Source organism: Mesorhizobium sp. M0808, assembly GCF_040320025.1.
Lineage (GTDB): Bacteria > Pseudomonadota > Alphaproteobacteria > Rhizobiales > Rhizobiaceae > Mesorhizobium.
On sequence record NZ_JAMYOX010000044.1, the window covers coordinates 1 to 44,740 of the forward strand.

Here is a 44,740-nt window from a genome sequence, read left to right on the forward strand (position 1 = left end):
CGTCCGCCAGACTCAACTGACCCAAAACACGATCCGCCATCCCGAATCTCCCTGCTTCGACCATCATCACAGAATCACCAATCGGCTTCTGTGCAAAGGTCTCCTTGTGGGAGAAGGTGGATTGGCGCGCAGCGCCAAGACGGATGAGGGGTGTTGGACGGAGTGCGGAGGGAGCCAAGCTGGAACACCCCTCATCCGACCTCGCTTCGCGAGGCCACCTTCTCCCACAAGGGGAGAAGGCAGAGCAGCGCCAATCCCCTAGATAAATTGCACCTGGACGATCTCATAACCCCTGGCGCCGCCTGGCGCATTGACCTCGATGGCGTCGCCGACTTCCTTGCCGATCAGGGCGCGGGCGATCGGCGAGGAGATCGAGATGCGGCCGGACTTCACGTCGGCTTCCTGGTCGCCGACGATCTGGTAGGTCTTTTTCTCCTCGGTATCCTCGTCGACCAGCACCACTGTGGCGCCGAACTTGACCTTGTCGCCGCTGAGCTTGGTGACGTCGATCACCTCGGCCCGCGCGATCAGGTCCTCGAGTTCGTTGACCCGGCCCTCATTGAGGCTCTGTGCCTCTTTTGCCGCGTGATATTCGGCATTTTCGGAGAGGTCGCCATGCGAGCGCGCTTCGGAAATCGCCTCGATGATACGCGGCCGCTCCTGTTGCTGGCGCCAGCGCAGCTCTTCCTTCAATGACGCGAACCCCTCGCCTGTCATCGGGACCTTGTTCATAATGCCTGACCTTTCCTGCCGCCGCCCCCGCAATCGGGAGCGACCTTGTCGATGGTACAAAAAGAAAACGGTCCGGCAGCCTCGGGCTAACGGAACCGTCTCACCACAATTTCGCAAGATATAGCAATCTTCGCGGGTTTTTCACGTCCAAAAAGTCGGTTTTTGAAAAATCATCCACCGATTGCACGGCTGACCCCACGTCAAGCGGGGGTTTCCAAGATCGTATCGTGTACCGTGATGCCAAATCTCGGTTGTGGCCAACATGTGCAGCACAGCAAAAAACCGGCTGCGATCGCTCACAGCCGGTTATGAGGAGCGTTCCGGAGGATCAGCTCCTCATGAAATGATCGATCTGCTCCGACAGCATGCCGTATTCGCGAGACCCCTTGCCCGTGCGCTTCTCGATCTCGCGGAGCTGTTCCTGGGCGCCGGCAAGATCGCCGATCTGCAGGTGCGCCTCGCCGAGATATTCGCGTACCAGCGTGTAGTTCGGGTCGATGCGCAGCGCTTCCTCGTAGTAGCCGAGGCCGACGGTGACGCGGCCGGAATGGCGGTGCGAATAGCCGAGATAGTTGAGGATGCGCGGATCCTGCTTGTTGGCGGCGAGGCTGAGCACGGCGATCGCCTCGTCGTAGCGTCCATCCATCGCCAGCGCGCGACCGGCATCGTAGATGCTGTCGTCGTCCAGCATGCCTTGCTTCGGCGAGACGCATTTCTTCTGCTTCTTGTCCCACGCCTCCCCCTTCTTGCACTGGGACTGGCCGCCGCCGCCATTGCCGCCACCGCCGCCACCACCTCCTCCGCCCTCTCCAGCCGAAAACGCCGGAGCCGCAATCAGCGGCAGGGCGGCGATGGCCATGGCGTAAATCAGCAATCGTCTGCGCATCGAATTCTCCTTTGAACTGACAATGCAACACTAACGCCGGGCCAACGCCGTTTCGTCCCGGAAAATGTCATCCTATCTCAAAACCGCGATCTCTCCCAGCAAGGCCATCTTATCCCGGGAAGAGAGGGCATCGGAAATCATGCTTCATGATCAACGCCGCCGCGCAAGATAATGTGACGAGCGCTGCAAATCCGCTATCATCGGGCCGACCGAGCACGAAGCAGGGAGACGGCCGGTGCAGCAACGCGTTGAACGAGACTGGGAGCTTTCGATCGGTCCCGACACCGTGCGCCTGTTCATCCTGAAGGCGAAGGCGCTCAGCGCCGCCGTCAACGAAGACTATGCCGACGGCGCCGAGCACGAGGTAGAGCTCGACGGCAACGCGCACGACAACCACCATCATGACGGCCTTGCCGAGGAAAGCTCCGAAGATCTCACCGAAGAAGAATTGCGCGAGCTGATCGACGATCTCAATGTCGACGAAGCGGCCGAACTGATTGCGTTGGCCTGGGTCGGCCGCGGCGACTATGACGCTACGGAATGGACGGACGCGCTGTCCGCCGCCCGCGAGCGCGCCAACAAGCGCACGGCAAAATATCTGCTCGGCATGCCGCTGCTGGCGGACTGGCTCGAGGAAGGCTTGGAAGCGATCGGCGCGTGACGGCGCGGTTACCGATTGTGATCGGCCGCCTCCCTCGCTCAAGGCAACTTCCCTGCATTCTGGCCGTTGCGACGTAATGGCGGCGTTTGGCTTTTTCAGATTGGGCAGATTGCTGCTGGCCGTTGCGGCTACGCCGCTGGCCGGGTCCGTATCGGCCAAGGCCCCTCAATTGCCGCAAACTGCACCGGTTCCGCAGCTCAACCAGCAAGTCACGCCCCCGCCACCAACCGAGATCCCGGTCCCCGAACCGCGCCCGGCGGATGCTCCGGAGCCGCCCCAGGCCACTCAGCCGCAAAACGGCCAGCCAAACGCCAAGCAGCCGGAGCCGCCGGCGATCGCACCACTACCTCCTGAAAAGCCAGCGGAGGCAGAGCCATCGGCAAGCGCACCGAACCCGTCGGAAAAGCCGGCCGAGGCGGACAAAAAGGAGGAGAAAAAAATCCTTCCTGATCCTCGATCGGCCGCCATTGCCGAGAAAGAAATGCCGGCCGAAGAATTGGCCTGCCGCAGGCGGCTGAAGTCGATGGGCGTCGATTTCGTGGAGCGCAAGCCCGAGCGCGATACGGCGGTCGGTTGCTCGATCCCCTACCCGATCGTGCTGAGGACGCTCGGCAAATCCATCGCCATCGGCCCGGAGCCCGAGCTGAATTGCCAGATGGCAGAAGCGGCCGCACGCTTTGCTGCTTCGGTCATCCAGCCTGCCGCAAAGGCCGAGTTCGGCGCGGATATTAAATCGATCGGCCAGGCCTCCGCCTTTGTCTGCCGGTCGCGCAATGGCGGCGGCAAATTGTCGGAGCACGCCTTCGGCAACGCGCTCGATATCGCCAGCTTCAAGCTTTCGGACGGGAAGGAGATCGATGTCGGCCCGGCGCCGCCGGAAAAGGACGCGAAATTCCTGAACGCAGTGCGCAAGGCAGCCTGCGGACCGTTCAAGACCGTGCTTGGCCCCGGCAGCGACGCCGATCATTCGCAGCATCTCCACTTCGACCTCGAACCGCGCCGCAACGGTGGTACGTTTTGCCAGTGACATCGAGCCCGCCGAGGTCGGGCGCCGCAATTTGGCCGCAGGTGTGAACGGCGCCGCTGATTTTTCCTTTACCCTTGGCGATTAAACTCTGTGCCATCTGGGGACAGGATACCTGCCGATGGCCGGAATATTTCGCGCTGCGCTTGCCGCCGCGCGGCAAACAAGGCGCGCGCGTATGGCCGGCAGGCTTGCCGCCATGCTTGCCATTGCGGCGGTCTCCGCCTGCAATACCGGCAGCGTGCTGTCGCTGCAGCCGGCCGTCGATGTCGGCAGCCAGACCGCTGCCGTCCCGCCCGATTCCGACCCACAAAGTTCCGGCCCGGAATATTCCGGCATGCAGCGCCTCGTCCCGTCCAACCCCTATATGACCGCCGCCTATCCGCGCATGGACAATCCGATGTCGCCGGCCGAACAGATGCCGGCCACCGAGATCGATTGCCGAAAGGAGCTGAAACGCCTCGGTGTCGTCTACACCGACGTGGCGCCGATCCATGAAGGCCAGTGCGGCATCGACTATCCGGTCAAGGTCTCGGCCATCGGCAGCGTCGAGATGAAGCCGGCCGCGACGCTGACCTGCGACATGGCCGCCACCTTTGCCGGCTGGACCAGGAACGAACTCGTGCCGTCGGCCCGCTGGCGCTATTTCTCAGGCGTCAAGACCATCCACCAGGGCTCGAGCTATTCCTGCCGCAGGATTGCCGGCGAAGGTGTTTTGTCGGAACACGGCAAGGGCAATGCGCTCGACGTGATGAGCATCGAGCTCAACAATGGCGACGACATCGACGTCCGCAAGCCCGGCCTGTTCGCCTTCCGCACGCGCGGCTTCCTCAACAATGTGCGCGCCGACGGCTGCCAGTATTTCACCACCGTGCTCGGCCCCGGCTACAATTACGATCACCGCAACCATTTCCATTTCGACATCAAGAACCGCAAGAACGGCTATCGCGCCTGCCGCTGATTGCAGCCCCTGCCCAAGACTTGCTGCGCCGGTTAAGATGGTGCGCAGACGCTTGGGTGGTGCCTCTTGAGCCAACGAAGCCTTCGACGACGTGCAACGATCTGGCTGGTGGCATGCTGTGCCGCTTATCTTTCGCTCGCCTATTTCGCCGCGCCTGAGTTCTGGACGTTGCGGGACCGCAATTTTCGCAATCAGCAATTCGAGATGGTGACGCACACGCCGCAAGGCATTCCGGGCGATCCGATCAATGTCGGCCTTGTCGGCACCAAGAAGGAGCTTGTCCATGCTTTTGCCGTCGCCGGCTGGGATACGGCAGACGCCATCACGCTGAAGACTGCCATCGAGATCGGCGAAAGCGTGCTGTTTAACCGCCCCTATCCCGACGCGCCGGTCAGCCGGCTTTTGTTCGAAGGCCGCGTCCAGGACCTCGCCTTCGAAAAACCGGTCGGCGACAGTGCCGACCGGCGCCATCACGTCCGCTTCTGGCAGACCGATGCGACCGGAGACGACGGCCGGCCGCTTTGGCTTGGCTCGGCAAGCTTTGACCGCGGCGTCGGCCTCAGCCATGACACCGGCGCGATCACTCATCATATCGGCGCCAACATCGACGCCGAGCGCGATGGGCTGATGCGCGACCTCTCCGCCGCCGGCATGCTGATCTCGACCAGCGAGATACCAGGCGTCGGCGCCACGAAGACCGGGCGCAACGGCGAAGGCGATCCCTATTTCACCGACGGCAAGGCCATCATCGGCGTCCTGCTGCAACTGCCGTAGGCGCGCGATCAGCCTTCCCGTCTGACCCATTTCCGACCGGCTCAGGGCACGGTGATCACGATCTTGCCGAACGGTCCCGTCTCCAGACGCTCAAATGCCTGCGGCACCTCGTCGAAGCCAAACACCTTGTCGATTACCGGCTTGATGGCAAGCGTCTCGATCGCCTGGTTCATCCGTTCGAAAGCACGACGGTGACCGATCGATATGCCCTGGACGACGATCCGGTTGCGCATGAACGGCAAGATCGGAAAATTGAGCTCCATGCTGCCCAGCAAGCCGATAACCGACAGCCGGCCGTCGGCGCCCAGCGCATTGAGCGAGCGCCGCGCATTGTCGCCGCCGACCATTTCCAGCACATGGCTGACGCCGGCGCCGTTTGTCAGCTCGCGCGCGGCCTCGTCCCACGCCGGCCGGCTGCGATAGTTTATCCCTTGCCAGGCGCCGAGCGCCTTCGCCCGTTCGAGCTTCTCGTCGCTGCTCGAGGTGACGATGGCGCGCAGGCCGAAGGCGGCGGCGAACTGCAGCGCAAACAGCGACACACCGCCAGTGCCCTGGATGAGAACGGTCTCGCCCGGGATTGGCTTTGCCGCCTCGACCAGCGCGAACCACGCCGTGAGTGCCGCAATCGGCAGCGTCGATGCCTCGACATCGCTGAGCGATAGCGGCGCCGCCACGGCGGCATCCTCGTGAAAAAGCACATGCTCGGACAAAGTGCCGGGCAGCGACGATCCCAACGTGTGCTTGTGCAGCACCGGCGGGGCGTCGCCGTCCGGCCAGTCGGCGATCACCTGGCCGAGCACACGCTGCCCGATGCCGAAGCGGCTGACTTTGCTGCCGATGGCCACCACCTCGCCCACCGCGTCCGATGTCGGCACGAACGGAAAGCTGAGGTCCGGTATCAGCACGCCATCGACGATCATCCTGTCCTTGTAATTCAGCGATACCGCTGTGACGCGTACCAGAAGATCATGCGGCCCGGGTTGGGGCAGCTTTCCATCAGCCGGCTTCAACCTGGACAGGCCGAAACCGTTCATCTGCCAGGATCTGTTTTCGGTGCTCATTTGGTTCGCGCTCCGTGGTTGATGATTGCGCGAGACATTTACGCCGTTTCACTATGGAGAAAAGTGCTTCCATGTGGCATGTTCTGCAACAGATTAAGGAGCAAAACTCTACAATAGGAGCGCTTCATTGGAATCGGCCAATTTGCAAGGCATCGTCGCATTCGTTCACGCGGTGGAGGCCGGCAGCTTCACCGGCGCTGGCGCACGGCTGCATGTCACCAAATCGGCGGTCGGCAAGTCGATCGCGCAGCTGGAACAGCGATTGGGCGTCCGCCTGCTCAACCGCACCACCCGCAGCCTCAGCCCGACCAGCGAGGGCCTGAGCTATTACGAAGCCTGCGTCAGGGCACTGGCCGAGATCGAAGCCGCCCGGTCGCTGTTGGCATCGCGCAAGCAGGTGCCTTCCGGGCGGCTGCGCGTCGACCTGCCTTTGGCCTTCGGCCGGCGGTGCGTCGCCCCGCTGCTGTTCGACATTTCCAAAAAATTCCCGGACCTGACGATGGAAATCTCGTTCAACGACCGGCGCGTCGACCTGATCGAGGAAGGCATCGACCTGGCGGTGCGTATGGGCGACCTCGACGACAGCTTGTCGATCGCCGCGCGCCGCATCTATGCCCAACGTTCGGCCATCTGCGCCGCCCCCGCCTATCTCGACGCCCATGGCAGGCCGCTATCGATCGAGGACCTGGCCAGGCACAGCCTCATCGGCTACGGCCGCGACGGCACGGTCCATCCCTGGACAGTCAGGCATGTCGACGGCCGTCTCGAAAAATTCGCGCCCAAGGCGCGGCTGGTGCTCGGCCACGGCGAACCGATGCTCGATGCGGTACTGGCCGGCTGCGGCATCGTCTATCTGCCGACATGGCTGACGGCCGACAGCATCAGGCGCGGCGAGCTCGAAATGGTTCTGTCGGACTGTCTTGTCGAAAACACCGTGGTGCATGCCATCTGGCCGGTAACACGCAATCTCGCGCCAAAGGTGCGCGTCGTCGTCGACGCCCTGATCGAGCATTTTTCCGCGCCGCCCTGGGATGCGGCATGGGTGCCGCCTGATTGCCCGGCTTGCTAAATTTAAAAAGCGCGACCGTCCTATTTTCGAAAACCGCGCGGCAATGCTATGGACCCGGCATGCTTTATGCTGAAATTGCCATCGTGGTCGTCCTCATCTGCGTGAACGGCCTTCTGTCGATGTCCGAACTCGCCATCGTCTCGTCGCGGCCGGCGCGCCTCAAGACGATGATCGACCGCAACGTCAAGGGCGCCGGCCGGGCCCTGGCGCTCGGCGCCAATCCGGGAAAATTCCTGTCCTCGGTGCAGATCGGCATCACTTTGGTCGGCGTCTTGTCCGGTGCCTTTTCCGGCGCCACGCTCGGCGAGCGGCTGGCCACCTCCCTGGCGTCGGCCGGCATCCGCGAAAGCCTCGCCGATCCGCTCGGCGTCGGCATCGTCGTCGCCCTCATCACCTATGGCTCGCTGATCATCGGCGAACTGGTGCCCAAGCAGATCGCATTGCGCGACCCCGAACGGGTAGCCGTCAGGGTCGCCCCGGCAATGACCATCCTCGCCAGCGTCTCGGCGCCGCTGGTCTTCCTGCTCGATTTTTCCGGCCGCGCCCTCCTGTGGCTGCTTGGCCAGCGCGGTCAGAGCGAGGATAAGGTCACCGACGAGGAGATCAAGATGCTGGTCGCCGAAGCCGAGCACCACGGCACCATCGAATCCGACGAACGGCGGATGATCGCCGGCGTCATGCGGCTCGGCGACCGTGCCGTGCGCGCGGTGATGACGCCGCGCACCGAGGTCGACTGGATCAATCTGCAATCCGACGAGGCGGCCATCAGGAAGCTGCTGATGGACACCCAGCATTCGCGCCTGCCGGCCGGCGACGGCGGCGTCGACGCCATGATCGGCGTCGTCCAGACCCGCGACGTGCTGGCCGCAATGCTCGGCGGCCGCGCTCTCGACCCGCGCCGGCACGTGCGCGCCGCGCCGATCGTGCATGACCAGGCCGACGCGCTGGACGTGCTTGCGACGCTGAAGGAATCCGACGTGCCGATGGCGCTGGTGCATGACGAATACGGCCATTTCGAAGGCATCGTCACCCCGGCCGACATTCTGGAAGCGATCACCGGCGTCTTCCGTTCGGATCTCGACGCCGGCGACGAGGAAAACGCCGTCAAGCGCGAGGACGGCTCATGGCTGCTCGCCGGCTACATGCAGGCCGACGAGATGGCAGAGGTCCTCGGCATCGACCTGCCTGAGAGCCGCGATTACGAAACCGTCGCCGGCTATGTGCTGTCGCATTTGCACCATCTGCCGGCGACCGGCGAATGTGTCGACGCGCAAGGCTGGCGCTTCGAGGTCGTCGACCTCGACGGCCGCCGCATCGACAAGCTCATCGCCACCCGCCTGCCCGGCCGCCACCGCGAGGTCGTGCGGTAACGATCGACGCGACTTATGGGCTATATGCTCGCGGCGACGCCGCTCGCACAGTCAAAGTTGATTGGGAATACCGCCTATGGTCGACCACCTTTTCGCCGACCCATATCTCGCTGCCGTCTACGACGCCTGGCACCCGAGATCTGCGCGCGACGACTATGATTTCTACCTGCCCCGCATTCTAACAGCAGACGCGGTGCTTGATGTCGGATGTGGAACGGGCACCCTCCTTCACGAGGCACGCCTGGCCGGACATTCAGGGCGGCTCTGCGGCATCGACCCAGCACCCGGCGTGTTGAATCGCGCACGAACGCGCGCGGATATCGAATGGGTTCTCGGCGATCTCCAATCGGCCGGCTGGACAGCCGAGTTTGATCTCATTGTGATGACGGGGCACGCATTCCAGGCCCTTGTCAGCGACGAAGACCTGAGGGATTTCATGGCGGCTGTCCGACACGCCCTTGTGCCAGGCGGATGCTTCGCGTTCGAAACGCGGAACCCTTCGGTGCGGGCGTGGGAGCACTGGACACCCGAAAATGCGGTCGTCGTTGAGCTGCCTGACGGGTCGCTGGTGCAGATCACAACAGAGGTGATCATGCGGTTCGATGGACAGACGGTGACATTCACCCACAGGTTCGGCGGAAAGCATCCGAGCCTTCCGCAAGTTAGTCGCAGCACCTTGCGATTCCTCGAGACGGACGCCTTATCGAGCCTGCTGGGGAACGCGGGGCTACGGATCGAACAGCAATTCGGCGGCTTTGACGGCAGCCCACTTGGCCCTTCGAGCCCAGAGATCATCACGTTCGCGACGAGATGAAAAGGAGCATCCGCTCTCCAGCCCTGCAAGCAACGACAACTCGCGGACCCATTGCGGACGTGGAGCCGTATTTCGCGGGGACTGCCGCCGACCGTAGGTCAGAGCCAAGCTTGGCAATCGCAGAACTCAGCGATCAATCGATTGCCTCGATGCCTTGTGCCTTCAGCCGTTCGAGATGGTCCTTCATCTCTTTCAGCCGCTCGGGGGAGTGGCCCTGCCACTCGGTGACCTCGCCCGTGATCCTGAGCGGCTCGCGGCAGCGATAGGACTGCGTCGGATTGCCGGGAAATTTCTTGTCCGTAAGATTGGGGTCGTCCATGACCGGGCCGGTTGGTTCCACGATGTAGATCCTTTCGCGTCCGTCACCGGCGGCCAGTTCTGCACCCCAGATAGCCGCATCCAGAGTGCCGGTTAGATAGACCCAGGCTGCCTGCTTTCGCGCCCCGTAATTGGAGCTGTAACCGGCTTCGATCAGGTCTCCCGGTTTAAGGTCGGCCCGGGTGCCGTGGTAGAATTGGCGCGGCTTGTCGGAGGCTGTCATCGGCTCATCCTCGCTGTCTCAGGCGTCATGGTGTCGTGGCGCGCACTATTTCATGCACGTCATCGAATCAACCGTCTGGCCGTTCGGTTATCGGACGTCCGCCCATTCCGGTCATCCCGCCCAAAGCACGCTTTCGGTCGGCTGCCGGTGCGGGTATTATTGGCGCTCTGCATCTTACCGAGGTGGAAAAATGGATCTGCAAGCCTTCAGGGATTCGATTGCGAAACCACAGCCGCCAGCCGGCTTGAGCCCTGCCCTGCAGGCGCTGTGGTGGGATGCAAAGGGCGATTGGGCTAAGGCGCACGAGTGCGCGCAGCAGCGCGACGATACGGCGGGCATGCACGTGCATGCCTATCTCCACCGCAAGGAAGGCGACCAGTCGAATGCGGAATATTGGTATCGCCGCAGCAACGCGGCGCCGTCGACCTTAACGCTTGACGAGGAATGGCAAGAGTTGGCACGTACACTTTTGCAGCAAAGCTGACGCTTGCTCAGTCATCGTAAAATAGCCGGTCCTGCATCCACTCTCCGGGGTTTCAGCTGGCGCCCTGTGGCTTGTCCCTGCGGTTCCATTCCGCATTGCGCGCCTGCGCCTCTTCGGCGATCAGCTTGAACTCCCGCATCTTCGCAGCTTCGATGGCGAATGCGCGGCTTGGCAGGACGCCAGGGTCCTCCTGACTGTTCTGAAACTGAAAACGGGCCTCCAGTTCGGCCCATATTCGCTCGGGTGCCGTATCCTTGCTGGCAAGCAGCGCAACGACCAGCGCCAGAGTCTCGCGCTGGGCGTTCAGCCGCCCTTCGATCTCTTCATTCGGCAATTCGGACATGCGGGTCGCTTCCAGTTTCTGGCTCAACGGCAAAATCGCACCCTTGTTCCGGAACTCGGGGCTGGCGCGGTCCGGCTGGGCAGCAGATGCTCGCAATCGCAATCGAGATGATCTCTCCTCCTCGATCCTGTTGACTCGGGCCGATGGCACTTCTCGCGCCGCTTGCGTCCAGCCTCTTCGAATGCAGCATGCGGACAAATCTTGAGAGCCTGAAGCGAATTCTCGAGACCGCAGCAGGTGATGCTTTGTTGCAGACTGACCCGCAGCCGACGCTCGGCGGTCTGCCCCGCAACGATCAAAGCCTGTCATCGAGAACGACCATAGGCTGCTGCGAGCACCGGAACAGCTGAGAAGCCTTGGCGTTGTTGGCATCTGGGATCTCGAGCGGACGCTATGAAACCTTCTGATTTTTAAGCCGTTATCGCCGGATGCCCGAGGCTAAATTTAAGCTGAAATCGGTTGACGGCGCCCAATCGCGCGATGCCGAGAAGTCGCGCCGCGAGAAACAGTCGACCGTCGAAGTCGCGTCCGAGGTCGTCGGCGAGCCCGCGCCGCCGCCGGATGTCACCGAACCCGATCCTGAGCTGACACCTGAAGAGGCCGAGCGGGCGCGCAAGAGATACCTGCTTAAGCGCTTCTGGATCAGCGCGCGCGGTTACTGGAGCGGCAGTGGCGACAGGGTCGCCTGGCCGTTGACGATCGGGCTGTTGGTCCTGATCGTCGCCAATGTCGGCTTCCAGTATGGGATCAATGTCTGGAATCGCGCAATTTTCGACGCCATTGAGCAACGCAATGCCCACACCGTATATTGGCTGAGCGCCGTATTCCTGCCACTCGTGATCGGAAGCGCCAGCCTTGTGGTGGCACAAGTCTTCTTTCGCATGAGGATACAGCGCCGCTGGCGGTCCTGGCTCACCACCGCGGTCATCGCGCGCTGGCTCGCAAGCGGCCGCTACTATCAGCTGAACCTCGTCGGCGGCGATCATAGCAACCCCGAAGCCCGCATCGCCGAGGATTTGCGGATTGCCACCGAATCGCCCGTCGATTTCATCGCCGGTGTCATCGTCGCATTTCTGTCGGCCTCGACCTTCATCGTGGTGCTGTGGACGATCGGCGGCGCCCTGACCCTGACGATTGCAGGTTCGACGGTCACCATTCCCGGCTTCCTGGTCATCACCGCAGTGCTCTATTCCGCGATCACGTCTACTTCGATGGCGGTCATTGGCCGCCATTTCGTCCACCTCTCCGAGGGAAAAAATCAGGCGGAAGCCGAGTTCCGCTACACGCTGACGCGCGTGCGGGAAAACGGCGAGAGCATCGCATTGCTCGGCGGCGAGGAGGAGGAGCGCAGCGGCATGGACAAGACATTTGCCCATGTGCTCAGGCAATGGGCGCTCCTTGCAGGCCAGCACATGCGCACGGCGCTGGTGTCTCAGGGGTCGAGCCTGTTTGCGCCTGTCGTGCCGGTCTTGCTTTGCGCTCCAAAGTTCCTCGAAGGCAGCATGACACTTGGACAGGTCATGCAGGCTGCCTCGGCCTTTGCCATCGTGCAGGGCGCGTTCGGATGGCTGGTCGACAACTATCCCCGTCTCGCCGATTGGAACGCCTGTGCACGGCGCATCGCCTCGCTGATGATGTCGCTCGACGGGCTCGAGCGCGCGGAACAGAGCAACACGCTGGGACGCATAAAGCGCGGCGAGACCGGCGGCGATGCGATGCTCAGCCTGAACAATCTCTCCGTGTCGCTCGACGACGGCACCGCCGTGGTCAAGGAAACCGAGGTCGTGATCGAACCAGGCGAGCGGGTGCTCGTCGCCGGCGAATCCGGCTCGGGCAAGAGTACGTTGGTGCGGGCCGTCGCGGGTCTGTGGCCATGGGGTAGCGGCAGCGTCAACATCCGCGCCGACAGACGGTTGTTCATGTTGCCGCAACGGCCCTACATCCCGACCGGGACGCTTCGCCGCGCTGTCGCCTATCCAGGCGCTGCCGACAACTGGACGCTGGATAAGATCAAGGCTGCCCTCGACAAGGTGGGACTCGACTACCTCAACGACCGGATCGAGGAGGACGCGCCATGGGACCAGACCTTGTCGGGTGGCGAAAAGCAGCGCCTCGCCTTCGCGCGTCTTCTGCTGCACCGCCCCGATATCATCGTGCTGGACGAGGCAACGTCGGCACTCGACGAGAAGAGCCAGGACAAGATGATGGAGATGATTATTCGCGAATTGCCGAAGGTCACCATCATAAGCGTAGCGCACCGCGCCGAGCTGGAGGCCTTCCACAGCCGCAAGATCACATTGGAGCGGCACAAGGGCGGCGCAAAACTTGTCAGCGATATCGAACTCGTCCCGCGCAAGGACAGACGGAACTTGCTCATGCGCCTTCTGAGGCAACGGCGCGCCAACGGAAAGCCAGCGCGACCTTGAGCAAAGCGGCGCTGCCCTACGCAAAGAGTGAGGCCGCCGGTCGGAGCAGGCGGACCATCGCCGATTCGAGTCACTGCCCGCATCTGGTCCTGAAAGCACCAGCCGTGGTACCTTGATTCCGGGCAGCTGCTGCTGCCGGAACGTCGATGGCACGAGCGCATTTCCATGTCCGGTGCAACGCCGAGGCCAGCTGTGAAAAACCCGGGTTGATTTCAAAAGCCCCGATTGATTTCGAAAGCAAAGGGACCAGCAATGACAATCGCCAAGAACACGATCTGCCTTTGGTACGACAAGGACGCCGAGGCTGCGGCCCGCTTCTATTCCGAGATTTTTCCCGACAGTTCGGTGAAATCCGTCCACCGCGCTCCCAGCGACTACCCGTCCGGCAAGGCAGGCGACGTGCTGACGGTCGAGTTCACGGTCGCCGGCATCCCCTGTCTCGGCCTCAATGGCGGGCCCGCGTTTAAACACAACGAAGCCTTCTCCTTCCAGATCGCCACCGACGATCAGCAGGAGACCGACCGCTATTGGAACGCCATCGTCGGCAATGGCGGCCAGGAAAGTGCCTGCGGCTGGTGCAAGGACAAATGGGGCATCTCCTGGCAAATCACGCCGCGCGTGCTGACCGAAGCGATGGCCGCCGGCGGCGATGAAGCAAAGCGCGCATTCGAGGCGATGATGGAGATGAAGAAAATCGACGTTGCAGCGATCGAGGCGGCGCGGCGCGGCTGACAGTTCGGGGGTGGCCCGACGCGAAAAGATCAGGGCAGAGCGGCCGGAAATGCTGCCGGCCCATCATCTCCAGGCAGGCGTGCGATGGTGCTGAACTGCGCTGCGTTTTACGACGCCGAACTGCGACGGCACAACGAGGTCTTCAGGGCTGCGGTCAAGGTGGGAACGCGCGATCGCGTGCTCGATATCGGATGCGGTTCGGGACAATCCTCTCGTGATGCTGCCCGTGTCGCGGTGGAAGGCAGCGTGCTCGGCGTGGACGTATCGGCCGAGATGCTCGAGATCGCCCGGAAGTGTAGCGCGAAAGAGGGATTGCGAAACCTCGCCTTTGAGCGCGGCGATGCGCAATTGCTGGTATTTCCGCCTGCCGGCTTCGATCTGTGCATTAGTCGATTTGGAGTGATGTTCTTTGCCGATCCGGCGGCGGCGTTCGCCAATATCGCCCGGGCGATGCGACCAGGGGCACGTCTTGTGTGGATGGTATGGCGATGCCAGGACCGTAACGAGTGGGCAACTGCCATTCAGCGGGCAATTGCGCCGGGGACCGCCATATCGGGGGGCGCCGCCACCCCGTTTTCGCTTGGCGACCCCGCCATCACCGCGGAGATCTTGCGTGCATCCGGTTTTGTTTCGGTCGACTTTGCCGAAGTGCATGAGCCGGTCTTCTACGGCCAGGACGTCGATGTGGCCTATGACGCTTTGCTTGGCCTGCAACTGGTCAAGGATCCGCTCGCCCGCGCAGATGTGGATGTCGACGCGCCGCTGCGGCGGTTGCGCGATCTGCTCGACGCGCATTTGACCGCGGACGGTGTGCTTTTCGACTCGCGTGCCTGGATCGTCACCGCGTTTCGGGCGAGCCGATGGTGACTGCGCGATGTAGACGATCCTGTTCTCTCGGCCTTCCCGTCAGTCCATTTGCGGCGCGACTTCTGAGAGCAGCCAATCCCGAAAAGCCTTGACTTTGCGCTGACGGATCGCCTCTGGCGGGTAGACGAAATAGAAGCTGGAGGGGGATTTCAGGGCGTGGCCGAAGGGGCGGACGAGCCGCCCGGCGGCAAGGTCGGCCGCAACGAGCATGGTCCGGCCGAGCACCACCCCCTCGCCTTGTGCGGCCGACTCCATGGCAAAGGTGGCAGAGTCAAAGGTAATCCCGCTCTGCGGGTCAACGCCCTCGACCCCGGCGCTTGCTAGCCAGGTCGCCCAGTCGATCGGAAAGCTGTCACGGATCAGCGTGTGGTGTTTGAGGTCCTGAGGCGTGCGGAGCGGATGTGCACCCTCAAGAAGCTTTGGGCTGCACACTGGAAACACCTCCTCGCCGGTGAGGAACTCCGACGTTAGCCCCGGATAGTTTCCGTTGCCATAACGGACGGCAACATCGATGCCGTCGCCGAGGAAGTTGGTCAGCTTCCCGCTCGTCGAAACCCGCACATCGAGGTCGCCATGCGCACGGTGAAAGCGATAGAGGCGCGGCACCAGCCATCTCCCCGCAAAGCCATCGGAGGTGCTGACGTTCAATGTCGAGCTCGAATAGCGGGCTGTTGCTGCAGCGGTGGCGGTGGCCAACTGGGCGAGCGCCTCGCGCACCGCCCGCGCATAGGGTTCGCCGACGGCTGTCAGGCTCACCGAACGCGTACCGCGCTCGAACAGCTGCACACCGAGCTGATCCTCAAGATTCTTGATCGCCCGGCTGATCGCACCGTGGGTGACATGAAGTTCCTCTGCCGCCTTGGAGAAACTCAACAGGCGCGCCGCGGCCTCGAAACTTGGCAAGGTGGTGAGGGGAGGCAGCTTCCGGGGCATGGATCGATACCTGTACGTGTGAGTGATGCTCACACATTGTCGCCGATAAGTCGTTTGTCGTCCAGGCCAGAAGCCGGCATGTTTGCTCGCGTAATCAGTCATTCACCACCGCTGCAAAAGGCGAGTTTGATGTGACTGATACTCTCGCTGACGAAAGTCGCGGGGCAACTGCTGAAACCAAAACTGCCGCCACTCTGGGAGAGCACCATGAACGCCAAACGAGTTGAACCCATCGTCGACGTCCTGACCGGCATGGCCGGCCGCATCCTCGCCTCGAGCAGCCGGCGCCGGACCGGGCGGCAGATTGCACGCTTCTCGACCCGCCGGCTCGAAGACCTCGGATTTGCCCGCGACTGGGACGGCTCGGTCCATCGGCCGTCGGACTACCGCTAGCCTGAACGAAAGCAACAGCGGACAGGCTCTTCGCAAAAGATCGCTGTCGCAAGGAATTAACGGAGAACGGACATGGCCACCATCCACCCATTCCTCTGGTTCAACACCGATGCGGAGCAAGCCCGCGACTTCTATCTCTCGGTCTTCAAGAACAGCAAAGCGCTCCAGACCATCGAATACACCGACTGGGTGTCCGGAACCAACAAGACGGTCCCGCATGCCACCTTCGATTTCGAGCTCGAAGGACTGCACCTTACTGCGCTCAATGCCGGGCCGCAGCCGCCCTTCAACGAGCGGCTCTCGCTCTACATCGAGACCAGGGACCAGGCCGAGACCGACTACTACTATGAGGCGCTCACCGCCGGCGGCGGCAGGGCACAACCCTGCGGCTGGCTCACCGACAGATACGGCGTCTACTGGCAGGTCATCCCGGAAATCCTGCCGCGGCTCAGTGCCGATCCGGATCGCGAAAAGGCCAACCGCGTCCGGCAGGCGATGTATGGGATGCGCAAGATCATCATCGCCGAGCTCGAAGCCGCCTACGCCGGCAAGGCCTGACTCTCCCACCGCAATCGCAACGAACGGAGAACCCTCATGACATCGCTCGTGGACAGGAAAGTCATCGTCGTCGGCGGTAGTTCCGGCATCGGTCTCGGCGTCGCGGAAGCTGCTCTCAACGGCGGAGCGAAGGTCGTGATCGTCGGACGCTCGCCCGAGAAACTGCTGGCTGCCGAACGGACGCTCAATGCGGGCCGCGTGACAAGCGTGGTCGCCGACATGACCGACGAAGCGGACGTCGCCCGCCTGTTCGACGAGGTCGGTCCCTTCGATCACCTCGTATCGACCGCCGGAACACTGCCGCCCGGCGATCCCATCGGCAGTACCGACATGGAGGCTGTGCGAGGCTTCGTCGATAACAAGCTGATTGGCGCCGTCTTGCTCTCCAAGCACGCTGTGCGCACCCTGAAAGCCGGCGGCTCGATGACCTTCACCTCGGGAATAAATAAGGATCGGCCGCCGGTGCCGGGAGGCTCGGTCGTCTCCGCGATTGCCGGTTCATTCAGCTACTTCGCCCGCGCCCTGGCGCTCGAACTGGCCCCGACGCGCGTCAATGTCGTGTCGCCCGGATGGGTCGACACACCGATGTGGGACATTGTTGGAGAAGCCAAATCCAGCTTCTTTGCCGACATGGCTGCCCGGTTGCCATCGAGAAAAATTCCGACCGCAGCGGACGTCGCCGCCGCCTACCTCTACCTCATGGAAAGCGACTTCACCACCGGCGAGACGATCCGCATCGATGGCGGCCATAACCTGATCTAGCCGCCATTTGCACGCCGCCTGAATGGGTTGAGCCGGCATGACCGCTAGTCCGGTGCACTGCTGCCGAAGGCGACGAACGCCGGCGGGTCATGCCGGCGTCGCTCAATCGGGGTTTACATCGGCAGCCAGGTCCCTAGTTTTAGCGTTTCGCGCCGCGCACCTAAGTGCGTGGATGATCGAGGACGGGACCGTGAGCTTTGGCCGGCCCCTCGAAACTTTCAAAGGATGGCTATCATGACACAGGCCAAGAATGGCGACACCGTGCGCATCAATTACAATGGACGCCTGGCAGACGGCACCCAATTCGATTCTTCCGGCAACGAACCGCTGCAATTCACGCTGGGTGAAGGACAAGTGATCCCTGGTCTTGAAACCCATGTCGAGGGCATGGAGGTGGGCGCGAAAAGCACCGTGACTGTTCCCGCCGAGGCCGCCTATGGCCCCCACCGCCCCGAAGCGGTCATGACCGTCGATCGCGCCCGCGTGCCAGACAACATCAACGTCGATATCGGCACTCGATTGCAGGTCAGAACCTCAGAAGGGCGCCCGATGCCGGTAACAGTCGTCGGCGTGGACGACACCAGCGTCAAGCTCGACGGCAATCATCCGTTGGCCGGACGCGATCTCGTGTTCGACGTTGAACTGGTCGAGATCGTTCAGGCGGCGTAGGGCACGGCAAAGCGCGTAACGGCCATGATTTTCGGGTGACGCATTTCGACCGACGGTTCCGGCGGTGCGTCACCTGTCGGAGGCAAAGACCGCGACGGCGGAAATCGTGTAGCGTGCAGCAACCCATAGAGACATTCGGCATCTGGAATGTCCAATTCAGCGTCGCGGTCTCGAGGACCTGTGGAAGACCTCGCTTGACAGCCGACTTCTCGTGACCGCAAAGTCCCGTGATGCGGGCGATTGGTTGGAATAGAATTGCGCGTGCCGGTGCAATCGTGCTGATGATCGGCACAAATATTCCTGGGCCGGCGCGTTCCGACTCGCTCCTTCTCACAAGCCCGTCCCAGCCAGCCAATGTCGGCGATGCGATGCTGGCGGCTGCCAATTATCATGATTCCGGCGACTATGACCGCGACCTGGCCACTGTGGCGAAGCAGGCAGGCGACTGGGTCATCAAGCGCGCAATGGAGGTGCCTCGCCCCGCGCTGGTGCTCGATATCGACGAGACGGCTTTGGCCAACTGGGAAGTGATCACACGTGACAATTTCGGCCGCCCGATTGGCGGCGCCTGCGACATCGCAATCGATGGTCCCTGTGGCTGGGCCGCCTGGGATCAGCTTGCGAAGGATCCGGCCATCGACGCCGTGCTGGAGGTCTTCCGGCAGGCACGAGCGGCGAAAGTCGCGGTGTTCTTCATCACCGGACGTCCGGAGGACCAGCGTCAGGCAACCGAACAGAACCTGCAGTCGGCCGGCTATGCCGGCTACGAGCACCTTTACATGGTCCAGCCTGGGGCCAAATACGGCTCCGCCGCAGATTTCAAGTCACCCATAAGGGCCGAAATCGAAAAGGCCGGCTACACGATAATTGCCAATGTCGGTGACCAGCCATCCGACCTGTTCGGCGGGCATGCCGAGAGGCTGTTCCTGCTGCCAAATCCGTTCTACCGGGTTCGCTGACGGCCTGTACGGCACAACCCCGGATCCTTGCGGAGCACCTACTAAGGTATCAAGACGACCTTGCCGGTCGCGCCGCGCTCCTCCAGCAGGCGATGCGCCTGGCTGGCCTGGTCGAGCGGGAAGCGGCCACCTTTGGTCACCACAAGCTGACCACCAGCGGCCAGATCGAAAAGCTCCAAAAGGCCGTCACGGAGCCCGTCCGTAGACAGCAACGGCAGCAGGGCAAAACCCTTCAGCGACTGGTTGCGGCCGATCATCGCCTCCATCTCCGGGGCGCCGAGCGCGTATCTGCCAAGTGCTGCAAACACCAACTCTCCGCGAGGTGCCAGAGCCTCCAGCGCAACCGCCGTCAGCGGGCCGCCGACAATGTCGTAGATGATGTCGACGCCAGCGCCACCTGTCGTTGCCCGGACGTGCACCGGCCAATCCGTGTTGCTGTAGTCGACGGCAGCATCGGCTCCCAGCGACAAAGTAAGGTCGAGCTTGGCCTTGCTGCCGGCTGCCGCGATGACACGGCTCGTGGCGGCGCGCTTGGCAAGCTGGACGAGCAACGAACCGACGCCGCCCGCGGCAGCGGCGACCAGCACCGATCTGCCGGCCGGCGGGCTTTGCCGCGATAGATACAATGCCGTCAGTCCTTGCACCATCAATGCCGTCGCGTTTTCGAACGAGAGCGAATCCGGCAAGGGCAGGGCCAGGCTTGCGTCGATCGTCACATACTCGGCATAGCCGCCAAACGCAGGCGAACAACGGCGCGGCGACGCGCGTGCCGAGCAAGGAAGCGTCCACCCCCTGCCCAAGCGCCTCCACGATCCCGGCGGCCTCGACGCCAGGGATCATCGGCAGTTGCGGCGTCACCGCATAGCGATCCGCGCGCATCAGCACTTCGAAGAAATTCACCCCGGCCGCATGAACGCGGACCAAGACCTCGCCGGCTTGCGGCTCAGGCTTCGGCACCGCGACTATGTCGAGAACGTCGGGCCCGCCGAAGCGGCTCAGTTGAATGGCTCTCATCGCATGCACCGATCGCTGTTGGCATCGGCCGCTGTTTGCCACTATCTGCCTGGCTTCGACTACACACCGATTTGTCCGCTGCTGACCGGGAGGTGACCATGGCCAAGCTGATCAAGAGACTGCCGACGCTGCCGGCGGAGCGCGCGCTGAAAGTGATTTCGGGCCGCTGGAAGGCGGTCATCCTGTACCATCTCTTCGACGGGCCGCGGCGGCTGTCGGCGCTGCAGGTGCTGATGCCCGGCATCACCCAGAAAGTGCTGATCCAGCAGCTTCGCGAAATGGAAGAGCACGGCCTCGTCCGCCGCGAGATCTTTGCCGAGATCCCCTCGCGCGTCGAATATTCGGCGACGCGGCTCGGCCTCAGCCTCGAGCCGATCCTGCTGGCACTTTGCCAGTGGGGCCAGCATCATGCCGACGAGCTGAATGAGATGGACCGCCTTGCCGATTGCATCATCAGACCACGGCAAGCGCAGGACGCCCATGCCGTGTGAACAAAAAGGGCGGCGCATGCGCCGCCCCAATGCTTGGGAGAATTAATCCTTGGGAGGACTGCTCGAACCTGTGCTCAGGCCGCCTTGACTTCCTCGGCGACGGCATCGGCCTGACGCGCCGTCTTCAGCACCCTGGCCCACCATGCAATGTCGTTGACCAGCGCGGTTGCCGCCTGGTTGAGGTGCTCGAACTCATCGAGCTTCTTGTCGCCTTGCTTGACGGCAAGGAAATCGGCCCAGGCGATGTGTACGGCGGACTTCACCGGCGCCATCTGCAACTCGACCGCATGCAGCCTCAGCTGCTCGACCGCGCGCGCGCCACCGACGCTGCCATAGCCGACGAAGCCGGCCGGCTTCTTGTTCCACTCGTTGGCGGCGTAGTCGATGGCGTTCTTCAGCACGGCCGTCGGGCCATGATTGTATTCCGCGGCGGTGAAGATGAAGCCGTCGAATCCGGCGACCTTCTTTTGCCAGCGCTGCGCCACTTCGTTCTGCGACGGCACCCAGGCGGAGGATGCGACCTCATCGAAGAACGGCAGCGGGAAATCGCGCAGGTCGACGACTTCAACGTCGATGTCGGCGTGCGACTTGGCTATCTTGGCAATCCATTGGGTCGGGACGTCGGCAAAGCGGGCTGCGCGGGTTGAACCAATGATGATGGCGATTTTGGGTTTTGACATAGAGGGGGCTCTCCTTACGGGAATACTGGTATCGTTTAGATACCTGAGCTATATGAGTAACTGGCCGCTCAATGTGCAAGGAGGCACTTTTTTGTTACCAAGGCACCCGCACCGCACCGAGGACTGCCGCGCCATCTCGGAAATCCTGCAGCGCGTCGGCGACAAATGGACGGTGCTCGTGGTCGGCAAGCTTGGCAACGGGCCGCTGCGTTTCAACGAGTTGCGCAGCGCGGTCGGCGGCATTTCGCAAAAGATGCTGACCACGACCTTGCGCGGGCTCGAGCGCGACGGCTTCGTTACGCGCACCGTGTTCCCGACCATCCCGCCGCGGGTCGACTACGAATTGACCGATCTTGGCTACGAACTGCTGGTGCCGGTCGATGCGCTCGGCGAATGGGCACGCAAGAACACCGAGCGCGTCAAGGCGGCGCGCGAGAAGTTCGACGCCATGCACAGCTGAACCCTTGTGCTGCAAGGGTTTGAACCTGTCGCGATCCTCCGGACGAGCCCTACTGCTGTAACTGCATCTTGCTCTTCGGCAGCTTCTCGATCCGATTCCATTTCGGGTTGGGACTGACCACCTTGCCGCCAATCGTGCAGGTCGTGGTCGTCTCCTTGCGGCAATTGCTCACCGTCGTGCCGCTGGTGTCGCATTTCGTCGCCGAGCAGATCTCGCACTTGGCCGCTTGCCCGTTGATGGTGCGGTTTTCCGACGTGCAGGTGGCGCCTGGATCGCCTTTTTTGACCTCGGCCAAAGCGCTTGCGGACGACAGGCAGAGCAAGGCTGCAAAGGCACCCGCCAGGGCAGCGTTCAGCATGTGTTGACGCATTGTCTTTCCTCCCAAGATCCCGTCGGTCGCGCTGCAGGCGCGCATGCGGGAACCCGTTAGCCAAAGACCACGCGGGATCGCTGTCCGCATCCCCCGCGCGGGAGAGACGGCTGTTTAAATCCGTCTTCTGGAATCAGGCCGGGTCAGCCTTCGGCCGGAACCGCCTTCGGCTTGCCTTCGCCGTCCAGCGCCACCATGACGAAGTCGGCATGGGTGACCTTCTCCATCAGGTCGGAGAGATAGCGCTGCGCCCAGGCCTCGACCTTGAGCGTCATCGAGGTGCGGCCGACGCGTTCGACATGCGTATAGATGCACAGCGTGTCGCCGATCTTCATCGGCTTGGCGAAGGACATTTCCTTCACCGCCGCCGTCACCACGCGGCCCTTGGCGCGCTCGGCGGCGCGGATGCCGCAGGCGAGATCCATCTGCGCCATCACCCAGCCGCCAAAAATGTCGCCTGCCGCATTGGCGTCGGAAGGCATGGCCAGCGTCCTGAGCGTCAGATCGCCGATCGGCCGCCCGTCTGCGTAATGCACCATTTGGCCAATCCTCTCGAAGCCGATTGTCCCGATCCCGTATCGTCATGGCACGGACAGGTCAACGCGCCACTGAACAGGTCGCGGCCTGAGGTTCGGCTATCGGTCGACAGTGTTGAAAAGATGCTGTGCGGAGCTAGACGAGCACACCAGCAGGATTGCATTCCATGGTCGAGGTAAGAAAGCTTACCAATAGGCGTGCTTCACAAAGCGGGCCAGGGCGTCGGGACGTAGGCATAGGCATTGCCCTCGCGGATAACATGACCGATGCCTGGAAAGGGCAGGTGCATGCCTGCGACGAGCAGGCCATCCGCCGACACCATGTCGAGCACCTTCTTGCGTGTGGCGATTGCGGCCTCCTGGTCCACGTCGAAGGCGATTGCCCATTCCGGATGCGCAAATTGCAGCGCGGAGGCGTGGATTACGTCAGTGAAGAGCAGCAGGTTGGCGTCACCAGAGCCAATTCGAAGCGCGAGATGCCCCGGCGTGTGTCCAGGCGCAGGCAACGCCCTGATCCCGGGCGCGATCTCGACTTCGCCTTCGATCTTCCGGACCTTGCCATGGTAAGGCACCAGCGATTTGCGCGCTATTTCGAAGTACGGTTTCATCTGGTCGGGCGCCTTGGACCGGATCCCGTCATCGTGCCAGAAAGCGAATTCCGGCGCGGCAACCACGACCTCCGCTGCCGGGAAGGCGGCCTTGCCTCCAATACCGACAAGGCCGTTGGCATGGTCGGGATGGAGGTGGGTGATGATTACCGTGTCGATTTCTTCCGGCCTGACGCCGGCGGCGGCGAGCGCCTCAGGTATATGTCCCAACATAGGCCCCATCGCCGATGCCGTGCCGGTATCGATCAGCACCCGTCTGTCGCCTTTGGTGACAAGGTAAGCATTGACCGAGGTCGGGAGTGGTTTTGGCAGGAATGCCTTTGCCAGCAGCGCTTCGGCGGCAGCCGTATCTGCGGAAGGGAAGAGTTCGAGGCCGAGATTGAGGTAGCCGTCGCTCAGTGCTGTGATCTCGAGGTCGCCGAGCATGAACCTGTGGGCGCTCGCAAGCGAAGCCGGAGACCGGGCGGCGATAGCCGCAGCGTTGCTCCCAAAGAGGCTGATCGGGGAAAGTAGCAGGGCGCCGGCACTAAAGGTGCCGATGCCGAACGTTCGACGGTCGATATTCATGGTCTTGTCCTTCGAATTGCAGATGAAGCTAGTCCCAGACGTCGTCGCTGCCGGGGCGGATGCCGACCGCTCGGACAACCCTTCGGCGGCGGTCGGCGCGGGTCATGGCCAACTCCTTGCGACATCAATAATCCGCCTCATAAACAGCGGGAATAGCGATGGGATGCAGTTCACTGCTGCAGCTTATGCAGCAATCGACTTAAGCGGGTAAGGCTGCTGGTTCGGCCGTCCGCTGAACGGCCTCGCCGAGCCCTGGCTTCGCCTACTGGACAGGTTGCCGGGGTTCGAGCGCTCGGCGCAACGTCGGCGCCTCTTGCTCGATATGATCCCACAGACGGTTCGAGATCGGCCCGTGCGGCCGGTCGCGGCGGCGCGCCACCACCAACTCCTCGGTACGGCCTGGCAGATGACGGCCGGCAACGGATTGCAGGCGTCCGTCGCGCAGCTCTTCCTCGATCAGGAAGCGGGGCATGTGGCCCCATCCGAGGCCCTGCAGGATGATTTCCTTCTTCATCCCCTGATCGGCCACCATGCATTGCGGCGCACCCTCGATCATGAAGTAGTCTTGTTGCGGTGAATGGCGGGCCGTGTCGCGCATGACACATTGGGTGAACGCGTGCATCTGATCCGGCGTGATGGGGTGCTTGATACGCTCCGGCAGAAAGCCCGACGCCACTACTGGGACGAAGGGCACCTTGCACAGATCGATCCATTCCACCCGCGGATCGCTCTTGTCGATCCAGTGCAGGATCAAATCGGCTTCGTCATCGAAGAGGCGCTCCCACGGGCCGCCCACCGCCTCGAAATGCAGGTGCAGGCGTGTGCCCGGACACTGGGCGAAGAACCGTCCGAGCATGCCCAGTGCCTGCGGGCGCGGGCACAGGTCGCCGATCACCACATGGATCTCGCTTTCTTCGCCCATTGACAGCTGAGCAGCATGAAGCCGCAAGCCCTCGAGCTCGCGCAGCAGCGATTGTGCCCTGCGATGGAACGACAGCCCTGCCTCGGTGGGGCGCACGCGATAGCCGCTGCGATCCAAGAGAACGAGGTCGAGTTGCCGCTCCAGCTTTGCAACGGCTGCGAACACCGCCGGGTGCGAGCGATGCAGCATGGCCGCCGCAGGCTGAAAGCCGCCGCAGCGGACCACGGCATCGAAGCATTGCAGGTCGTGCAGGGTGAATTCGGCCATGTCAGCATCTGTTACAGAGATAGTCCTATCTTTGTAATATCATCAAAAGCGCGCCGCAGCTAGGCTTTGCCACATTCAACGCTCCAAGAAGGAAGGTGTATTCACCATGAATGAGCTGGATTTCGTGACCGTCGGCGATGGTACCCGCATTGCCTACCGCATCGACGGCGACGCCGGGAAACCCGTGCTGATGCTGTCGAATTCCATCGCCACCACACTGCGGATGTGGGACATGCAGGTCAACGAGCTGTCGAAGCATTTCCGTGTTCTGCGCTATGATTTTCGCGGTCATGGAGGGTCGAGCGTTCCGGCCGGCGCTTATTCGCTCGACCGGCTTGGCCGCGACGTGATCGAGCTGCTCGACGCCCTGGGCATTGAACGCGTACACTTCCTTGGTCTGTCGTTGGGCGGCTTCGTCGGGCAGTGGCTCGGCATCCACGCGCCCGAGCGGATCGAACGATTGATCCTGAGCAACACCTCATCCTACCTCGGACCGGCAAAGCAGTTTGACGAGCGGATTGCCGCCGTGCTGCAGGCGCCGGATATGACGGAAACCGCCGAGATGTTCCTGGGCAACTGGTTTCCTGCGCGTATGCTGGCGGCCAACGGGCCCGTCATCGAAGAATTTCGCGCCATGCTGCTGGCTATCGACCGGCAAGGCTTGGCTGGTCTGTTCGCGGCGGTTCGCGATGCGGACCTTCGCCGAACCATAGCGCTGATTTCCAGGCCAACGCTGGTGATCGCCGGCCGGCACGACACTGTCACAGCCGCCAGCCATAGCGAGCTGATCGCGGCGACGGTGCCCGGCGCGAAACTGGTTGTTCTGCCCGCGGTCCACTTGTCGAACGTCGAGTACCCCGCCGAGTTCATGGAGGCCGTGCTTGGCTTTCTGCGCTGAGTTGGTGCATGACGGGAATGCTGAGTGAAACCCCGGTTTGAACATCCCCGCATGGACCGCAACCTATGATGCGCTAGCGCGCAGTGCAGGCTAGAATGAGCAACATCAATAGCGGATGACGGCTGACATGGAACTTGGCTTTCGCCCACTAACGCCCGATCTGTGGCCGGCGCTCGAGGACCTGTTCGGTGACAGCGCCCTCTGCAGTCGCTGTTGGTGTATGTACGGACGGATCGGCAGTTCTTATCGAAAGCGACCCGGCGAGGAAAACAAGGCAGCGTTCCGGCAGGCCGTCCAGCATGGTCCGCCTCCAGGTTTGCTCGCTTTCGACGGCGATACCGCTGTCGGATGGTGCCAGGTGACACCGCGAGATGCCCTGCCCTGGCTCGATCGGCTGTGGCAGCTCAAGCGTGTGGATGACAAGCCGGTCTGGTCTTTGTCCTGCCTCTACGTGCGAAAAAGATACCGCAGGCGAGGCGTAACATCCCAGCTGATTGGAGAGGCTCTGGAAATCGCAAGGCGCGCAAATGCGCCTGCGCTCGAAGCCTATCCTTTCGACGCCGAAACATCGCCGAGCGCATCCGGCAGCGGATATGCCAGCACCTTCACGCGCGCCGGGTTCAGGATCGTCGCCCGCAGGACGCCGGCCCGGCCGATCATGCGCTATGATTTCAAGCAGATTGCCGATCATCGCCTGTGATCGCAGCTTGAAGTTTCGGCTATGGGTGGAAAGTTGTCATCCAGCCGCTATTGCGCCCGCTTCTCTTCTCGCTTTTGCAAGGATGGTCGTCTCCGGCGCAACGGCAAATTGCTCACAAAATGCATCGATGTGATGCTGGCCCCGACCCGCGTCTCCAACGGCAACAAGGGCCAAGCCCCAGGCGAGGTCTGTTTGCACATAGTTTTCCAACGAAAAACGTCGAAATTTCATCTTGGATCGTCGTTCGAAACTAGCAGCAACGTCCTTTAGTGCGGTGATTCTGGACCAGTCCTGCTGGGCAGCATTGAGCGCCGCCAAAGCTGCGCGTTCAACCTGATAGGAGCTATTGCTACTATAGAATGAGCACCAGTTGGGAATCCGGCCCAATGAATCTATCGGGTCAATGCAAAGGTCAAAATTCGCTGACTTCGCCGTCCTTTTCCACCGGAGGCTTCCGCCTCTGAAAAGTGGCACAAAGTCGATCGAGACGCCCCAACAGGCGGAGAAGGTCATGCCTTTCAACATCTGAAATTTCAGCAGATAGCGTATGTGATCTGTTGGACGGCCAACCCAGAACAAATCCCCTACTCGTTGAAAATCGGATGCCAAGCCGCCTTCCAATGCTCCAGCGGCAATGTCGCCCAACGCTTTACCACGCTGAGGCGCACGACCGAGGTCTGGCTGCCGACGAAATCTTTCGATCAAGCGGGAGAACATCTAACCTCTTCAACGGCAATCGTAAATGTTGAGCGTCACCGGCGAACATTACTGATCGTGCGGATCAATTCAATGACCGAGCGCGAACGGCAGCCTTCGGTCATCCCTGCTCGAACACATCGGCATTGATTGCTAAAAACACGTATAATTGTTGCAGTAGCAAAACTAACTACGGCAACAAGCGGCCATTCAAACCGAATATCACCAGTCGCTTTTTTCACATCGGATGCCGGAAGACCCGGCGACGCCGCGTCGCGCCCAAGCCTAGGTTAGAGCCGAATTCCGGAGCCAGCCGCAGCCACCATGCAGACCTATGATTTCATCATCGTTGGCTCCGGTTCGGCCGGCTCGGTCCTGGCCGAAAGATTGTCGGCTTCCGGCCGGTCGCTAGAGCCACTTGGTAAAGTTTTCGATGCGATGGATGCGTTCGACAGGTTAGACCCTACGGACCCGTCGAACTGGGTAAATGGAGCCTATTAAGGATATTAAGGAAATGCCTAAGCAGGAAGAATGGTCAAGCGAAGAAGACGCTCGTGCCTACCGAGAGCTCCGAACCTTGGTCGATAAATGGAAACGCCTCGGATACAAGACCTATCCGGATGGAACCGAGTGGATTGGCCATACCCCGCATCGAGCGCCTCAAGCGTATTTGCATCAGCTGTACGCACCACTTGGCGCCATCCGAATTGGGCAGATGGAGTCTGAAATTTCGCGTCGACTCCCAGATAATTTCCGTTGCTTTCTCATGCTCCACAACGGGATAGGTCTGTTTGCGAATTATATAAGCGTCTATGGGCTGCGACGTAGCTGGTCACGCACGAATTTGGTGGAGGCGGGTCAACAACCCTTCTCCATACTGGAACCAAATATAAAGAGACGACCAGGCAATGCACCAGACGATGTTCTCTTTATTGGTGCGCTAGGGGACAATGACGATTTAATTGGCATGAATCCGGACGGGGGGGTCTTTCGCTGGGAGAGTGATGATCCTCTGTCCGGTTCGACCAAGTCCTACTCAAGCGTGTTCACCTTCCTGCTGGAAGAAGCCAATGAGGTGGCGGCCCTGTTCGACCCGGATGGGCGCGAACACGACTGAACTCGGGCAGCAGGCGACAGGCTGACATTCAAACCGAATATCACCAGTCGCTTTTTTCACATCAGATGCCGGAAGACCCGGCGACGCCGCGTCGCGCCCAAGCCTAGGTTAGAGCCGAATTCCGGAGCCAGCCGCAGCCACCATGCAAACCTATGACTTCATCATCGTCGGTTCCGGCTCGGCCGGCTCGGTCCTGGCCGAAAGGCTGTCGGCTTCCGGCCGCTTCTCGGTGCTGGTGCTCGAGGCCGGCGGCAGCGACCGTCGCTTCTACGTCCAGATGCCGCTCGGCTACGGCAAGACCTTCTTCGACCCGGCGGTCAACTGGAACTACAAGGCCGAGCCGGATCCGGGTCTGGCCGGCAATGTCGACCACTGGCCGCGCGGCAAGCTGCTCGGCGGCTCGAGCTCGATCAACGCCATGGTCTGGATCAGGGGCGCGCGCGAGGATTTCGACGCTTGGGCAGCGGCCGGCAATCCCGGCTGGGGCTTCGATGACCTGCTGCCCGCCTTCAAGGCGCTGGAGGATAACCAGGCCGGCGCCGACCAATGGCGCGGCGTCGGCGGGCCGCTGCATATCACCGACTGCTCGACCTCCGTCCATCCGCTCACCAAGCGCTATCTCGCCGCCGCCAACCAAGCCGGCCTGCCGCTCAACCCGGATTTCAACGGCGCCTCGCAGGAAGGCGCCGGCGTCTACCAGATCACCACCAGGAACGGCCGCCGCATGTCGGCGGCGCGCGCCTTCCTGCGCCCGGCGATGAAGCGTAAAAACGTCCGCGTCGAGATCAACGCCCTGGCGACAAAAATCCTGTTCGAGGGCAAACGCGCCGTCGGCATCGAATATCTCCAGAATGGCGCGACGAAAACCGCCCGCGCCGGCCGCGAGATCATCCTGTCGGGCGGTTCGGTCAATTCGCCTCAACTTCTCCAGCTTTCCGGTGTCGGCCCGTCGGCGCTTCTTGGCGCGCTCGGCATTCCCGTCGTTCACGCCAACGAGAATGTCGGGGCAAACCTGCAGGACCACGTCGGCATCAACTACACGTTCAAGGGCAGGCTGCCGACGCTCAACCAGATCCTGCGCCCGTGGTGGGGCAAACTGCTGGTCGGCATGCAGTACGTGTTTTTGCGCTCGGGCCCGCTGTCGCTGTCGATGAACAATGCCGGCGGCTTCTTTCGCACCGATCCGGCCACGGCACGGCCCAACATGCAGCTCTATTTCCAGGCGTTTTCAACCGTCATTCCGAAGAGCGGCGAACGCCCGATCCTGACGCCCGATCCATGGCCGGGCTTTTCCATCGGGCTGTCCAATTGCCGTCCGTCGAGCCGCGGCGAAATCATGATCCGTTCCGCCAATCCGCGCGATTATCCCAAAATCGTCGCCAATGCCTTTTCGACCGAGGCGGACGTCGCTGAAATGCTGGCGGCGGTGAAATTCGTCAGGAAGATCGCCTCGATGCCGGCGATGGCCGAGATCATCGAGGAAGAGGTTTTGCCCGGTCCCTCGATCACCTCCGACGCGGATCTCATTCAGGATTTCAGGAAGCGCTCGGGCACCGTCTATCACCCGGTCTCGACCTGCCGCATGGGGCCGGACGCGGCGCACGCCGTCGTCGATCCGCGCCTCAAGGTACACGGCCTCGAGGCGTTGCGCGTTATCGACGCCTCGATCTTTCCCGACAACATAACCGGCAACACCAACGCCGCCGCGATCATGACCGGATGGAAGGGCGCCGAACTGGTTCTGGAGGATCAGAAATGAAAATCACCGACGTCAAGACCTGGGTGGTCGGCAATCCGCCGCCCGGCATCGGCGGCAAGTATTTCATCTTCGTCAAGCTCACCACCGATGGCGGCGTCGTCGGCTATGGCGAGGCCTACAACGCCACCTTCTCGGCTCATGTCACGGCGAAAATGGTCGAGGACATGGCCGAGCGTTATCTGATCGGCCGCGACCCGCACGATATCGAGACCTTCTTCCGCCGCGCCTATTCATCCGGCTTCACCCAGAGGCCCGACGTGTCGGGCATGGGCTGTTTCTCGGCGCTGGAAATCGCCTGCTGGGACATTATCGGCAAAGAGGCCGGCAAGCCGGTCTACAAGTTGCTCGGCGGCCAGGTGCATGAAACGCTGCGTTCCTATACCTACCTCTACCCGCACAGCGGCAGCGTCCACACCGAGGACGCCCGCGGCAAGAACGTCTACAACGATCCCGATATGGCCGCCGCCTGCGCGCTCGAATATGTCGAGCAGGGTTTTAACGCGGTCAAGCTCGACCCAGCTGGCCCCTACACAGCCTTCGACGGCCACCAGCCGCGCCTCGTCGACATCGATCTCTCCGCCCGTATGGTCAAGGCGATCCGCGACGCGGTCGGCACAAGAGCCGACATCCTGTTCGGCACGCACGGCCAGTTCACCGCATCGGGTGCGCTGCGCCTCGCTCGCGCCATCGAGCCCTATGATCCGCTGTGGTTCGAGGAGCCGGTGCCGCCCGACATGCCCGAGGTCATGGCTCAAGTGGCGCGCGGCACTTCGATCCCGATCGCGACAGGGGAAAGACTGACGACGAAGTTCGAATTTGCCCGCGTTATCGAGAACCGTGCGGCGACCATTCTGCAGCCCGACCTCGGCCGCTCCGGCGGCATTCTCGAAACCAAGAAGATCGCCGCCATGGCCGAAGCCTATCACATCCAGGTCGCGCCACACTGCTATTGCGGGCCGATCGTCGGCGCCGCCAACATCCAGCTCGCGGTAACGCTGCCCAACTTCCTCATTCTGGAATCGCTGAAGCAGTGGGGCGGCTTCCACGAAAAGCTGCTGAAGAAGAAGATCGAATGGCAGGACGGCAACGTCATCCCGTCGAAGGAGCCAGGCCTCGGTGTCGAACTCGACGAAGCCGTCTGCGAGGCGCATCCCTGGACCGGCAAGGACCTGCATTTGCAGATGATGCAGACACCGCTGATGCCGTGACCTGTCGAGCGGGATCGACAGACAATATCACGCGATTTCAACGTGTTGGACGCAGGATCGGAATCACCGCCGAAAGGATTTGAATCAATCCCTCAACAGCTTGATTCAATATCTCAGCGTCAATGCGCCGGGCAGGATCTCGAAAGTCGCTGGTATGCGACCCGGCGATTCGCCGTCTATGTCGATCAGCGCGGCGTTCTTTTGCACATCGCCGAGCGGCTCGACAACCACTTTCTTGCCGCGCAGGATGGTGATCGCCGGATGGTTGCGGTGCCGCCCGCCATAGAGCAGGCGGATGTCCCAGATCAGCTTCAGCTTGCCGGCGGCGCGCAGGATGACGATGTCGAACTCGCCGTCGTTAAGCTCGGCGTCGGGCGCGATCATCATGCCGCCGCCGAAGAATTTGCCGTTGGCCACCGCCACCAGCGCCATGCGCGCCTCGACCGGGGCACCGTCGTCGATGGTGATCGCAACCTCCTGGAAGCGGTAACGGAGGAATTCCCAGACTGTGCGCCAGTAGAACAGCGCCTTGGCCGAAACCTTGCCCTTGCGCTTGTCGGCATTGACCGCGCGGTCGGTGGCGCCGGAAAGCCCGAGGCTGGCGATGTTGATGAAATGGCGGCTGGCCAGCGCGCCATGGTCGTCGACATAGCTGATGCACCCGGCATCGACCTTGCGCCCTTTGGCCTCGGCAATCCGCTTCAGCGTCAGATCGACATTGTTCGACAGGCCGAGCCCGCGGGCGAAGTCGATGCCGGTGCCGCAAGGCAGCAGCCCAAGTTCGGCCGTCCGGCCGCTTTCCCGGAAAGCCTTCAGCAGCCCGTCGGCGACTTCGCTGGCGGTGCCGTCGCCGCCGGCCGCGATCACCAGCTCGAAGCCGATGGCGGCAAGGTCGAGCGCCAGCCGTTCGGCATCCCCCTCGGCCTGCGTTTCACGCAGCTCGAAATCACCGAAATGTCTTTTCAGCGAAGCCGCAACCTCGGGCCAATGCCGCTTGAGCCTGCCGCCGCCGGCGATCGGATTGAGAACCACCGCGACCTTCAAGCCTGCCTCCCCAAGGCCATCGAACACGCCTTCCAATCATTTGCCGGCATTGAAGCCCGCGCAGGGCCGCGGGGCAAGGGTCGATTACCCGACAATGCGGCTTCGGCATCGAGGCGGCAAATCCCGACCGGCGGCGGCAGAGATCGGAAAGTCGCTATTTTGGCAGGGTCAGTCCCCGATAATCCCGCTATCCACAGGCATGCGGCAGTTCCGCCGAACGCTTATCCGACGTACGTTAAAACCCATCTCAGGCGGCTACCGATCGCCACGCCGAAAGGCAAAGCGGAACGGCGGATTTCCTGAGGCCCGTACGGCCCTGAACGAGAACAGGCTTGCTTGTTGGAGGGATGGACGCCGAGACCTACGGGGCCGCGGAAAGCGTGCGAACGCCGACGGCGGACCGATGCTGCCATGAAGGACGGCAAAAACCTTCGATGGCGCGCTGGGCAAAGCTCGCAAGAGTGGAGACCGGCGTGGTCCGGAACGGACGCTGCCCTCGGGTGGCGACTGGCAGGACCGTCAAAATCAAGGCCGGCATGGCGCGACATCTTTCGGGAGTTGCTGCCGCGACCGTGTCCTGATCTGACAGGGAGGCGCTGGGAGAAATCCCGGCGCCGACTGTCTTTGTGGCCCCGCCTTACGATTTTGCCGGCGACGCTTCACGCTGCGCCAAAATCAGCTACTATCCATTTGCCGTCGGGGGCCGTTTAAAGGGGCTGACGGCAGGGGGACATTTCATGACGCTTATCCAGAAGCTTGCTGTTGCCTATGCTTTCCTGTTCTTCGGCGTTGTTGCCATCGGCTATGTGCCGGCTTTCAACGACGCCGGCGGCAATCTGTTCGGCCTGTTTTCGCTGCAGTGGTACGATGATTTGCTGCACGCCTTCTCCGGCGTCTGGGCGCTGGCCGCCGCCTTCATCTCGCACCGCCAGGCGGTGTTCTATTTCAAGCTGTTCGGCTCGGTCTATCTGTTCGACGGCGTGCTCGGCCTGGTCACCGGTTCCGGCTGCCTCGATGGCGGCATTTTCATCAACGGCTTCCGCTCCCTGAACGACATCGAATTCCCGGCCCGCTTCTTCGCCAACCTGCCGCACATCGTCATCGGCGGCTTCGCCGTCTACGTCGGGTTCTGGCTGTCGAAACGTGTGTACGACCATTTCGCCACGGCCTGACCGGCCATGTTCCTGTTTCGCTGGCTGAAGCGCATCATCAAGGCGATCCTCTGGCTCGTCGTCATTGTCGTGTTGATCCCGATCGCCGGGCTGGCCTACGGCTTTCTCACGACGCCGTCGCTGGACACAACGCCATTGCCGGGCGTCGCCGAGGGTGCCCCGCCAAAGGCGCTGGCCGACAAGATCCGTGCCGAGATCCCCGGCTACCAGCGGCCGGAGGAATCGACCTTTCTTACCTATCCGGAATGGGCCATCGTCTACGCCGCCCGCGAATATGCCGGCTTCGTCGACAAGAACCAGCCGAGCGGTTTTCCCTATCTCTCCTATATCGGCCGCCTCTGGCAGGACTATGCGATGGTCATCCGCGCCAGCTCTACCTACAAGTTCAACCTCGACAACCACCAGATGCTGGTGGTCATCGGCACCAGTCACACGATCGAGCACGCCATCCAGTGGGCCTATGAAAATACGATCGGCCGCGTCACCGAAGCGACAGCCGGCAAGCGCACCGCGGTCGACATCTACCAGGCCAAGGTGGCGGCCGACTACGCCGGTTTTCTCGACCAGATGCCGTGGTACCAGTTTCCCTATGCCGAAAAGCGTGCCGGCCTGTTCGCCGTCCAGCCGGCAGCGGACGACAGCGCCGTCCGCACCGGCGAACGCAAGCTCGCCTTCGGCCTCGCCGACACGATCAAGCAGGGCTACGCCGATCTGATCAAGTCGGCGCTCGCCGCCACCACCGACCCGGCCCTGCTCGACATTCATGTCTGGGCCAAGGGTCCGGTCGGCGAAGTGACGCGCAACGAACCCGACACCTTGCTGGAGCGCGATCTCGGCGCCGACGGCACGGTCTTCGTCACCAGGCGCTATCAGGTGTTCACCGACATGATCCCGCGCCTGATCGACAAGGGCGTCTCCTTCGTCGAGATCGGCGGCAATGACGAGATCATGGTCACCATGCTTTCCAATGACGAGATCAATGTTCCCGAAGGTGCACGCACCTTGTTCAGCTACCCGCTTCCGGCGGAACCCTCCACGCGCCGCACTGGCCTGACTGTCGCCGTGCGCAAGCTGCACATCGTGCTGCCGGCGATGATGACGGCGGGCGCCAGGCTCGAGCATGTCTACGATTACTGAGGCCTTTCGGTCACAGCCGGCCTCGGCAAGACGTTGCGTGATGCTCCGCCACGCTCATTCCACAATCGCGGCCAAATCCCGCCTTGTTCCGCAACGATTGATGATGCCGTAGACACGTTGTCTTGCGCACATGTGCCAGGCAACTCGGAGGGACAAGACCGTGATCAAGACCGCCCTTGTCGCCATGACCATCGTCGGCTGCGACTGCGACGCCAGGCTTTGCGAATATATCGGCGAGACGCCCGCCAAATGGTCGACCATCGCCGAATGCGAAGCGGCGATGAAAAGCCAGATGCTGCACGAGCGCAATTTCGACTATCCGCTGGTCTCCGGCATCTGCCGGACACAGAGCTCGTCTTCGTCATCGCAGCTCGCTGCGACCGCTTCCGAGCCTGAATTGACGACGGCCAGCACCGCAGCGACAGACCCGCTGCCACCGGAACTGAGCCATCGGCCCAGTGCTGCGGTCGGAACGCAGGCCACGGCGACGGAAACGGAAGCCGTCCGGCCGGTCGCCTATGAAGCGGCGGTCGATGGCGGCAGCGCCCTGCTCTACCGCACGAAGGCCGGCTACGCCGTGGTCAAGACCGATCTCGGCCGCGCCGCATCGGCAACGATCGGCATCGCCAGGCGTTCGGCGAACTGGCTGGCGGCGAAGCTGCCTGACGGTCTGTAGCCGCCGCTTCAGGCCGTGCCGATCAATGCCTTGACGGCGCGATAAAAAATCGACGAAAACAGCTCGCCCGGATCGTATTGCAGCTTCTTCGCCAGGAAGGACGGCAGTTCCGGATAGGAGGCAAGCAGTTCCTTGCCTGTGTAGTGGAGCTGGTAGGGCAGGAAAAAACGCCCGCCATGCTTGATCGTCACGTCGATCAGCGCCCTTGTCAGCGCCCGCATCCTGGCATTGCCGTCGGCGTCTGTCGGCTGATTGATGTAGAGAACCAGCGAATAGGCCGGCTCCGGCGCATAATTCAGCGCCACATATGCGTACCGACGCGTTGAGCACCGGCAGGGTCTGGTTGCGCAGGATCTCGCGCGCTTCCGCGATGAACGGGTTATAGGCCGCCCGCGGGATGAAATACTCGTGCAGGATATCGGTCTCATCGAGCAGATCGTTGAACAGATAGGGCACTGAATCGTGCATCGGATTGTTGCGCGTGACGAGGCAGGCCTCGCCCTCGGCCATTGCCGTCGTCCGCGCCACCGTGCAGCTCTCGAATTGCGGCTCCAGCGTCTTTTCGGTGAACCATTTCAGCTCCTGGAACAGGCTGCCCCATTTCGCCAGGTTGATGATCACCCGCTTGAGCCCGACCGAACCCGGTTCACCGATTGCCGGCTGGTCGGCCGGCGGCTGGTCGGCCACCTTATCATAGCGGTAGACGATCATATCCTCGAAGAAATTGCCCGGCGCAGTCGACAGATGCCCATAAAACAGACCGATCGCCCTGTTTGGCTCCAGAACCTCGGCGAAGAACGTCGGGAAATCGTCCGATTTGATGATCTCGCGCGAGGTCCGGTAGACGGCGTTGTCTACGATGTCGAGTGTCGCCTCCAGCACCACGCCGAACAGGCCGTAGCCGCCGACGACGTGGCGGAACAGCTCGGTATTTTCGGCCGGCGAGCAGGTCGTCACCGAACCGTCCGCCAGCATCACCCGCATCGCTCGGATCGAGCCGGCGACCGAGCCGGCCTGGTGGTCCATCCCATGCGCGTTGACCGACAGCGAGCCGCCGACCGAAAAGATATCGGTCGACTGCATCGCCTTCACCGCGAAGCGCGGGTGCAAAAGGTTCTGGATGTCGTGCCAGCGCGCGCCCGGCTGCAAGGTGATCGTCTTCGCCGTCGGGTCGACACTGACCTTGTTGAATTTGCGCATGTCGAGGACCAGCGCGTTGTCGTCGAAGGCGTGGCCGCCCATCGAATGGCGCACCGCCGCGACCGAGACCTTCAGGCCATTGGTGCGGGCAAAGGCGAGCGCGCTTGCAATGTGGTCTTCCTCGCTGACTTCGACGACGCCGTAGACCGGCGTCATCGACAGGCCGCTGGCATCGTTGATGTTGCCGCCCTTGGTCAGCCATGGCAGCGCCGGATCGTAGGCTGGCGGGCCCTCCAGCGGCTTCTGCGCCAGGTCGATCCCGTCAATGTCGGCGATGCGCCCGGAATTCTTCTGCCCCGACGGACCGCGCGCCAGCCGCGCCACGGTCGTCCCGCCCCAGAGCATCGCGCCGCCGACCACCGCCGCACCCAGCAGCAGCCGCCGCGACAGGCGAAACCCCTTGCGTTCCTCGATCATAGCCCCACCCCACTGTCCCAGGAATAGCGCCTGATGGAGACAAAAACCAGTTGCCAATCAGACGTTCGGCAAATGATGATCACAGTCGTTCTGGCGAAAGCGTCGAAAGCAGCCGCACCATGAAGCTTGCCGTCCGTGCCATGATTGCCCTGCTACCCGCGTTTGCTCCGGTCTCAGCCGACGCCCAAAGCGGTGAGAAGGGAGTCCTCGGTGTGGCAAGGGACGATCCGGAGATGGCGGCGGCGATTGAGCAGGCCCGCGCCAGCCTGGATGACTTCCTGATCCTGTCCGAGGCGCCGCCGTCCGGAACAGCCAGGTTCAAATTGAAGGTAAGGATCGAAGACGGAACCGCGACGGAACATTTCTGGATCATTCCCTTTCACCGAACGGCGAGCGGATTTGCCGGAATTTTAGCAAACGAGCCGCAGGCAGTGCACAACGTCGTCGCCGGCCAGGAGATCGAATTCACCCGGGACGAAATTTCGGACTGGGGATACACCAAGAACGGCCATCAGGTGGGCAGCTTTACCGTCTGTGTGATGCTCAAGAAGATGTCGAAGGAAGACGCGGACTATCTCCGCGACAATTACGGCTTCGACTGCTGATGTCCGAGCGCGAGGCGCTTTAGCCGCTACCCCGGCTCCTCGTCCTGCGCCCCAATCTTGCGCACCAGCGCCGCGGTCGCCAGGATCGTGCCCATGTCGGCGATGATCGGCGCAACATGCTTGACATAATCGAGCGGCACAGAGATGTCCGGCAGCTCGAAGAAGTTCTTCGTCTGCGGCAGCAGCAGGAAGCCGTCGCTGCCGCTGAGCGCGACGCGTGCCGGTTCCTTCGGCCATGTTTCGCCAAGCCATTCGAGCGCCTGCGCCAGCCGGCCCGTTACCAGCGGCCGCGCCGCCTCGATATTGTCGGTGCGGAACTCGTAGGCGGCATCGAGCTCCGGCACGCCGCTGGATAGTTCCTGCATCTTGCTGCCGAAGATGCCGCGGAAGAAGCCGACGACCTTGTTGGTCCGGCGCGCGGCCACCAATATGCCGGGGAACGGCACGATTGTCTCGAACGCGACGATGACCCCCTTGAACACTGCCGTCGTGCTCTTGCCCGTCCCTTCCCGGAGATCTGCTTCGTAAAGCTCGAATGGAAACCCCTCATAACGGCCGGAAAAAACATCATCGAAAGATTGCCGGTTGAACGGACCAACCGTCTCGCGCGGCAACCGGTCGAACGAATTCGGCTTGACGTTGTGCCGGTACCGCATGTCGTCGATGAAGCCGAAGATGATCGGCAACAGCGTGCTGCGAAACGACTGCTGCAATTTTCTCGCCGGCTTGATCGCCTGGAAATAGAGCAGGATCGCCGCCAGGAAGCCGCCGATATAGAGGAACACATGCGGGGTCGAGAACCACTGCTCGTTGGGGTCGGCAACCCCGTTGAAGAGCCAGGCCACAAACGCCACGAACACCAGCACCAGCCCGATGAAAAGTGGCACCCGCCAGCGCGTCCGGCGATGGGCCGAAGCTCGTTGCGCCTCATAGGCCTCGATGTTCTTCCTGAGGCCGGCGATCACCGCTTCGCTCGGCATGAAATCCGCAGTTTCCATCACCCACCCGCCGCCACAAGCCTGCCCGCGCTGGGCATGATAGCCGGTTTGGTGGAATGCGTCAGCGCACGGCACCGAAGACCGCATCGAGGCGGGCTAGAACCCTTTGCCTGGATTTTCCCGCCAGGGTTTCAACCGGAACCAGCCGCTCGTGATCGCCGGCGCGCAGCCGCATGAAGGCATGCAGTCGGTAGGCGGCGATGGCCCCGCGCGTGCCGGGATCGTCGCTGATGTCGACGACGAGAATGGCGCCGATGCGGCCGGGCCATGGCTGCCGCGCGAAGGCGGTGCCGATGAAATCGCCGAGCCCATAGGCAACGAGCGTCTTGCCGATCCGCTCGATCGGCTGCACGACATGGGCATGATGTCCGGCGATCAGGCCGACGCCATGTTCGGCCAGAAGTCGCGCCATTGCCCGCGTCTTCGCACGTGGAAAATGCCGGAATTCCCAATCCCAATGCGGCACCGCGCAGAGGAGGTCGACACCCGAAGCGGCAGCGTGCGGCCATTGCGTCGGATCGGCTTGCATCGAGACTCGGCCCGCGAACTGGGCCGCGTCGGCATTGCGCCACAAGGTAAAGGCGGCAAGACCGATGGTCAGCGCCCCGACTGCAAACCGCTCGACTGGTGCCGCGGCGCCTACAGTACGGATGCCGAGCCGCGCCAGCGCGGCGACCGTCTCATCGAAACCGGCGATGCCCTGGTCGAGCACATGGTTGTTGGCCAGCGACAGCAGCAGTCTTTCGCGCGGGATGCCGGCGGCGGCCAGCGCCTCGGCAAGAAACCGCTCGCTCATCGCATGGTGCGTGCCAACCCTCGTACCCAAAACAGAGTTCGGCCGTTCCACCACCGGGCTTTCGCAATTGCCGACCACCAGATCGGCCGAGGCAAGCAGTGCCGCAATCGCCGGATCGCAGTCCGGCGCGCGGCGATTGGCCACCGCCGAGATATCGCCGACGAAAGCCAGCCGCACCGTCCGCGCCGGCAGTGGTTCGAGCAGGGCTGCGGCCGCCGGAGCAAAGCCGCGCGCGTCGCCATCGAGCGAAGGCCGGAGGAAGCGTGGCAGCCAGGACAGTTTGTAGGAAAGCGGATAGTTCGACACGCGACGCCCAATCGTTTGCCTTGTGTAGACCGTCCGCCGGATTGATTGAAGCTTCGACTGTTAGCATAAATGAAATGATGACCGGCCCGTCCGAAGGTAACAGGCGCCGTGAGCCAAATGCGTGTATGGTTCGTGCGGAGCGACAAAAGGGGGCGATCACGATGAAGCGTTTTTCCAGGCTGGTGGCGTGCGCCATCATTCTTCTCCTGCCGCTGGCTTTACCCAGCGCCGCGGCTCCCGAACCGGCGGCCCTGTTTGAGGCAAAAATCGTAGCCGAACGCGACAGCGCTCTTGCCGCTCTGGAAGCCGCCGCGCCAGGCGATCCGGCAGCCGCCTATGCCGCCGGCGCCGGCCAATTCTTCACCGCGCTGGAGATCCTGGCCGGCGGTCTGCACCGCCACGGTTTCGACAGCCCGCAATCCTTCATGCTGCCGCTGATGCGGCTGCCGGTGTCGGACAATGCCAATCCCGAGCCGCTGACCTACGAACAATTCCGCGCCATTCTCGTCGCCTTCCGCGACCGGCTGGAGAAATCCGCAGCCACGCTGGGTTCGGTACCCGCCGACGCGGACATCGGCATGGTCATCGACCTCACCCGCCTCGGCATCGACCTCAACGAGGACGGCTCGATCGCGCCGGACGAAGGCGCCGCGGCGATCATGGCGTCTCTGTCACGCGGCGGCGGTGCGCCAGACGCGGCCGCACCCGCCCTCATCTTCCGCTTCGACCGCGCCGACGGCTATTGGCTGCAGGGCTATGCCGAGTTCCTGATGGCGCAGGCCGACTTCTGGCTGGCGCATGACTTCAGCAACACCTTCGACGGTTCGTTCCATATGCTGTTCCCGCGCGCAAAACTGCCGCTGCAGGACACGCTCGTGCCGCTGGACGGCGGCATGAGCGGCGGCATGTTGTCGTCCGAATGGCGCATCGCCGATTTCATCTCGCTGGTGCATCTCATCAACTGGCAAGTGGTCGAGCCTGAGCGCCGGCAAGCGGCGCGCCGCCATCTCATGGAAATGATCCGGCTGTCGCGCGAGGACTGGAAAGCCATCCGCGCCGAAACCGACAATGACCGTGAATGGCTGCCCGGCCCGCAGCAAAAAGGCGCCAGCCCGCTGACCGGCCTCGAAGTCGGCGAGCAGCAGGTGCAGGCCTGGCTCGCCGCCCTGGCCATGGCTGAGGATCTGCTGGAGGGACGCACCTTGCTGCCGCATTTCCGCATCGCCGACAAAGGCATCAACATGAAGCGCTTCTTCGACGAGCCGGAGCCCTTCGACCTGGTGCTGTCGATCACCGGCCCGGCCATCGCGCCCTATCTCGAACGCGGGAAGGTTCTCACCAGCGAGGAGTTCGATCAGATCCAGCGCCAATTCGGCGGCGCCGGGTTTCTGACGTTCGCGCTTTGGTTTAATTGAGCGGGAAACGTGGAGGGTGCTCCTGACACCCTTCTGTCAGCAGCTGGATTGCGCCTCGCGCCACCCGCCACTCCGCTCTTTCCATTTTGGCCGATACCTCCCATATTCGGGCCATGGCCAGACTGTCCGACAAGAAAACGCCTCCGCCGGCGAATGACGAGCGCGCTTCGCCGCCCAAGCGGCGCAGTCCGCTGACCGATTTCCTCGATGCGTCGGAGCCCTTGTACAAGGGCGGCTTTGCCGAGGCGCCGCAGGCCGAGTTCACCGGCGCGCCGCTGACCGGCTCGATCGCCGACTGGGCCGAGCAGATCGAGCAGGAAGCCGAGAAGGAAGGGCGTCAAATCTCCCCCCTCGAGGGGGAGATGTCGCCTAAGGCGACAGAGGGGGTCGCCGGAGGCAGCGCGGGACGCAAAGGGTCGCCGAGTACTGCCGCACCGACCCCACCCGGCGGCTCCGCCGCCACCCTCCCCTCGAGGGGGAGGGAAGGCGCCAAGTCTGCCAAGAAAATCCCCGAGCGCTCCTCTTCCCCCGGCCGTACGGCACGCGGCACCTCGATGGGCGGCGCGGCTTCGGCGCGGGAGCGCACTGCGGCCGGTCTCAACCCTGTCGCTGGCCTCGATGTCTCCCTGGAAGAAGCCGAGACCATGGCTTCCGGCGGCGTCACCGCCACCGTCGCGGCGCTGTCGGCGCTGATCGAATCCGGCAATCCGCTGCACAAGGACGGCGTGCTGTGGACGCCGCACCGTCCCGCCCGGCCGGAAAAATCCGAAGGCGGCATCGCCATCAGGATGGTCTCGGATTTCGAGCCCGCCGGCGACCAGCCGACGGCGATCAAGGATCTCGTCGAGGGCGTCAACAGCAACGACCGCACCCAGGTGCTGCTCGGCGTCACGGGCTCGGGCAAGACCTTCACCATGGCCAAGGTGATCGAGGAGACGCAGCGCCCCGCTCTGATCCTGGCGCCCAACAAGACGTTGGCCGCGCAGCTCTATTCCGAGTTCAAGAAATTCTTCCCGGAAAACGCCGTCGAGTATTTCGTCAGCTACTACGACTATTACCAGCCGGAGGCCTATGTGCCCCGGACCGACACCTATATCGAGAAGGAATCCTCGATCAACGAGCAGATCGACCGCATGCGCCATTCGGCGACGCGCTCGCTGCTCGAACGCGACGACGTCATCATCGTCGCCTCGGTGTCCTGCATCTACGGTATCGGCTCGGTCGAGACCTACACGGCGATGACCTTCCAGATGCAGATCGGCGACCGGCTCGACCAGCGCGCGCTGCTCGCCGACCTCGTCGCCCAGCAATACAAGCGCCAGGACATCAACTTCGTCCGCGGCTCGTTCCGGGTGCGCGGCGACACGATCGAGATCTTCCCGGCCCACCTCGAGGACCGCGCCTGGCGCATCTCGCTGTTCGGCGACGAGATCGAGGCGATCACCGAATTCGACCCGCTGACCGGCCAAAAGACCGGCGAGCTGAAGAGCGTCAAGATCTATGCCAATTCGCACTATGTGACGCCACGCCCGACCTTGAACCAGGCCATCAAGTCGATCAAGGAAGAGCTCAAGCACCGGCTGGTCGAACTCGAACGGGCCGGTCGGTTGCTCGAGGCGCAGCGGCTTGAGCAGCGCACCCGCTTCGACCTGGAGATGCTGGAAGCGACGGGCTCCTGCGCCGGCATCGAGAATTACTCGCGCTATCTGACCGGCCGCCAGCCGGGCGATCCGCCGCCGACCTTGTTCGAATACATCCCCGACAATGCGTTGGTCTTTGTCGACGAAAGCCACGTCACCATACCGCAGATCGGCGGCATGTATCGCGGCGACTTTCGCCGCAAGGCGACGCTGGCCGAGTATGGGTTCCGCCTGCCGTCCTGCATGGACAACCGGCCGCTGCGCTTCGAGGAGTGGGACGCCATGCGCCCGCTTTCCGTTGCGGTTTCCGCAACGCCCGGCGGTTGGGAGATGGAGCAGTCCGGCGGTGTCTTCGCCGAACAGGTCATCCGCCCGACCGGCCTGATCGATCCGCCGGTCGAAGTGCGCCCGGCCACGAGCCAGGTCGACGACGTTGTCGGCGAAATCCGCGAGACCACCAAGGCCGGCTATCGCACGCTGGTCACCGTGCTGACCAAGCGCATGGCCGAGGACCTGACCGAATATCTGCACGAGCAAGGCATCCGCGTCCGCTACATGCACTCCGATATCGACACGCTGGAGCGCATCGAGATCCTGCGCGATCTGCGCCTCGGCGCCTTCGACGTGCTGGTCGGCATCAACCTGTTGCGCGAGGGCCTCGACATTCCCGAATGCGGTTTCGTCGCCATCCTCGATGCCGACAAGGAAGGTTTTCTCCGCTCCGAGACCTCGCTGATCCAGACCATCGGCCGCGCCGCCAGAAACGTCGACGGCAAGGTCATCCTCTACGCCGACCAGATCACCGGCTCGATGGAGCGGGCGATGGCCGAGACCAACCGCCGCCGCGAAAAGCAGATGGAGTGGAACGCGGCCAACGGCATCACCCCGGAATCTGTCAAGTCGCGCATTTCGGACATCCTGGATTCGGTCTACGAGAAGGACCATGTCCGCGCCGACATCTCGCAGTTCACCGACAGCGCCGGCGCCATGATGGGCAACAATCTGAAGGCGCATCTCGACGCGATGGACAAGCAGATGCGCGACGCCGCCGCCAACCTCGATTTCGAGAAGGCAGCCCGCATCCGCGACGAGATCAAGCGGCTGCGCGAGATGGAGCTGTCCATCTCCGACGATCCGCTGGCCAAATATGCCGACATGGAAAGCCCGGTCTCAGGCCGCGAAAAGGGCAAGCACAACAAGGGCGTGGCCAAACATCGTACATCAGAGGAACAGGAGCGTTTCCGCAAGCTCGACGAGGCACGTGCCGCCGAAGAGGCGACCAAGGCTACCCGGTCCAACCTCTTCCACAAGCCGGCGCTCGACGAAATGGGCGCCGACGGCGCCGTGCCGGTGAAGAAGCCGTTGTTTGCCAAGCCGTCGCTCAACGCCATGGGCCCGGGCACCGACATGCCGACGCCGGCCGGCGCGGTGTCGCGTTCACTGTTCAAGAAACAGTCGGCCGAAGAAGCGCACGGCTCCGATTTCGGCATCCCCGGTGACTCCACCAAGCCGCTGTTCAAGAAGAATTCGCTGGATGAGATGACCGTGCGGCGCACAGAAAAGCCTGTTGAGGGAAGAGTGCCGGCGAAGCCGCAGCCGATCTCCCCCCAAGTGGGGGAGATGCCCGGCAGGGCAGAGGGGGGCGCGAAGGAACGCGACGATTCCGCCAAACCTGTTGCCCGCCAGCGCGCCGGCATCGGCTCCTACGAAGACCCCGCCGACGCCCGCCGCGAAAAGCGCCGTCCCGGCAAGACGGGACGGCCGGGACGGTAGCGAGCTTCCCTTCTCCCCTTGTTGTGGGAGAAGGTGGATCGGCGCGCAGCGCCGAGACGGTTGAGGGGTGCTGGACGGATCGCCGTCGGTGCCAAGCTGGAGCACCCCTCATCCGACCGCTTCGCGGCCACCTTCTCCCACAAGTGTGTTTGGACTGGGGACATCGCGAACAGATGTGCGAGGACATCGCGAACAGTTTTGCGCTTTTGCGCGAGGGGGTTCGGGATGCCATTCGAGGACAGAAGCGTG

Annotated in this window: 45 protein-coding genes and 2 pseudogenes; 30 read left to right on the forward strand and 17 right to left on the reverse strand. The window is 62.7% G+C overall.

Annotation, left to right across the window (positions count from 1 at the left end; translation table 11 throughout):
- Positions 1-258 precede the first annotated feature (258 nt).
- On the reverse strand, positions 259-732 hold the full coding sequence (gene greA, locus NKI25_RS30730) for a transcription elongation factor GreA (protein ID WP_023719113.1): 474 nt from the start codon (positions 730-732) through the stop codon (positions 259-261).
- Between the two features lie 328 nt (positions 733-1,060).
- Positions 1,061-1,618: a tetratricopeptide repeat protein gene (locus NKI25_RS30735; protein WP_254819249.1), complete on the reverse strand. Its 558-nt coding sequence runs from the start codon at positions 1,616-1,618 to the stop codon at positions 1,061-1,063.
- Between the two features lie 235 nt (positions 1,619-1,853).
- Between NKI25_RS30735 and NKI25_RS30740 the strand changes: the two genes are divergently transcribed.
- The 4 genes from NKI25_RS30740 (at position 1,854) to NKI25_RS30755 (ending at position 5,038) form a co-directional block, all read left to right on the forward strand.
- Complete coding sequence (locus NKI25_RS30740) at positions 1,854-2,279, forward strand: DUF3775 domain-containing protein (protein ID WP_023678354.1); 426 nt, start codon at positions 1,854-1,856, stop codon at positions 2,277-2,279.
- 76 nt (positions 2,280-2,355) lie between these two features.
- Positions 2,356-3,306, forward strand: coding sequence for an extensin-like domain-containing protein (locus NKI25_RS30745; protein ID WP_352586842.1), 951 nt, complete (start codon positions 2,356-2,358; stop codon positions 3,304-3,306).
- A 118-nt stretch (positions 3,307-3,424) separates the two neighbouring features.
- Positions 3,425-4,264, forward strand: coding sequence for an extensin-like domain-containing protein (locus NKI25_RS30750; RefSeq protein WP_353000222.1), 840 nt, complete (start codon positions 3,425-3,427; stop codon positions 4,262-4,264).
- Between the two features lie 66 nt (positions 4,265-4,330).
- Complete coding sequence (locus NKI25_RS30755; protein WP_353000224.1) at positions 4,331-5,038, forward strand: LssY C-terminal domain-containing protein; 708 nt, start codon at positions 4,331-4,333, stop codon at positions 5,036-5,038.
- Positions 5,039-5,079: 41 nt separating this feature from the next.
- Here NKI25_RS30755 and NKI25_RS30760 read toward each other — a convergent pair whose 3' ends face one another.
- The gene (locus NKI25_RS30760; protein ID WP_352690676.1) at positions 5,080-6,099 is read right to left on the reverse strand and encodes a zinc-dependent alcohol dehydrogenase family protein; all 1,020 of its coding nucleotides are present in this window, start codon (positions 6,097-6,099) and stop codon (positions 5,080-5,082) included.
- A gap of 127 nt (positions 6,100-6,226) precedes the next feature.
- On the opposite strand from NKI25_RS30760, the gene NKI25_RS30765 reads away from it, so the two are divergent.
- From NKI25_RS30765 to NKI25_RS30775, 3 genes are all read left to right on the forward strand, one after another.
- Positions 6,227-7,168 carry a LysR family transcriptional regulator gene (locus tag NKI25_RS30765; RefSeq protein ID WP_353000226.1) on the forward strand — a complete coding sequence of 314 codons (942 nt, stop codon included), beginning with the start codon at positions 6,227-6,229 and terminating at the stop codon, positions 7,166-7,168.
- Positions 7,169-7,227: 59 nt separating this feature from the next.
- Positions 7,228-8,538 (forward strand): hemolysin family protein, encoded by a 1,311-nt coding sequence (locus NKI25_RS30770; RefSeq protein WP_352623125.1) that lies wholly within the window; start codon positions 7,228-7,230, stop codon positions 8,536-8,538.
- Positions 8,539-8,614: 76 nt separating this feature from the next.
- A complete protein-coding gene (locus NKI25_RS30775; RefSeq protein WP_352456965.1) occupies positions 8,615-9,352 on the forward strand; it encodes a class I SAM-dependent DNA methyltransferase in 738 nt (245 codons plus the stop codon).
- 133 nt (positions 9,353-9,485) lie between these two features.
- On the opposite strand, the gene arr is transcribed toward NKI25_RS30775, so the two are convergent.
- A complete protein-coding gene (gene arr / locus NKI25_RS30780) occupies positions 9,486-9,893 on the reverse strand; it encodes an NAD(+)--rifampin ADP-ribosyltransferase (protein ID WP_352456964.1) in 408 nt (135 codons plus the stop codon).
- A gap of 190 nt (positions 9,894-10,083) precedes the next feature.
- On the opposite strand from arr, the gene NKI25_RS30785 reads away from it, so the two are divergent.
- Positions 10,084-10,377, forward strand: a complete 294-nt coding sequence (locus tag NKI25_RS30785; RefSeq protein ID WP_352450453.1) for a hypothetical protein — start codon at positions 10,084-10,086, stop codon at positions 10,375-10,377.
- A 52-nt stretch (positions 10,378-10,429) separates the two neighbouring features.
- Here NKI25_RS30785 and NKI25_RS30790 read toward each other — a convergent pair whose 3' ends face one another.
- Positions 10,430-10,720: a hypothetical protein gene (locus tag NKI25_RS30790; RefSeq protein WP_352456962.1), complete on the reverse strand. Its 291-nt coding sequence runs from the start codon at positions 10,718-10,720 to the stop codon at positions 10,430-10,432.
- A 428-nt stretch (positions 10,721-11,148) separates the two neighbouring features.
- Here NKI25_RS30790 and NKI25_RS30795 point away from each other — a divergent pair, with 428 nt between their 5' ends.
- The 3 genes from NKI25_RS30795 (at position 11,149) to NKI25_RS30805 (ending at position 14,745) form a co-directional block, all read left to right on the forward strand.
- Positions 11,149-13,146: an ABC transporter ATP-binding protein/permease gene (locus NKI25_RS30795; RefSeq protein ID WP_352456961.1), complete on the forward strand. Its 1,998-nt coding sequence runs from the start codon at positions 11,149-11,151 to the stop codon at positions 13,144-13,146.
- Positions 13,147-13,404: 258 nt separating this feature from the next.
- Positions 13,405-13,878 (forward strand): VOC family protein, encoded by a 474-nt coding sequence (locus NKI25_RS30800; protein ID WP_352450557.1) that lies wholly within the window; start codon positions 13,405-13,407, stop codon positions 13,876-13,878.
- 84 nt (positions 13,879-13,962) lie between these two features.
- Entirely contained in the window at positions 13,963-14,745 is a 783-nt protein-coding gene (locus tag NKI25_RS30805) for a class I SAM-dependent methyltransferase (protein WP_352690675.1), read from the forward strand.
- 39 nt (positions 14,746-14,784) lie between these two features.
- On the opposite strand, the gene gcvA is transcribed toward NKI25_RS30805, so the two are convergent.
- Positions 14,785-15,678: a transcriptional regulator GcvA gene (gcvA, locus tag NKI25_RS30810; RefSeq protein WP_352456973.1), complete on the reverse strand. Its 894-nt coding sequence runs from the start codon at positions 15,676-15,678 to the stop codon at positions 14,785-14,787.
- A 207-nt stretch (positions 15,679-15,885) separates the two neighbouring features.
- Between gcvA and NKI25_RS30815 the strand changes: the two genes are divergently transcribed.
- The 5 genes from NKI25_RS30815 to NKI25_RS30835 all read left to right on the forward strand — a co-directional run bounded on the left by NKI25_RS30815 (position 15,886) and on the right by NKI25_RS30835 (position 19,019).
- On the forward strand, positions 15,886-16,071 hold the full coding sequence (locus NKI25_RS30815; protein WP_352456959.1) for a DUF1127 domain-containing protein: 186 nt from the start codon (positions 15,886-15,888) through the stop codon (positions 16,069-16,071).
- A 72-nt stretch (positions 16,072-16,143) separates the two neighbouring features.
- Positions 16,144-16,629: a VOC family protein gene (locus NKI25_RS30820; protein WP_352456958.1), complete on the forward strand. Its 486-nt coding sequence runs from the start codon at positions 16,144-16,146 to the stop codon at positions 16,627-16,629.
- Positions 16,630-16,665: 36 nt separating this feature from the next.
- Positions 16,666-17,391, forward strand: coding sequence for an SDR family oxidoreductase (locus NKI25_RS30825; protein WP_352567972.1), 726 nt, complete (start codon positions 16,666-16,668; stop codon positions 17,389-17,391).
- 234 nt (positions 17,392-17,625) lie between these two features.
- Positions 17,626-18,060 (forward strand): FKBP-type peptidyl-prolyl cis-trans isomerase, encoded by a 435-nt coding sequence (locus NKI25_RS30830; protein WP_352456956.1) that lies wholly within the window; start codon positions 17,626-17,628, stop codon positions 18,058-18,060.
- A gap of 230 nt (positions 18,061-18,290) precedes the next feature.
- Positions 18,291-19,019, forward strand: a complete 729-nt coding sequence (locus tag NKI25_RS30835; RefSeq protein WP_353000245.1) for an HAD family acid phosphatase — start codon at positions 18,291-18,293, stop codon at positions 19,017-19,019.
- A gap of 41 nt (positions 19,020-19,060) precedes the next feature.
- Here NKI25_RS30835 and NKI25_RS30840 read toward each other — a convergent pair.
- Positions 19,061-19,943, reverse strand: a pseudogene (locus tag NKI25_RS30840) (quinone oxidoreductase family protein).
- Here NKI25_RS30840 and NKI25_RS30845 point away from each other — a divergent pair.
- Both NKI25_RS30845 and NKI25_RS30850 read left to right on the forward strand, forming a co-directional pair.
- Positions 19,866-20,129 (forward strand): hypothetical protein, encoded by a 264-nt coding sequence (locus NKI25_RS30845; protein ID WP_353000248.1) that lies wholly within the window; start codon positions 19,866-19,868, stop codon positions 20,127-20,129. The pseudogene NKI25_RS30840 and the gene NKI25_RS30845 sit on opposite strands and share 78 nt — an antisense overlap.
- 2 nt (positions 20,130-20,131) lie before the next feature.
- Positions 20,132-20,524: a winged helix-turn-helix transcriptional regulator gene (locus tag NKI25_RS30850; RefSeq protein ID WP_352575809.1), complete on the forward strand. Its 393-nt coding sequence runs from the start codon at positions 20,132-20,134 to the stop codon at positions 20,522-20,524.
- Between the two features lie 74 nt (positions 20,525-20,598).
- Here the strand turns inward: NKI25_RS30850 and NKI25_RS30855 are convergent, their stop codons facing one another.
- On the reverse strand, positions 20,599-21,204 hold the full coding sequence (locus tag NKI25_RS30855) for an NADPH-dependent FMN reductase (protein ID WP_023678377.1): 606 nt from the start codon (positions 21,202-21,204) through the stop codon (positions 20,599-20,601).
- A 91-nt stretch (positions 21,205-21,295) separates the two neighbouring features.
- On the opposite strand from NKI25_RS30855, the gene NKI25_RS30860 reads away from it, so the two are divergent.
- Positions 21,296-21,664 carry a winged helix-turn-helix transcriptional regulator gene (locus NKI25_RS30860; protein WP_023678378.1) on the forward strand — a complete coding sequence of 123 codons (369 nt, stop codon included), beginning with the start codon at positions 21,296-21,298 and terminating at the stop codon, positions 21,662-21,664.
- A gap of 49 nt (positions 21,665-21,713) precedes the next feature.
- Here NKI25_RS30860 and NKI25_RS30865 read toward each other — a convergent pair whose 3' ends face one another.
- The 4 genes from NKI25_RS30865 to NKI25_RS30880 form a co-directional block, all read right to left on the reverse strand.
- A complete protein-coding gene (locus NKI25_RS30865; protein WP_352456951.1) occupies positions 21,714-22,034 on the reverse strand; it encodes a hypothetical protein in 321 nt (106 codons plus the stop codon).
- 143 nt (positions 22,035-22,177) lie between these two features.
- Positions 22,178-22,573 carry an acyl-CoA thioesterase gene (locus NKI25_RS30870; protein ID WP_023678380.1) on the reverse strand — a complete coding sequence of 132 codons (396 nt, stop codon included), beginning with the start codon at positions 22,571-22,573 and terminating at the stop codon, positions 22,178-22,180.
- 200 nt (positions 22,574-22,773) lie between these two features.
- Positions 22,774-23,745 carry an MBL fold metallo-hydrolase gene (locus tag NKI25_RS30875; RefSeq protein WP_353000230.1) on the reverse strand — a complete coding sequence of 324 codons (972 nt, stop codon included), beginning with the start codon at positions 23,743-23,745 and terminating at the stop codon, positions 22,774-22,776.
- Between the two features lie 262 nt (positions 23,746-24,007).
- Positions 24,008-24,934 carry a LysR family transcriptional regulator gene (locus NKI25_RS30880; RefSeq protein WP_352639980.1) on the reverse strand — a complete coding sequence of 309 codons (927 nt, stop codon included), beginning with the start codon at positions 24,932-24,934 and terminating at the stop codon, positions 24,008-24,010.
- A gap of 106 nt (positions 24,935-25,040) precedes the next feature.
- Here NKI25_RS30880 and NKI25_RS30885 point away from each other — a divergent pair, with 106 nt between their 5' ends.
- Positions 25,041-25,832, forward strand: a complete 792-nt coding sequence (locus NKI25_RS30885) for an alpha/beta fold hydrolase (protein ID WP_353000231.1) — start codon at positions 25,041-25,043, stop codon at positions 25,830-25,832.
- A 220-nt stretch (positions 25,833-26,052) separates the two neighbouring features.
- Positions 26,053-26,532 carry a GNAT family N-acetyltransferase gene (locus NKI25_RS30890; protein ID WP_353000246.1) on the forward strand — a complete coding sequence of 160 codons (480 nt, stop codon included), beginning with the start codon at positions 26,053-26,055 and terminating at the stop codon, positions 26,530-26,532.
- 36 nt (positions 26,533-26,568) lie between these two features.
- Here NKI25_RS30890 and NKI25_RS30895 read toward each other — a convergent pair whose 3' ends face one another.
- Positions 26,569-27,249: a hypothetical protein gene (locus NKI25_RS30895; RefSeq protein ID WP_353000233.1), complete on the reverse strand. Its 681-nt coding sequence runs from the start codon at positions 27,247-27,249 to the stop codon at positions 26,569-26,571.
- Between the two features lie 493 nt (positions 27,250-27,742).
- Here NKI25_RS30895 and NKI25_RS30900 point away from each other — a divergent pair, with 493 nt between their 5' ends.
- From NKI25_RS30900 to NKI25_RS30910, 3 genes are all read left to right on the forward strand, one after another.
- Complete coding sequence (locus NKI25_RS30900; RefSeq protein ID WP_353000234.1) at positions 27,743-28,345, forward strand: SMI1/KNR4 family protein; 603 nt, start codon at positions 27,743-27,745, stop codon at positions 28,343-28,345.
- A 142-nt stretch (positions 28,346-28,487) separates the two neighbouring features.
- Positions 28,488-30,104: a GMC family oxidoreductase gene (locus NKI25_RS30905; protein WP_023719153.1), complete on the forward strand. Its 1,617-nt coding sequence runs from the start codon at positions 28,488-28,490 to the stop codon at positions 30,102-30,104.
- Complete coding sequence (locus NKI25_RS30910; protein ID WP_023719154.1) at positions 30,101-31,312, forward strand: mandelate racemase/muconate lactonizing enzyme family protein; 1,212 nt, start codon at positions 30,101-30,103, stop codon at positions 31,310-31,312. The genes NKI25_RS30905 and NKI25_RS30910 overlap by 4 nt, the downstream gene beginning before the upstream one ends.
- Positions 31,313-31,417: 105 nt before the next feature.
- On the opposite strand, the gene NKI25_RS30915 is transcribed toward NKI25_RS30910, so the two are convergent.
- On the reverse strand, positions 31,418-32,356 hold the full coding sequence (locus tag NKI25_RS30915; RefSeq protein ID WP_353000235.1) for a diacylglycerol/lipid kinase family protein: 939 nt from the start codon (positions 32,354-32,356) through the stop codon (positions 31,418-31,420).
- A 737-nt stretch (positions 32,357-33,093) separates the two neighbouring features.
- Here NKI25_RS30915 and NKI25_RS30920 point away from each other — a divergent pair.
- From NKI25_RS30920 to NKI25_RS30930, 3 genes are all read left to right on the forward strand, one after another.
- The gene (locus tag NKI25_RS30920) at positions 33,094-33,528 is read left to right on the forward strand and encodes a DUF4383 domain-containing protein (RefSeq protein WP_023719157.1); all 435 of its coding nucleotides are present in this window, start codon (positions 33,094-33,096) and stop codon (positions 33,526-33,528) included.
- 6 nt (positions 33,529-33,534) lie between these two features.
- Complete coding sequence (locus tag NKI25_RS30925; RefSeq protein WP_352684324.1) at positions 33,535-34,665, forward strand: hypothetical protein; 1,131 nt, start codon at positions 33,535-33,537, stop codon at positions 34,663-34,665.
- A 160-nt stretch (positions 34,666-34,825) separates the two neighbouring features.
- A complete protein-coding gene (locus NKI25_RS30930; protein WP_352684322.1) occupies positions 34,826-35,341 on the forward strand; it encodes a hypothetical protein in 516 nt (171 codons plus the stop codon).
- 1,002 nt (positions 35,342-36,343) lie between these two features.
- On the opposite strand, the pseudogene NKI25_RS30935 reads toward NKI25_RS30930, so the two are convergent.
- A pseudogene (locus NKI25_RS30935) lies at positions 36,344-36,958 on the reverse strand (FAD-binding oxidoreductase); the annotation flags it as partial.
- A gap of 119 nt (positions 36,959-37,077) precedes the next feature.
- Here NKI25_RS30935 and NKI25_RS30940 point away from each other — a divergent pair.
- Positions 37,078-37,563, forward strand: coding sequence for a YegJ family protein (locus NKI25_RS30940; RefSeq protein WP_352684318.1), 486 nt, complete (start codon positions 37,078-37,080; stop codon positions 37,561-37,563).
- 26 nt (positions 37,564-37,589) lie between these two features.
- Here the strand turns inward: NKI25_RS30940 and NKI25_RS30945 are convergent, their stop codons facing one another.
- Both NKI25_RS30945 and NKI25_RS30950 read right to left on the reverse strand, forming a co-directional pair.
- Positions 37,590-38,561, reverse strand: a complete 972-nt coding sequence (locus tag NKI25_RS30945; protein WP_353000238.1) for a hypothetical protein — start codon at positions 38,559-38,561, stop codon at positions 37,590-37,592.
- Between the two features lie 61 nt (positions 38,562-38,622).
- Positions 38,623-39,663 (reverse strand): CapA family protein, encoded by a 1,041-nt coding sequence (locus NKI25_RS30950; protein WP_353000240.1) that lies wholly within the window; start codon positions 39,661-39,663, stop codon positions 38,623-38,625.
- A 161-nt stretch (positions 39,664-39,824) separates the two neighbouring features.
- Between NKI25_RS30950 and NKI25_RS30955 the strand changes: the two genes are divergently transcribed.
- Both NKI25_RS30955 and uvrB read left to right on the forward strand, forming a co-directional pair.
- Positions 39,825-41,078, forward strand: coding sequence for a hypothetical protein (locus NKI25_RS30955; RefSeq protein WP_353000241.1), 1,254 nt, complete (start codon positions 39,825-39,827; stop codon positions 41,076-41,078).
- Between the two features lie 113 nt (positions 41,079-41,191).
- Complete coding sequence (uvrB, locus tag NKI25_RS30960) at positions 41,192-44,491, forward strand: excinuclease ABC subunit UvrB (protein ID WP_353000243.1); 3,300 nt, start codon at positions 41,192-41,194, stop codon at positions 44,489-44,491.
- The last annotated feature ends 249 nt before the right edge of the window (positions 44,492-44,740 follow it).

Coding starts and splice junctions, on each gene's coding strand:
- NKI25_RS30830 (WP_352456956.1), top strand. CDS start 17,626: ATGACACAGGCCAAGAATGGCGACACCGTGCGCATCAATTACAATGGA.
- NKI25_RS30855 (WP_023678377.1), bottom strand. CDS start 21,204: ATGTCAAAACCCAAAATCGCCATCATCATTGGTTCAACCCGCGCAGCC.
- NKI25_RS30820 (WP_352456958.1), top strand. CDS start 16,144: ATGGCCACCATCCACCCATTCCTCTGGTTCAACACCGATGCGGAGCAA.
- NKI25_RS30850 (WP_352575809.1), top strand. CDS start 20,132: ATGGCCAAGCTGATCAAGAGACTGCCGACGCTGCCGGCGGAGCGCGCG.
- NKI25_RS30900 (WP_353000234.1), top strand. CDS start 27,743: ATGCCTAAGCAGGAAGAATGGTCAAGCGAAGAAGACGCTCGTGCCTAC.
- arr (WP_352456964.1), bottom strand. CDS start 9,893: ATGACAGCCTCCGACAAGCCGCGCCAATTCTACCACGGCACCCGGGCC.
- NKI25_RS30945 (WP_353000238.1), bottom strand. CDS start 38,561: ATGGAAACTGCGGATTTCATGCCGAGCGAAGCGGTGATCGCCGGCCTC.
- NKI25_RS30745 (WP_352586842.1), top strand. CDS start 2,356: ATGGCGGCGTTTGGCTTTTTCAGATTGGGCAGATTGCTGCTGGCCGTT.
- NKI25_RS30815 (WP_352456959.1), top strand. CDS start 15,886: ATGAACGCCAAACGAGTTGAACCCATCGTCGACGTCCTGACCGGCATG.
- NKI25_RS30750 (WP_353000222.1), top strand. CDS start 3,425: ATGGCCGGAATATTTCGCGCTGCGCTTGCCGCCGCGCGGCAAACAAGG.
- NKI25_RS30955 (WP_353000241.1), top strand. CDS start 39,825: ATGAAGCGTTTTTCCAGGCTGGTGGCGTGCGCCATCATTCTTCTCCTG.
- NKI25_RS30790 (WP_352456962.1), bottom strand. CDS start 10,720: ATGTCCGAATTGCCGAATGAAGAGATCGAAGGGCGGCTGAACGCCCAG.
- NKI25_RS30870 (WP_023678380.1), bottom strand. CDS start 22,573: ATGGTGCATTACGCAGACGGGCGGCCGATCGGCGATCTGACGCTCAGG.
- uvrB (WP_353000243.1), top strand. CDS start 41,192: ATGGCCAGACTGTCCGACAAGAAAACGCCTCCGCCGGCGAATGACGAG.
- NKI25_RS30905 (WP_023719153.1), top strand. CDS start 28,488: ATGCAAACCTATGACTTCATCATCGTCGGTTCCGGCTCGGCCGGCTCG.
- NKI25_RS30885 (WP_353000231.1), top strand. CDS start 25,041: ATGAATGAGCTGGATTTCGTGACCGTCGGCGATGGTACCCGCATTGCC.
- NKI25_RS30890 (WP_353000246.1), top strand. CDS start 26,053: ATGTACGGACGGATCGGCAGTTCTTATCGAAAGCGACCCGGCGAGGAA.
- NKI25_RS30940 (WP_352684318.1), top strand. CDS start 37,078: ATGAAGCTTGCCGTCCGTGCCATGATTGCCCTGCTACCCGCGTTTGCT.
- gcvA (WP_352456973.1), bottom strand. CDS start 15,678: ATGCCCCGGAAGCTGCCTCCCCTCACCACCTTGCCAAGTTTCGAGGCC.
- NKI25_RS30895 (WP_353000233.1), bottom strand. CDS start 27,249: ATGTTCTCCCGCTTGATCGAAAGATTTCGTCGGCAGCCAGACCTCGGT.
- NKI25_RS30825 (WP_352567972.1), top strand. CDS start 16,666: ATGACATCGCTCGTGGACAGGAAAGTCATCGTCGTCGGCGGTAGTTCC.
- NKI25_RS30785 (WP_352450453.1), top strand. CDS start 10,084: ATGGATCTGCAAGCCTTCAGGGATTCGATTGCGAAACCACAGCCGCCA.
- NKI25_RS30835 (WP_353000245.1), top strand. CDS start 18,291: ATGCGGGCGATTGGTTGGAATAGAATTGCGCGTGCCGGTGCAATCGTG.
- NKI25_RS30735 (WP_254819249.1), bottom strand. CDS start 1,618: ATGCGCAGACGATTGCTGATTTACGCCATGGCCATCGCCGCCCTGCCG.
- NKI25_RS30770 (WP_352623125.1), top strand. CDS start 7,228: ATGCTTTATGCTGAAATTGCCATCGTGGTCGTCCTCATCTGCGTGAAC.
- NKI25_RS30880 (WP_352639980.1), bottom strand. CDS start 24,934: ATGGCCGAATTCACCCTGCACGACCTGCAATGCTTCGATGCCGTGGTC.
- greA (WP_023719113.1), bottom strand. CDS start 732: ATGAACAAGGTCCCGATGACAGGCGAGGGGTTCGCGTCATTGAAGGAA.
- NKI25_RS30920 (WP_023719157.1), top strand. CDS start 33,094: ATGACGCTTATCCAGAAGCTTGCTGTTGCCTATGCTTTCCTGTTCTTC.
- NKI25_RS30865 (WP_352456951.1), bottom strand. CDS start 22,034: ATGCGTCAACACATGCTGAACGCTGCCCTGGCGGGTGCCTTTGCAGCC.
- NKI25_RS30795 (WP_352456961.1), top strand. CDS start 11,149: ATGCCCGAGGCTAAATTTAAGCTGAAATCGGTTGACGGCGCCCAATCG.
- NKI25_RS30875 (WP_353000230.1), bottom strand. CDS start 23,745: ATGAATATCGACCGTCGAACGTTCGGCATCGGCACCTTTAGTGCCGGC.
- NKI25_RS30760 (WP_352690676.1), bottom strand. CDS start 6,099: ATGAGCACCGAAAACAGATCCTGGCAGATGAACGGTTTCGGCCTGTCC.
- NKI25_RS30925 (WP_352684324.1), top strand. CDS start 33,535: ATGTTCCTGTTTCGCTGGCTGAAGCGCATCATCAAGGCGATCCTCTGG.
- NKI25_RS30805 (WP_352690675.1), top strand. CDS start 13,963: ATGGTGCTGAACTGCGCTGCGTTTTACGACGCCGAACTGCGACGGCAC.
- NKI25_RS30775 (WP_352456965.1), top strand. CDS start 8,615: ATGGTCGACCACCTTTTCGCCGACCCATATCTCGCTGCCGTCTACGAC.
- NKI25_RS30910 (WP_023719154.1), top strand. CDS start 30,101: ATGAAAATCACCGACGTCAAGACCTGGGTGGTCGGCAATCCGCCGCCC.